This is a genomic window from Kitasatospora sp. NPDC048722 (assembly GCF_040650235.1).
Taxonomy (GTDB): domain Bacteria; phylum Actinomycetota; class Actinomycetes; order Streptomycetales; family Streptomycetaceae; genus Kitasatospora.
Genome location: NZ_JBEZGX010000010.1, coordinates 57,672 through 114,102 on the forward strand (window position 1 = coordinate 57,672; position 56,431 = coordinate 114,102).

55 protein-coding genes (2 of these 55 only partly in view) are annotated in these 56,431 nt (G+C 72.4%); 36 read left to right on the top strand and 19 right to left on the bottom strand.

What is annotated here, in order from left to right:
* From AB0C76_RS10385 to AB0C76_RS10400, 4 genes are all read right to left on the bottom strand, one after another.
* Positions 1-1,636, bottom strand: partial view of an amino acid adenylation domain-containing protein gene (locus AB0C76_RS10385; protein ID WP_359962571.1) — the 5' portion only. Its footprint begins 2,450 nt before the window's first position; the window shows 1,636 of its 4,086 coding nt (coding positions 1-1,636); the start codon lies at positions 1,634-1,636; the stop codon falls past the left edge of the window.
* A 2,175-nt stretch (positions 1,637-3,811) separates the two neighbouring features.
* The gene (locus AB0C76_RS10390) at positions 3,812-4,150 is read right to left on the bottom strand and encodes a MazG-like family protein (protein WP_359962574.1); all 339 of its coding nucleotides are present in this window, start codon (positions 4,148-4,150) and stop codon (positions 3,812-3,814) included.
* A gap of 84 nt (positions 4,151-4,234) precedes the next feature.
* Complete coding sequence (locus AB0C76_RS10395) at positions 4,235-4,939, bottom strand: peptidylprolyl isomerase (protein ID WP_359962577.1); 705 nt, start codon at positions 4,937-4,939, stop codon at positions 4,235-4,237.
* A gap of 96 nt (positions 4,940-5,035) precedes the next feature.
* On the bottom strand, positions 5,036-5,803 hold the full coding sequence (locus AB0C76_RS10400; RefSeq protein WP_359962580.1) for a TetR/AcrR family transcriptional regulator: 768 nt from the start codon (positions 5,801-5,803) through the stop codon (positions 5,036-5,038).
* A 94-nt stretch (positions 5,804-5,897) separates the two neighbouring features.
* On the opposite strand from AB0C76_RS10400, the gene AB0C76_RS10405 reads away from it, so the two are divergent.
* Positions 5,898-6,563: a CatB-related O-acetyltransferase gene (locus AB0C76_RS10405; protein WP_359962582.1), complete on the top strand. Its 666-nt coding sequence runs from the start codon at positions 5,898-5,900 to the stop codon at positions 6,561-6,563.
* A 44-nt stretch (positions 6,564-6,607) separates the two neighbouring features.
* Here the strand turns inward: AB0C76_RS10405 and AB0C76_RS10410 are convergent, their stop codons facing one another.
* Entirely contained in the window at positions 6,608-7,183 is a 576-nt protein-coding gene (locus AB0C76_RS10410) for a hypothetical protein (protein ID WP_359962585.1), read from the bottom strand.
* A gap of 202 nt (positions 7,184-7,385) precedes the next feature.
* On the opposite strand from AB0C76_RS10410, the gene AB0C76_RS10415 reads away from it, so the two are divergent.
* The 20 genes from AB0C76_RS10415 to AB0C76_RS10510 all read left to right on the top strand — a co-directional run bounded on the left by AB0C76_RS10415 (position 7,386) and on the right by AB0C76_RS10510 (position 31,397).
* Positions 7,386-8,459 (top strand): histidine kinase, encoded by a 1,074-nt coding sequence (locus AB0C76_RS10415; protein WP_359962587.1) that lies wholly within the window; start codon positions 7,386-7,388, stop codon positions 8,457-8,459.
* Positions 8,460-8,500: 41 nt separating this feature from the next.
* A complete protein-coding gene (locus AB0C76_RS10420) occupies positions 8,501-9,199 on the top strand; it encodes a response regulator transcription factor (protein ID WP_359962590.1) in 699 nt (232 codons plus the stop codon).
* Between the two features lie 602 nt (positions 9,200-9,801).
* Positions 9,802-10,161, top strand: a complete 360-nt coding sequence (locus AB0C76_RS10425) for an NADH-quinone oxidoreductase subunit A (RefSeq protein WP_030060100.1) — start codon at positions 9,802-9,804, stop codon at positions 10,159-10,161.
* Positions 10,162-10,370: 209 nt separating this feature from the next.
* Entirely contained in the window at positions 10,371-10,925 is a 555-nt protein-coding gene (locus AB0C76_RS10430; protein WP_359962593.1) for an NADH-quinone oxidoreductase subunit B family protein, read from the top strand.
* Positions 10,922-11,635 (top strand): NADH-quinone oxidoreductase subunit C, encoded by a 714-nt coding sequence (locus tag AB0C76_RS10435; protein WP_359962596.1) that lies wholly within the window; start codon positions 10,922-10,924, stop codon positions 11,633-11,635. Before AB0C76_RS10430 ends, AB0C76_RS10435 begins: the two co-directional genes overlap by 4 nt.
* Positions 11,635-13,008 (top strand): NADH-quinone oxidoreductase subunit D, encoded by a 1,374-nt coding sequence (locus AB0C76_RS10440; protein ID WP_359962598.1) that lies wholly within the window; start codon positions 11,635-11,637, stop codon positions 13,006-13,008. Before AB0C76_RS10435 ends, AB0C76_RS10440 begins: the two co-directional genes overlap by 1 nt.
* Complete coding sequence (gene nuoE, locus AB0C76_RS10445; protein ID WP_359962599.1) at positions 13,005-13,910, top strand: NADH-quinone oxidoreductase subunit NuoE; 906 nt, start codon at positions 13,005-13,007, stop codon at positions 13,908-13,910. The genes AB0C76_RS10440 and nuoE overlap by 4 nt, the downstream gene beginning before the upstream one ends.
* The gene (nuoF, locus tag AB0C76_RS10450; RefSeq protein ID WP_359962602.1) at positions 13,910-15,271 is read left to right on the top strand and encodes an NADH-quinone oxidoreductase subunit NuoF; all 1,362 of its coding nucleotides are present in this window, start codon (positions 13,910-13,912) and stop codon (positions 15,269-15,271) included. Before nuoE ends, nuoF begins: the two co-directional genes overlap by 1 nt.
* Positions 15,268-17,760: an NADH-quinone oxidoreductase subunit G gene (locus tag AB0C76_RS10455; protein ID WP_359962605.1), complete on the top strand. Its 2,493-nt coding sequence runs from the start codon at positions 15,268-15,270 to the stop codon at positions 17,758-17,760. Before nuoF ends, AB0C76_RS10455 begins: the two co-directional genes overlap by 4 nt.
* Positions 17,757-19,088 (top strand): NADH-quinone oxidoreductase subunit NuoH, encoded by a 1,332-nt coding sequence (nuoH, locus tag AB0C76_RS10460; protein WP_359962608.1) that lies wholly within the window; start codon positions 17,757-17,759, stop codon positions 19,086-19,088. The genes AB0C76_RS10455 and nuoH overlap by 4 nt, the downstream gene beginning before the upstream one ends.
* Before the next feature lie 6 nt (positions 19,089-19,094).
* On the top strand, positions 19,095-19,697 hold the full coding sequence (gene nuoI, locus AB0C76_RS10465) for an NADH-quinone oxidoreductase subunit NuoI (RefSeq protein ID WP_359962611.1): 603 nt from the start codon (positions 19,095-19,097) through the stop codon (positions 19,695-19,697).
* Complete coding sequence (locus AB0C76_RS10470; RefSeq protein WP_359962613.1) at positions 19,694-20,578, top strand: NADH-quinone oxidoreductase subunit J; 885 nt, start codon at positions 19,694-19,696, stop codon at positions 20,576-20,578. The genes nuoI and AB0C76_RS10470 overlap by 4 nt, the downstream gene beginning before the upstream one ends.
* Positions 20,575-20,874: an NADH-quinone oxidoreductase subunit NuoK gene (gene nuoK / locus AB0C76_RS10475; RefSeq protein WP_030060110.1), complete on the top strand. Its 300-nt coding sequence runs from the start codon at positions 20,575-20,577 to the stop codon at positions 20,872-20,874. The genes AB0C76_RS10470 and nuoK overlap by 4 nt, the downstream gene beginning before the upstream one ends.
* A 13-nt stretch (positions 20,875-20,887) precedes the next feature.
* Positions 20,888-22,783 (top strand): NADH-quinone oxidoreductase subunit L, encoded by a 1,896-nt coding sequence (gene nuoL, locus AB0C76_RS10480; protein WP_359962616.1) that lies wholly within the window; start codon positions 20,888-20,890, stop codon positions 22,781-22,783.
* A gap of 34 nt (positions 22,784-22,817) precedes the next feature.
* Positions 22,818-24,434, top strand: a complete 1,617-nt coding sequence (locus AB0C76_RS10485; RefSeq protein ID WP_359962619.1) for an NADH-quinone oxidoreductase subunit M — start codon at positions 22,818-22,820, stop codon at positions 24,432-24,434.
* Positions 24,435-24,445: 11 nt separating this feature from the next.
* The gene (gene nuoN / locus AB0C76_RS10490; RefSeq protein ID WP_359962813.1) at positions 24,446-26,068 is read left to right on the top strand and encodes an NADH-quinone oxidoreductase subunit NuoN; all 1,623 of its coding nucleotides are present in this window, start codon (positions 24,446-24,448) and stop codon (positions 26,066-26,068) included.
* A gap of 288 nt (positions 26,069-26,356) precedes the next feature.
* Entirely contained in the window at positions 26,357-27,367 is a 1,011-nt protein-coding gene (locus AB0C76_RS10495) for a polyprenyl synthetase family protein (RefSeq protein ID WP_359962622.1), read from the top strand.
* Positions 27,368-27,493: 126 nt separating this feature from the next.
* The gene (locus AB0C76_RS10500) at positions 27,494-28,156 is read left to right on the top strand and encodes a response regulator transcription factor (RefSeq protein WP_359962625.1); all 663 of its coding nucleotides are present in this window, start codon (positions 27,494-27,496) and stop codon (positions 28,154-28,156) included.
* A gap of 212 nt (positions 28,157-28,368) precedes the next feature.
* Positions 28,369-30,348: a 2-oxoacid:acceptor oxidoreductase subunit alpha gene (locus tag AB0C76_RS10505; protein WP_359962628.1), complete on the top strand. Its 1,980-nt coding sequence runs from the start codon at positions 28,369-28,371 to the stop codon at positions 30,346-30,348.
* Entirely contained in the window at positions 30,345-31,397 is a 1,053-nt protein-coding gene (locus AB0C76_RS10510; RefSeq protein ID WP_359962630.1) for a 2-oxoacid:ferredoxin oxidoreductase subunit beta, read from the top strand. The genes AB0C76_RS10505 and AB0C76_RS10510 overlap by 4 nt, the downstream gene beginning before the upstream one ends.
* Before the next feature lie 75 nt (positions 31,398-31,472).
* On the opposite strand, the gene AB0C76_RS10515 is transcribed toward AB0C76_RS10510, so the two are convergent.
* The 3 genes from AB0C76_RS10515 to AB0C76_RS10525 form a co-directional block, all read right to left on the bottom strand.
* Positions 31,473-31,853, bottom strand: a complete 381-nt coding sequence (locus AB0C76_RS10515) for a VOC family protein (RefSeq protein WP_359962633.1) — start codon at positions 31,851-31,853, stop codon at positions 31,473-31,475.
* 153 nt (positions 31,854-32,006) lie between these two features.
* Positions 32,007-33,674, bottom strand: coding sequence for an LCP family protein (locus AB0C76_RS10520; RefSeq protein WP_359962636.1), 1,668 nt, complete (start codon positions 33,672-33,674; stop codon positions 32,007-32,009).
* A complete protein-coding gene (locus AB0C76_RS10525; RefSeq protein WP_359962639.1) occupies positions 33,667-34,197 on the bottom strand; it encodes a DUF6542 domain-containing protein in 531 nt (176 codons plus the stop codon). The genes AB0C76_RS10520 and AB0C76_RS10525 overlap by 8 nt, the downstream gene beginning before the upstream one ends.
* A 474-nt stretch (positions 34,198-34,671) precedes the next feature.
* Between AB0C76_RS10525 and AB0C76_RS10530 the strand changes: the two genes are divergently transcribed.
* From AB0C76_RS10530 to AB0C76_RS10545, 4 genes are all read left to right on the top strand, one after another.
* Positions 34,672-36,009 (top strand): ferredoxin reductase family protein, encoded by a 1,338-nt coding sequence (locus AB0C76_RS10530; RefSeq protein WP_359962642.1) that lies wholly within the window; start codon positions 34,672-34,674, stop codon positions 36,007-36,009.
* A gap of 73 nt (positions 36,010-36,082) precedes the next feature.
* Positions 36,083-36,550 carry an FMN-binding protein gene (locus AB0C76_RS10535; protein ID WP_359962645.1) on the top strand — a complete coding sequence of 156 codons (468 nt, stop codon included), beginning with the start codon at positions 36,083-36,085 and terminating at the stop codon, positions 36,548-36,550.
* Positions 36,550-37,308, top strand: a complete 759-nt coding sequence (locus tag AB0C76_RS10540) for an FAD:protein FMN transferase (RefSeq protein ID WP_359962648.1) — start codon at positions 36,550-36,552, stop codon at positions 37,306-37,308. Before AB0C76_RS10535 ends, AB0C76_RS10540 begins: the two co-directional genes overlap by 1 nt.
* A 209-nt stretch (positions 37,309-37,517) precedes the next feature.
* A complete protein-coding gene (locus tag AB0C76_RS10545) occupies positions 37,518-38,162 on the top strand; it encodes a TetR/AcrR family transcriptional regulator (protein ID WP_359962651.1) in 645 nt (214 codons plus the stop codon).
* 10 nt (positions 38,163-38,172) lie between these two features.
* Here AB0C76_RS10545 and AB0C76_RS10550 read toward each other — a convergent pair whose 3' ends face one another.
* Complete coding sequence (locus tag AB0C76_RS10550) at positions 38,173-38,877, bottom strand: hypothetical protein (RefSeq protein WP_359962654.1); 705 nt, start codon at positions 38,875-38,877, stop codon at positions 38,173-38,175.
* A gap of 365 nt (positions 38,878-39,242) precedes the next feature.
* On the opposite strand from AB0C76_RS10550, the gene AB0C76_RS10555 reads away from it, so the two are divergent.
* The 4 genes from AB0C76_RS10555 (at position 39,243) to AB0C76_RS10570 (ending at position 42,537) form a co-directional block, all read left to right on the top strand.
* Positions 39,243-39,950 (top strand): nucleotidyltransferase domain-containing protein, encoded by a 708-nt coding sequence (locus tag AB0C76_RS10555; protein ID WP_359962816.1) that lies wholly within the window; start codon positions 39,243-39,245, stop codon positions 39,948-39,950.
* Positions 39,951-39,980: 30 nt separating this feature from the next.
* Positions 39,981-40,754, top strand: coding sequence for a GNAT family N-acetyltransferase (locus AB0C76_RS10560; protein ID WP_359962656.1), 774 nt, complete (start codon positions 39,981-39,983; stop codon positions 40,752-40,754).
* Between the two features lie 75 nt (positions 40,755-40,829).
* Positions 40,830-41,615, top strand: a complete 786-nt coding sequence (locus AB0C76_RS10565) for a thioesterase family protein (protein ID WP_359962659.1) — start codon at positions 40,830-40,832, stop codon at positions 41,613-41,615.
* A 43-nt stretch (positions 41,616-41,658) separates the two neighbouring features.
* Entirely contained in the window at positions 41,659-42,537 is an 879-nt protein-coding gene (locus AB0C76_RS10570) for a S41 family peptidase (protein WP_359962662.1), read from the top strand.
* A 177-nt stretch (positions 42,538-42,714) separates the two neighbouring features.
* Here the strand turns inward: AB0C76_RS10570 and AB0C76_RS10575 are convergent, their stop codons facing one another.
* Positions 42,715-43,233, bottom strand: a complete 519-nt coding sequence (locus AB0C76_RS10575) for a hypothetical protein (protein WP_359962664.1) — start codon at positions 43,231-43,233, stop codon at positions 42,715-42,717.
* Positions 43,234-43,384: 151 nt separating this feature from the next.
* Between AB0C76_RS10575 and AB0C76_RS10580 the strand changes: the two genes are divergently transcribed.
* Positions 43,385-43,579, top strand: a complete 195-nt coding sequence (locus tag AB0C76_RS10580; RefSeq protein WP_359962667.1) for a hypothetical protein — start codon at positions 43,385-43,387, stop codon at positions 43,577-43,579.
* Here the strand turns inward: AB0C76_RS10580 and AB0C76_RS10585 are convergent.
* Complete coding sequence (locus tag AB0C76_RS10585) at positions 43,572-43,988, bottom strand: PPOX class F420-dependent oxidoreductase (protein WP_359962670.1); 417 nt, start codon at positions 43,986-43,988, stop codon at positions 43,572-43,574. The genes AB0C76_RS10580 and AB0C76_RS10585 overlap by 8 nt on opposite strands.
* A 177-nt stretch (positions 43,989-44,165) precedes the next feature.
* On the opposite strand from AB0C76_RS10585, the gene AB0C76_RS10590 reads away from it, so the two are divergent.
* Positions 44,166-44,534: a hypothetical protein gene (locus AB0C76_RS10590; protein ID WP_359962673.1), complete on the top strand. Its 369-nt coding sequence runs from the start codon at positions 44,166-44,168 to the stop codon at positions 44,532-44,534.
* 4 nt (positions 44,535-44,538) lie between these two features.
* On the opposite strand, the gene AB0C76_RS10595 is transcribed toward AB0C76_RS10590, so the two are convergent.
* Complete coding sequence (locus tag AB0C76_RS10595; RefSeq protein WP_359962675.1) at positions 44,539-45,180, bottom strand: class I SAM-dependent methyltransferase; 642 nt, start codon at positions 45,178-45,180, stop codon at positions 44,539-44,541.
* 24 nt (positions 45,181-45,204) lie between these two features.
* A complete protein-coding gene (locus tag AB0C76_RS10600; protein ID WP_359962678.1) occupies positions 45,205-45,747 on the bottom strand; it encodes a DUF1707 domain-containing protein in 543 nt (180 codons plus the stop codon).
* 166 nt (positions 45,748-45,913) lie between these two features.
* Between AB0C76_RS10600 and AB0C76_RS10605 the strand changes: the two genes are divergently transcribed.
* Positions 45,914-47,791: a tetratricopeptide repeat protein gene (locus AB0C76_RS10605; protein WP_359962681.1), complete on the top strand. Its 1,878-nt coding sequence runs from the start codon at positions 45,914-45,916 to the stop codon at positions 47,789-47,791.
* A gap of 7 nt (positions 47,792-47,798) precedes the next feature.
* Here AB0C76_RS10605 and AB0C76_RS10610 read toward each other — a convergent pair whose 3' ends face one another.
* Positions 47,799-47,924: a hypothetical protein gene (locus tag AB0C76_RS10610; RefSeq protein WP_359962684.1), complete on the bottom strand. Its 126-nt coding sequence runs from the start codon at positions 47,922-47,924 to the stop codon at positions 47,799-47,801.
* A gap of 176 nt (positions 47,925-48,100) precedes the next feature.
* Positions 48,101-48,307, bottom strand: coding sequence for a DUF6011 domain-containing protein (locus AB0C76_RS10615; RefSeq protein ID WP_359962687.1), 207 nt, complete (start codon positions 48,305-48,307; stop codon positions 48,101-48,103).
* A gap of 42 nt (positions 48,308-48,349) precedes the next feature.
* Between AB0C76_RS10615 and AB0C76_RS10620 the strand changes: the two genes are divergently transcribed.
* The gene (locus AB0C76_RS10620) at positions 48,350-49,117 is read left to right on the top strand and encodes a TetR/AcrR family transcriptional regulator C-terminal domain-containing protein (protein ID WP_359962689.1); all 768 of its coding nucleotides are present in this window, start codon (positions 48,350-48,352) and stop codon (positions 49,115-49,117) included.
* On the opposite strand, the gene AB0C76_RS10625 is transcribed toward AB0C76_RS10620, so the two are convergent.
* Complete coding sequence (locus AB0C76_RS10625) at positions 49,104-49,490, bottom strand: helix-turn-helix domain-containing protein (RefSeq protein ID WP_359962692.1); 387 nt, start codon at positions 49,488-49,490, stop codon at positions 49,104-49,106. The genes AB0C76_RS10620 and AB0C76_RS10625 overlap by 14 nt on opposite strands.
* A 99-nt stretch (positions 49,491-49,589) precedes the next feature.
* On the opposite strand from AB0C76_RS10625, the gene AB0C76_RS10630 reads away from it, so the two are divergent.
* Both AB0C76_RS10630 and rarD read left to right on the top strand, forming a co-directional pair.
* Positions 49,590-50,438, top strand: coding sequence for an SDR family oxidoreductase (locus AB0C76_RS10630; protein ID WP_359962695.1), 849 nt, complete (start codon positions 49,590-49,592; stop codon positions 50,436-50,438).
* Positions 50,439-50,574: 136 nt separating this feature from the next.
* Positions 50,575-51,546: an EamA family transporter RarD gene (rarD, locus tag AB0C76_RS10635; protein WP_359962698.1), complete on the top strand. Its 972-nt coding sequence runs from the start codon at positions 50,575-50,577 to the stop codon at positions 51,544-51,546.
* Positions 51,547-51,558: 12 nt separating this feature from the next.
* Here the strand turns inward: rarD and AB0C76_RS10640 are convergent, their stop codons facing one another.
* From AB0C76_RS10640 to AB0C76_RS10650, 3 genes are all read right to left on the bottom strand, one after another.
* Positions 51,559-52,455: an ABC transporter permease gene (locus AB0C76_RS10640; RefSeq protein WP_359962701.1), complete on the bottom strand. Its 897-nt coding sequence runs from the start codon at positions 52,453-52,455 to the stop codon at positions 51,559-51,561.
* Complete coding sequence (locus AB0C76_RS10645; protein ID WP_359962704.1) at positions 52,442-53,374, bottom strand: ABC transporter ATP-binding protein; 933 nt, start codon at positions 53,372-53,374, stop codon at positions 52,442-52,444. Before AB0C76_RS10645 ends, AB0C76_RS10640 begins: the two co-directional genes overlap by 14 nt.
* Before the next feature lie 110 nt (positions 53,375-53,484).
* On the bottom strand, positions 53,485-54,741 hold the full coding sequence (locus tag AB0C76_RS10650) for a DUF2092 domain-containing protein (protein WP_359962707.1): 1,257 nt from the start codon (positions 54,739-54,741) through the stop codon (positions 53,485-53,487).
* Between the two features lie 181 nt (positions 54,742-54,922).
* Here AB0C76_RS10650 and AB0C76_RS10655 point away from each other — a divergent pair, with 181 nt between their 5' ends.
* On the top strand, positions 54,923-56,431 hold the 5' portion of the coding sequence (locus AB0C76_RS10655) for a bifunctional FO biosynthesis protein CofGH (RefSeq protein WP_359962710.1). The gene runs 1,095 nt beyond the window's last position; 1,509 of the gene's 2,604 nt are visible here — the first part of the coding sequence; its start codon is at positions 54,923-54,925; the stop codon falls past the right edge of the window.

Consider the following 56,431-nt stretch of genomic DNA (forward strand, 5'->3'; position numbering starts at 1 on the left):
CGCCCTCGTAGAAGCGGTACGTCTTGCGGGCGAACGCGGTGCGCCGCTGCTCGGGCGTCTCCTGGCGCCCCTCCAGCGCGACGGCCGGCAGGCCGGGCTCGTTGCGCACGCCGAGGCCGGCGAGCTGCGCCTTGAGCTGCAGCTTGCTCTTCTTCGACTGGTGGTGGGCGCCGTGGTTGCCCTGGTCCATCAGCGAGGCCTGGTTGGGGTCGAGCTCGATGAACGCGATGAGGTTGGCGCCGGTGCGCTGGTCGTTGCGGACCAGGACGGCGGCGCGCTTCACCCAGTCGTGGGACTCGATCGACACCTTGATCTCGTCCAGCTCGACCCGGAACCCGCGCAGCTTGACCTGGCTGTCGGTGCGGCCGAGGAACTGCACCGTGCCGTCGTCGTTCCAGCGGGTGAGGTCGCCGGTGCGGTAAAGGCGGTCGTGGGCGGGGTCGTCGGAGAACGGGTTCGGGAGGAACCGCTCGGCCGTCAGGTCGTCGCGGTGCAGGTAGCCGCGGGCCACCTGGACGCCGGAGATGTACAGCTCGCCCGACTCGCCGGGCGCCACCGGCTTCCGGTCGTGGTCGAGGATGTGGAAGCCGAGGCCCCGCACCGGGTGGCCGATCGAGATGTGGTCCGGGCCCTGGCGCACCGCGTCCCGGTCGACCTTGAGCGCGGAGGAGTTGATGGTGCACTCGCTCGGGCCGTACAGGTTGATCAGGTCGCAGTCCGGCAGCGCGTCGAAGACCTCGATCGCGAGGCTCTTGGTGAGCGCCTCGCCGCCGCTGAAGATCTGCGTCAGGGACTTGCAGTCCCGCAACCGGCCGCTGTCGACCAGGGCCTGAATGAGCGTCGGCACGCCCTGAAGAGTCGTCACATCATGGGCGGTGATCAGGTCGAGCAGGCCGTTGGGGTCCGCGTAGACCCCGCGCTCGCTCATCACCACGCTCGCGCCGCAGGCGGGCGCGAGGATCTCCCACTGGGCCGCGTCGAAGCTCAGCGGCGTCTTCTGCAGCACCGTCCGGGTCCGGTCGAGGCCCTGTTCGTCGGCCATCCAGCGCATCTGGGCGACGATGCTGTGCTGCTCGATGCCGATGCCCTTCGGGTTGCCCGTGCTCCCGGAGGTGTAGATGACGTACGCGAGGTCGTCGCCCCGGGTGGGGCGGGGGGCTTCTGCGACGCGGGCTTCTGGGGTGCGGGCTTCTGGGGCGGGGGTGGCCGTGTCCGTGCCGGTCCCGTCCGGGCTGCCGAATGCGCCGGCGGCTGCCTCGGCGAGGGTGATGATCCTCGTTTCCGGCGGTGCCATCGCGCCCAGTCTGGATGTCAGCGCCGCGTCGGCCAGGATGACCTTCGTGCGCGAGTCCACCACCATGTACCGAACGCGTTCGTCCGGATACTCGGGTGACAGCGGCAGATATGCGGCACCGGCGTGCAGCACGCCCCACACACTGGCCATCAGATCGACCGACGGTTCCATGTAGATGCCGACCGGCTCGTCCGGCCGTACGCCGAGTTGCCGCAGGTGGTCGGCGATGTGCTCGCTACGGTCGCTGAGCTGCTGGAAGGTCAGTCGCTCGGTGCCACAGGAAACGGCGGTCCGGTCGGGCTGGACGAGCGCGGCCGCGCGCAGCATGTTCGAAAGAGTCAATTCCTCAGACCCCGTGAATATCGCCATCATTCCTCGAATTCGTCATTCTTCGAGCACATAGCCGACAAGGGTGCATGCCAAATAAGGCCGACGTCATAAGGAGCAGGCGCGGCCGACCGCCTGTTGTCGCGATGCACAGACCCGGCGAAGAGGGCATGCGAAAAGCGCGTTAACAGGATGCCAAAAGAGAATTACGTGGGCATGACACTAGCTCGAACAGTCGCGGTCTCTAAGGCAGTTCCCGTGACCGCGCGGCGTCCAGCTGCTGCTCAGGCTGAAACGGATCGCGTACAACAGAGGTTCGGGCGCTCCCCTGCGCCCACTTCAAGACACGACACTACGCCTCCCCCTCGACCATTGGTGGCCGGCGAGTGAATAGTCGGATCTGTGGTGCATCCGCTATCCGGGCCGGTCAAACGCTCCCCCGTCGGCCGTGACTATAAAACCGGAAGACTCGTGTTGTAAATCCCCGGAGACGCTCCGTGGTCGGCCCTGCCCGATCGCTCGTGCGCAGTTCAAGCCCGGCGAGCTGCGCGGATGCCGCGCCGGCGGAGCCCCTGCGGTGGGTGTCCGCGGTGTGACCGTCCGGAGCCGTTTGTGATGGTCATGGGGATGGCCGACGGCGTCCGGGGATGTTCGGGGCTCTCTCCGGGGGGGTCGCGGAGCGCGTTCCGTGCTGCGGATCTTCTTACGCGCAGTCGTGGCGTGATGACTTTCCGTCAGAATTTCACCGGTTCAAAGCCCCCGTGTGATCGTCGCCACATTCGTTGAATGGCGGTCGATCGATCCGCGTGATCCCGCATTGCCTTGGCGGTTTCTTGATGGCCGCGACGATTGCGCCATCTTGATTGCCGTGGAGGCACGTGCGGGCGGGTCTCGACGGGCTATCCGGCGGGCCGGATTGGCTGACGGTCAGATGTTGAGCATGTACATGCTTGATTCTGTCCCGGAGGTGAGGGATTCACCCAATGTTGGTCTGGCGCAACAGTTTTGAAACGCAGTCGGGTGGAGGGTGCTGGGGTGGCGGCGATGCCGATGGCGAGGGTGGGGGCGGCGGCGGGAGCGGGGGCGGCGAGGGCGCGGGAGGGGGTGGTGTCGGGGCGGCGAGTGACGCCGGGGAGGGTGCTGCTGCCCTCTGCTCGCCGGTTCGTCCTGTCGCCGCTCCTGGATGGGGAGTGTTCGCCGTGGCGCGCGGGAGCGGGCGAGAGGTCGCGAGGCTCGGTGGCGGTGGCGGTGGCGGTGGCGGTGGCGGTGGCGGTGGCGGTGGCGGTGGCGGCGATGGCGGCGGGCGTGAGGACCGTTGGGCGAGGGAGGTGGAGGTCGGTGCGCGCCGGCTCGAACGCTGGAGGTCGCTGAGACCCGATCATCGCCATCCCTCCTCACTCTTGTGATGCTCGCGCTATTGCAAGTTACTCGCAATAGTGAGATCGGTGCAATCGCTGCCCTCTCGGTGGAGGGTGTCGACGCGGGGTGTGCTCGCTCGTGCGGTGCCCGGTGAGTGCGACGGTGCTGTGGTGCCGGAGTGCTGCGGCCCCGTGATGGTGGGCGGCGGTGCCGTGCGGGGCGGAGTGCGCTGGGCGAGGGACGCGGGACGCGGGACGCGGCGGCGCGAGGTGGCGGCCCGCCGGGTGCGGCGGCGCTCGGCGCGGATGCGGCCCGTGTCGAGGGCGAGCGCGGCGAGGCGTGTGGCGGTGTGTGGCGGCTGGAGATGTGGGGGCGCGGCGTCGCGACGGTGCGGTGCCGTGGCGTGCGGTGGTGCATGGCGCGAGCGTGGGCCGTACGGGCCGGCGGGCGGCGGCGCCGCGTGCGGTGACGTGGCGTGCAGTGGTGCGGCCTTCAGTGGCGCTCGGCGCGGGTGTGGCCCGTATGGGGCCGGCGTACGGCGGTCGGGACAGTGGTCCGGGTCAACTCGTTCGTACGCTCTCGCCTGCGGGATGGCAGGGAGCGGCGGCGTCGGCGCGGTGAGCGTCGGAAGGGCCGCCCGGGATGGTGCGGGTCGAACGGGGTGGAACCGGTGCCTCCGCCGACGGCGCAGGGTAGGCGCACGCTCGGCGGACGGGGCCGCGACCGCTCGCCGGTGAGGCGATGGGGCCGGGCCGTCGGATCAGGCTAGGGACCGGAGATCCGGTCGTCAACGGAATTGACGGAAACGCGGCAGGAAAATCTGACGTGACATCAACCTGCTTCAGGGGTTGCGCGACTGGCGGCCGAGCGCTGCTCGACGTAGGCGAGCCGGTCGGCGAACACCCGGGCCGCGTCCGGGGTGAGCGTCCGCAGGGCGACGAGCGCGGCGAACACGACGTCGCAGAGCTCGTGCTGGACGTCCTCCCAGCCGTGGGTGACCCCCTTGCGCGGGTTCTGGCCGGTGGCGCCGATCACCGCTGCCCCGACCTCGCCGACCTCCTCGGAGACCTTGAGGATCCGCAGCAGGCGCTCCTCCTGGGGTGACTGCGTGCCGTTCGCGTCGAGCCAGGCGACCAGGTGGTCGACGCTCTCCCAGATCCTGCTGTCCATGCGGTGCTGCTCCCGTCGCTCCCGTGCGGTGTCGGTGGTGCTGCCACCGTACGGGAGCGACTGAGCGCCACCCGGGATGGGCCGTCAGTGGTCGCTGATCTTCACGTGGCGGATGTTCACCGGCAGGGTGGGGTAGCCGTCGCCGGGCCCGTTCTGGTCGTCCTCCCCGCCCGCGGCGATCTTCTGCAGGACGTCCAGGCCCGCGGTGACCCGACCGAACGGGGTGTAGGCGGGGGAGAGCTTGGTGTCCTTCCAGACGAAGAAGAACTGGCTGCCGTTGGTGTTCGGCCCGGCGTTGGCCATGGCCACGGTGCCGGCCGGGTAGGTGGCGCCGGTCAGGTTCTCGTCGGGGAAGGAGTAGCCGGGGCCGCCGCTGCCCGTTCCGGTCGGGTCGCCGCACTGGAGGACGTAGATCCGCTGGGTGGTGAGGCGGTGGCAGTGGGTGCCGTCGAAGTAGTCGTTCTCGGCCAGGAAGCGGAACGAGAACGTGGTGCAGGGGGCCTTGTCGGTCAGCGCCTCGAAGGTGATCCGGCCCTGGTTGGTCCGCAGGGTCGCGCTGTAGGGCGTGGCGGCCTCCTCGGGGTCGAAGGCCGGGATGCCCTTGAAGTTGTCGGCCGGAACGGCCGGGGTGTAGGTGCAGGCGGCGCTCGGGGCCGGCGAGGGGGTGTCCGCGACGGCGGTGCCGGTGCTCGCGACGAGCGGGAGGACGGTGGCGGCGGCGACCAGCGCCCACTGCTTGCGCTTCACGTGACGGGCCTTCCGGGGGGTGGTGGACGGCAGGATTGTCATGGAGGCATCATCCACGGGCCGGTGGGGTTCCGGTAGGGGGCGGTGTGACTCCGGTTTCGGCGGTGGCTGCGGTGCCGGCGGGGTGGCGGTGGGGCGTCAGTTCCCCTCCTGGGGTTGATGGTTGGACTTCGGCAGTTCGCCGGTCGGGGTCGCGGTCGGGAGGGGCGCCGCGGTTCGGGCTGTGGTGCGGATTGCTGTGGTGCGGGTCGCGGCGGCAGGGGCGGTCGCGAACAGTCCGGCGCGGGCCGCCAGGGCGGCGGCGTCCGCGGCCCGCTCGGCGGTGAGGGCGTCGAGCGGCTCGCCGGTGACGAACAAGCGGTAGTAGAGCGGGGCGGTCGCGGCCCGGACCACCTCGGCACCGTCCGTATCGGTGGGCAACTCGCCCCGGGCGACGGCCCGTTCGGCCACCTCGGCCGCCTGTTCGTGGCGGGCCGCGAAGAAGGCGCGGAGGGCGGCTGCGCCGGCGTCCGAGCGCTGGGCGGCCGTGATCAGCGCCGTGGGGGTCGGGCCGGACTCGGGATCGGTGAAGACGGCGAACACCTCGTGGGTGATCCGGCGGAGGTCCTCGCCGAGGTCCCCGGTGTCCGGTAGGGGCCAGGGCTGGTCCGCGGAGGCGGTCAGGGCGTCCGCGACCAGTCCGTCCACTCCGCTCCAGCGCCGGTAGAGGGTCGCCTTGTGGACGCCGGAGCGGGCCGCGACCGCCTCGACGGTGAGGCCGTCGTACCCCTTCTCGGTGACCTCTGCCAGCGTGGCCGCGACCACATCGGCCCGCACCCGGGCGCTCCGGCCGCCGGGGCGGGCGGTCGGCGTGCGCCGGGTCGCAGTGTCCGGGGCAGGGGTTGGGGTCTCGGGAATCTCGCTCAAAGTCGACTCCAGTCGCGTTAATGCTTGCCGGGCCGGTGCGGCCGTGCCATGCTCATCGTAATGCGACTGGAGTCGCATTACGAGAGGAGCCCTCATGTCCGCCGTGACCGTCCCCGACCCGACCGCCCTCCACCCCCTCCCCGGCCACGACCGCGTCGTCCTGCTGCGCCCCCTCGTCAAGGACCCCAGGATCGAGGTCGGCGAGTACACCTACTTCGACGACCCCGACGGAGCCACCCGCTTCGAGGAGCGCAACGTCCTCTACTCCTACGGACCCGAACGCCTCGTGATCGGCAAGTACTGCGCCCTCGCCACCGGCACCCGCTTCCTCATGGCCGGCGCCGCCCACCCGGCCATCGGCGTCTCCACCTTCCCGTTCACGATGTTCGGCGGCAGCTGGACCGAGCAGACCCTCGACATCGTCACCGCTCTCCCCAGCCGGGGTGACACCCACGTCGGCAACGACGTCTGGTTCGGCTACGGCGCCACCGTCCTGCCCGGTGTGCGCATCGGTGACGGAGCGATCATCGCCGCCGGAGCCGTCGTCACCTCCGACGTCGACCCCTATAACGTCGTCGGCGGAAACCCCGCCCGCCCGATCCGCCGCCGCTTCCCCGACGCCGACATCGAGCTCCTCCTGCGCGCGGCCTGGTGGGACTGGCCCGTCGACCTCGTCACCGCACACGTGCGCACCATCATGTCCGGTACCCCGGTCGACATCGCCGCGATCGCCGAGGACCACGGCCTGCTTGCCGCCTGACCCGCGACCCGGCCGCCCGGACCGCGGCTGACCCGCTGCCCGCGTCACCGGCGCCACCGCAGCGTCCGGCGGGCGTAGTCGACGGCGACCGCGCCGAGCAGCGGGCCCCACGCGACCAGGGGCAGATAGGCGAGCGTCATCACGACGGCGGCGAAGCCGTGCGGTGAATCCGGCTCGGCCAGGTTCCGCGCCCACCCGCCGAACAGCGCCGTAGCCCCCAGGTCGGTGAGTATCGCCGAACCCAGCAGGGCCGGGACGGCCGCGGCGAGCGGCCGGACCCGGCGGCCGCCCAGCAGCGGGACCCACCTGGGCACCACCAGCCCCCAGGGCCGGACCAGGCCCAGGGTCAGGAAGGCCAGCGCCTCGGCCACGAGGCTCAGCACCACGCAGTAGACCGTGCCCCAGCCCGGCTGGTGCGCGCCGTACGCCGCGGCCGTCGCACCGCTGAACCCGACCGGGACGCCGAAACCGAAGGCGATCCGCCACAGCCCCGAGGGGACGGTCGTGAAGACGGCGGCCTTGGCGGCGAGCCGGGCCCAGTGCGGGGCGGGCGGGACGTCCGGGGCGGCGGCCGCAGCCCGGTGGGCGGTGCTGCGGGCTTTGATCAGGAGCTTCGACATGAGGGTGCCTCCCTTCGGCTCCGACCCCCGTGGCCGGTGCGACGACTCAAGACTGGAGGCCCGCCAGGGGGCCGCGACAGCTGCCGATCGGCAGGTTCTCCCTGCTCAACCGGCCCGTGAAATATGCCGATCGGCACAGGCGCACCGCCTCGGCGGCGTCGTAATGTGACGGCGGTCGAAGAGTCGAGGAGAGGCGGTGGCGATGACTCAGATCCTGTCCGGGGCCGTCCTGGTCCTGGCACTGCCGGCCTGGACGGCGCGGGGGCGCTACGGGGCCGCGGCCGTGACCATGGCACTCGGAGCGGCGTCGCTCGTGGTCACGTTCGCCGTCTGGCTCCTCGGCCGGTGGGCGGAGGGCGATCGCTGGGCCGGGCTGGCGGGCCTGGTCGAACTGGCCGTCCTGCTCCTGGCGGTGGTCGTCGGGCTGCGCACCGAGGGCGGCCCGCGCTGCGCGGTCGCGGCCTGGACGGCCTGCGGAGCCGTCGCCCTCTGGCTGACCCGCTTCGCGTTCGTCGAAGGCCCGGGGGACGTCCTCACGGTCTTCGGCTTCGGCTCGATGCTCTCGCTGCCGGCCGTCCTGATCGGGCTCTACCTGCGGGGCCTGGACGAGGGGCGCGCCAACGCGGTGATCGAGGCCAGGCGCGCCCAGCGACTCGAACTGGCCCACGACCTCCACGACTTCGTGGCGCACGACGTCAGCGGCATGGTCGCCCAGGCCCAGGCCGGGGCGTACCTGGCCGGGATCGATCCGGCCCGGGCAGCTGAGATGTTCCAGCGAATAGAGCAGGCCGGGCAGCGGGCACTGGCCTCGCTGGACCGGACGGTGCAGCTGCTCCGCAGCGAGGAGGGCGGCGGCCGGGCCCCGCAGCCCGGACTCGTCGAACTCGCCGAGGTGGCCGAGCGGTTCACCGCGACGGGCGGCGCCGAGGTCACGCTGGAGCTGCCGGAGGAGCCGGTGCCGCGCGAGATCGAGGGCACCGTCCACCGGATCGTGGTCGAGTGCCTGACCAATGTCCGGCGACACGCTCCGGCCGCGCGGGCGGTCGAGGTGAGGGCCCGCCGTACCGGTGGACGGCTGGAGCTGTCGGTGACCAACGACGGCCGGGACCCTGACCAGGCCGGGCGGCCGCGCCACGGCGGCGGCAGCGGACTGCCGGGGCTGGCGGCCCGGGTCGAGGCGCTCGGCGGCTCGCTGGAAGCGGGCCCGTACGAGAGGGAGACCTGGCGGGTGACGGCGGTGCTGCCGCTGGAGGAAGCCGGTACGGAGCCGGCGTGATCGTAGAGGCCGGCGCGGGTCGGCAACGGGGAGGTACGGGAATGGGCAGTAGCGCAGGGCCGGTGCGGATCCTGATCGCGGACGACCAGGCGGATGTCCGCAGCGCGTTCCGGATGATCCTGGACGTCCAGCCGGACATGGTGGTGGTGGCAGAGACTGCGGACGGCGCCGCAGCGGTGGCGGAGGCGCGGAGGCTGCGACCGGACGTAGTACTCGCGGACATCCGGATGCCGAAGCTCGACGGGTTGGAGGTGACCCGGCAGCTGGCCGACGAGTGCAAGGTGATCGTGGTGACCACCTTCGACCTGGACGACTACGTGCACACGGCACTTCGGTACGGGGCGGCCGGGTTCCTGCTGAAGCGCTCGGGGCCGGTCCTGCTGATCGAGGCGGTGCGGGCCGCGATGGCCGGGGACGCGTTGATCAGCCCACAGATCACCGTCCGGCTCCTGAAACACATGGCGCTCCCGGGCGCGGAGCCGAAGCCGGGTCCGGGTGCTGCGGCCGCCGCTGCGGCGGCACTGACGACGGCCGGTCCGGCTGAGGAACTGACCACGAGGGAAAGGGAGATCGCGGAACTGGTGGCGGACGGCGCGACGAATGCCGAGATCGGAGCAGGACTGTTCATTTCACCGGGCACGGTGAAGAACCACCTCGCCAACATCCAGCGCAAGCTCGATGCCCGTAACCGGGTGGGCATCGCGGCCTGGGTCTGGGAACAGGCAGCCAGCATCCGGTAGCCGGGGCCAGAGGCAGAGGCAGAGGCAGAGGCAGAGGCGAGGGCGAGCGGGGCACGGGAGCGCGCGGAGGTCGGGGTGCCGCGCGCTGGGCCAGGCATGGCCCAGCGCGAAACGGGTGAGGTGGGGCGGGCGCGGCGGGCGGGGAGGGGGAGGGGGAGGCCACAAGAAGGCATCGCGCGCTTGTGAACGAAGGGTCAAGCGAGCGTTCACCCCCCGGCCACCCCTGCGAGTGAGCCGCTATAACACGTCAACATGACGCCCGGAAATTTGCCCCCGCTGGAGCATAGTTGATATAGGAGCGAGGCTCTGACCTGCCGCTTCACAAGTAAATGCGACTGGTTGTGACCATTTGACTGCTTTGCGTTGACAAAACTGGGCATGTTCGCATTCATCCTCATTCCAGGGGTGTCGTAGATCACAAAGATCCCGGCGAACTGCGTGTCGCAGATCACAAGCCGACAGGCATAGGATGCGCTCGTTCCAGGCTTTGTGAACTGCCTCACATGAGGTGGATCTCGGGAACTGGAGCGCGGGTTCACCTCAGCGTGACCCGTCGGTTCCGATCTGCAGTCAAGGACGACTGGACGGAGGGAGCGGGGGCTATGAATGCCTACGCGCCGATCCTCGTACTCGGTGCCATCGCGGCGGCGTTCGCGGTCGGCTCCGTCGTGATGGCCTCACTCACCGGCCCCAAGCGCTATAACCGGGCCAAGTTGGAGGCGTACGAGTGCGGCATCGAGCCGACCCCGCAGCCCGTGGGCGGCGGTCGGTTCCCGATCAAGTACTACCTGACGGCGATGCTCTTCATCGTCTTCGACATCGAGATCGTCTTCCTCTACCCGTGGGCGGTGACGTTCGACGCCCTCGGGATCTTCGGACTGGTCGAGATGCTCCTGTTCATCGCCACCGTCTTCGTCGCCTACGCCTACGTGTGGCGGCGCGGCGGCCTGGAGTGGGACTGAGAGCGGGCCGCGCCCACCCGTCGGCGGTCCGCCGGACGTCCTCGCGACCCCTTGTGAACGAGTGGACAAGCGCCGCCGGACGAACGAGCTCCGCCGGGCGGACGAGCACCACCAGGCGGGCGAGCACCACCGGGCGGATGGGCGCCACCGAGCGGACGAGCCAGAACCGGCCGATGAACCACCGGACTTGAGGCATTGAGAGGGATCTGATGGGAATCGAGGAGAAGCTGCCGAGCGGCTTTCTGCTCACGACCGTGGAGGCGGCCGCGGGCTGGGTGCGCAAGGCGTCACTGTTCCCGGCCACCTTCGGCCTGGCCTGCTGCGCGATCGAGATGATGACCACCGGCGCCGGCCGCTACGACCTGGCCCGGTTCGGCATGGAGGTCTTCCGCGGCTCCCCGCGGCAGGCCGATCTGATGATCGTCGCGGGCCGGGTGAGCCAGAAGATGGCCCCGGTGCTGCGCCAGGTGTACGACCAGATGCCCAACCCGAAGTGGGTCATCTCGATGGGCGTCTGCGCCTCCTCCGGCGGGATGTTCAACAACTACGCGATCGTGCAGGGCGTCGACCACATCGTCCCGGTGGACATCTACCTGCCCGGTTGTCCGCCACGCCCGGAGATGCTGCTGGACGCCATCCTGAAGCTTCACGACAAGATCCAGCACGAGCCGCTGGGCGTGAACCGCCGCCGGGCCGAGGAGCTCGGCGAGGCGCTCGCCCTGCAGGCCACCCCCGTCAGCGAGATGGGAGGGCGGCTGCGATGAACGACCAGGTACCCGAGACCCGCCGCGAGCGGCCGGTGCGCGAGATCCCGGTCGAGGTGGTCGGCCGCCGCCAGGGCATGTTCGGCGCCCAGGACAGCGGTGACACGTCCGGTTTCGGCGGCCTCGCCGCTCCGGTCGTGCTGCCCGGTCCGAGCGAACGCCCGTACGGGGGCTGGTTCGACGAGGTCGCCGACGAACTGGAGGGCGCCCTGGAGGAGCAGGGCCTGGACCCGGTGGACGTAATCGAGAAGACGGTCGTCGACCGCGGCGAGCTGACCTTCCACGTCGAGCGCGAGCACCTCCTGCGCACGGTCCGCGTCCTGCGCGACGACCCGGCGCTGCGCTTCGAGCTGTGCCTCGGCGTGAGCGGCGTGCACTACCCCGGTGACAAGGGCCGCGAGCTGCACGCGGTCTACCACCTGCGCTCGATCACCCACGGCCGGCTGATCCGGCTGGAGGTCACCGCACCGGACGCCGACCCGCGCATCCCGTCGGTGGTGAGCGTCTACCCGACGAACGACTGGCACGAGCGCGAGGCCTACGACTTCTTCGGCCTGGTCTTCGACGGCCACCCGGCGCTGACCCGGATCATGATGCCCGACGACTGGCTGGGTCACCCGCAGCGCAAGGACTACCCGCTCGGCGGCATCCCCGTCGAGTACAAGGGCGCCCAGATCCCGGCGCCCGACCAGCGGAGGTCGTACAGCTGATGAGCACTCAGCACCACGAAGAAGCCCGCGCGGACGACCGGGGCGAAGCCCGCGAGGAAGCCCACGCCGGGGCCCGCGAGACCACCGAGGGCCGCGTCTTCACCGTCACCGGCGGCGACTGGGGCGAGGTCGTCGAGGCGGTCGGCCGGGCCGACGACGAGCGCATCATCGTCAACATGGGTCCCCAGCACCCGTCCACGCACGGCGTGCTGCGGCTGATCCTGGAGATCGACGGCGAGACGGTGAAGGAGGCCCGCTGCGGCATCGGCTACCTCCACACCGGCATCGAGAAGAACATGGAGTTCCGCAGCTGGGTCCAGGGCACCACCTTCGTGACCCGGATGGACTACCTGACGCCGCTGTTCAACGAGACCGCCTACTGCCTCGCGGTGGAGAAGCTGCTCGGCATCACCGCGGACGTCCCGGACCGGGCGAACGTCATCCGCGTGATGATGATGGAGCTGAACCGGATCTCCTCGCACCTGGTCTGCCTCGCCACCGGCGGCATGGAGATCGGCTCCACCACCCTGATGATCTACGGCTTCCGCGACCGCGAGCTGATCCTGGACGTCTTCGAGCTGGTCACCGGCCTGCGGATGAACCACGCGTACGTGCGCCCCGGCGGCCTCGCCCAGGACCTGCCGCCCGGCGCCGTCGACCAGATCCGCGAGGCGGTCAAGCTGCTGCGCTCCCGGATGCACGAGTACGACAAACTCGCCACCGGCAACCCGGTGTTCAAGGCGCGCCTGGTGGACGTCGGCTTCCTGGACCTGCCCGGCTGCCTGGCCCTCGGCGCCACCGGCCCGATCCTGCGCGCCACGGGCCTGCCGCACGACCTGCGCAAGACCGACCCGTACTGCGGCTACGAGGACTACGACTTCGAGGTCGCGGTCGCGGACACCGCCGACTCCTACGGCCGCTTCCTGATCCGGCTGGAGGAGATGCGCCAGTCGCTGCGGATCGTCGAGCAGTGCCTGGAGCGGCTGCGCCCGGGCCCGGTCATGGTGGCCGACAAGAAGATCGCCTGGCCGGCCCAACTGGCGGTCGGCCCGGACGGGATGGGCAACTCGCTCGACCACATCCGCAAGATCATGGGCACCTCGATGGAGGCCCTGATCCACCACTTCAAGCTGGTCACCGAGGGCTTCCGGGTCCCGGTCGGCCAGGCGTACGCGGCGGTCGAGTCGCCCAAGGGCGAGCTGGGCGTGCACGTGGTCAGCGACGGCGGGACGCGCCCGTACCGGGTCCACTTCCGGGATCCGTCGTTCACCAATCTGCAGTCGATGGCGGCGATGTGCGAGGGCGGCCAGGTCGCCGACGTGATCGTCGCGGTGGCCGGGATCGACCCGGTGATGGGAGGCGTGGACCGGTGACCAATGTCGAGCTCGGACTGCCGGCGCTGCCGGCGAAGCCGTACCCCGAGGAGGTGCGCGCCCGGCTGGCCGCTGACGCCGCGGAGCTGATCGGCCGCTACCCGGTGGCCCGTTCGGCGCTGCTGCCGCTGCTGCACCTGGTGCAGGCCGAGGAGGGCTTCGTCAGCCCGACGGGCATCCGGTTCTGCGCCGAGCAGCTGGACCTGACGACCGCCGAGGTCACCGCGGTCGCCACGTTCTACACGATGTACCGGCGGCGCCCGGCCGGGAAGTACCACGTCGGGGTGTGCACCAACACGCTGTGCGCGGTGCTCGGCGGCGACCAGATCTTCGACGAGCTCCAGGAGCACCTGGGCATCCGCAACAACGAGACGACCGCGGACGGCGAGGTCTCGATCGAGCACATCGAGTGCAACGCGGCCTGCGACTACGCGCCCGTGGTGATGGTCAACTGGGAGTTCTTCGACAACCAGACCCCGGAGAGCGCCCGGCGGCTGGTGGACGACCTGCGCGCGGGCCGGGAGGTCAGGCCCACCCGCGGCGCCCGGCTGTGCGGTTTCAAGGAGACGGCCCGCATCCTGGCGGGCTTCCCCGACGAGCGCCCGGGCGCCAACGACGAGTCCGGCGCCGGCGGGGCGCCGTCGCTGGTGGGCCTGCGCCTGGCGAGGGGCGAGGCCCTGCCCGGCGCCGGCGGCACCAGGGTCGTCTCCCCGCGCCACGAGGAGCCCGACCTCCTGGAGCCCGACCGCGACGAGCCCGACCGCGACGACCCCGACCGCCTGGAGCCCGGCCACGGCGACCTCGGCCACGGCGTCCTCGGTCACGGCGACCCCGAACGCCAGGACCCCGAACGCCGGGACCCCGACGGCAACCACCCCGGCCAGGAAGGGACCGAAGCGTGATGACCTCCGCCGAGCCGGCCGAGAAGCTGCTCACCCCCGTCCTGTCGGCCTCCTGGGACGACAGCCGCCCGTGGACGCTCGCCACCTACCGCCGCCACCACGGCTACGAGGGCCTGAAGGCCGCCCTCGCCATGCCGCCGGACGACGTGATCGCCCTGGTCAAGGACGCCGGCCTGCGCGGCCGCGGCGGCGCGGGCTTCCCGACCGGCATGAAGTGGCAGTTCATCCCGCAGAACGACGGCAAGCCGCACTACCTGGTGGTGAACGCGGACGAGTCGGAGCCGGGCACCTGCAAGGACATCCCGCTGCTGTTCGCGAACCCGCACTCGCTCATCGAGGGCATGATCATCGCGTCCTACGCGATCCGCTGCGACCACGCGTTCGTCTACCTGCGCGGCGAGGTCGTCCCGGTGCTGCGGCGCCTGCACGCGGCGGTGGCCGAGGCGTACGGGGCGGGCCTGCTGGGCCGCGACATCATGGGCTCGGGCGTGGACCTCGACATCACCGTGCACGCGGGCGCCGGCGCCTACATCTGCGGCGAGGAGACGGCCCTGCTGGACTCGCTGGAGGGCCGTCGCGGCCAGCCGCGCCTGCGCCCGCCGTTCCCGGCGATCGCGGGCCTGTACGCGTGCCCGACGGTGGTCAACAACGTGGAGTCGATCGCCTCGGTGCCGCCGATCCTGGCCCGGGGCAAGGAGTGGTTCAGGGGCCTGGGCACCGAGAAGTCCCCGGGCTTCACGCTCTACTCGCTGTCCGGCCACGTGACCAACCCGGGCCAGTACGAGGCGCCGCTGGGCGTCACGCTGCGCCAGCTGCTGGAACTGAGCGGGGGGATCCGCGCGGGGCACCGGCTGAAGTTCTGGACGCCGGGCGGCTCGTCGACCCCGATGTTCACCGACGAGCACCTGGACGTCCCGCTGGACTACGAGGGCGTCGGAGCGGCCGGGTCGATGCTCGGCACGAAGGCGCTGCAGGTGTTCGACGAGACGACCTGCGTGGTGCGGGCCGTCACCCGCTGGACCGAGTTCTACGCGCACGAGTCGTGCGGCAAGTGCACGCCGTGCCGCGAAGGCACCTACTGGCTGGTCCAGTTGCTCAAGCGGATCGAGGCCGGCGAGGGCGTCGAGGGGGACCTGGAGAAGCTCCTCGACATCGCCGACAACATCAACGGCAAGTCGTTCTGCGCCCTGGGCGACGGCGCGGCGAGCCCGATCGTGTCCTCGCTCCAGCACTTCCGGGCCGAGTACGAGCGGCACCTGGCCGAGCGCCGTTGCCCGTTCGACCCGGCCGCGTCCACCGTCTGGGCCGACGGCCCCCGCCCCGGCCACCAGTCCGCCACCGAGAGGGAGGTGCACGCGTGACGATCACGGAGCCGACCGCCTCCGACACGGCGGTAGAACTGGTCACGCTCACCATCGACGGCGTCGAAGTGCAGGTCCCCAAGGGGACGTTGGTGATCCGGGCGGCCGAGGCGATCGGCACCCAGATCCCGCGCTTCTGCGACCATCCGCTGCTGGATCCGGCCGGCGCGTGCCGGCAGTGCATCGTGGAGATCGAGGGCCAGCGCAAGCCGGTGGCGTCCTGCACGATCCCGGTGGCCGAGGGGATGGTGGTGCGCACGCAGCTGAGTTCGCCGGTGGCGGAGAAGGCGCAGCGCGGCGTGATGGAGCTGTTGCTGATCAACCATCCGCTGGACTGCCCGGTGTGTGACAAGGGCGGCGAGTGCCCCTTGCAGAACCAGGCGATGTCGACGGGTGCGGCGGACTCGCGCTTCGAGGGGATGAAGCGGACGTACGAGAAGCCGGTGCCGGTGAGCAGTCAGGTGTTGTTGGACCGCGAGCGTTGCGTGCTGTGTGCGCGGTGCACGCGTTTCGCGCAGCAGATCGCGGGTGATCCGTTCATCGATCTGGTGGAGCGCGGTGCGCTGCAGCAGGTGGGGACGGGCCAGGGGGACGACTTCGAGTCGTACTTCTCGGGGAACACGATCCAGATCTGTCCGGTGGGGGCGCTGACGTCGGCGGCTTATCGTTTCCGCTCGCGTCCGTTCGACCTGGTGTCGTCGCCGAGCGTGTGCGAGCACTGTTCGGCGGGGTGCGCGCAGCGCACCGATCACCGCCGGGGCAAGGTGTTGCGCCGGCTGGCGGGCGACGACCCGGCGGTGAACGAGGAGTGGAACTGTGACAAGGGCCGGTTCGCGTTCCGGTACGCGCAGCAGCGGGACCGGTTGACGACGCCGCTGGTGCGGGTGGACGGCGAGCTGGTGGCGGCCTCGTGGCCGGAGGCGCTGGCGCGGGCGGCCGAGGGTCTGCGCGGTGCGCGGGCCGGTGTGCTGGCCGGTGGCCGGGTGACGGTCGAGGACGCGTACGGCTACGCGAAGTTCGCGCGCGTGGTGCTGGGCACGAACGACGTGGACTTCCGGGCGCGTCCGCACAGTGGTGAGGAGGCGGACTTCCTGGCCGCGGCCGTCGCCGGGCGCGGTGTGGACGTGGACGGCGGGGGCGTCACGTACGAGCAGCTGGAGCAGGCGCCGGTGGTGCTGCTGGCGGGTCTGGAGCCAGAGGAGGAGTCGCCGATCGTCTTCCTGCGGTTGCGGAAGGCGAGTCGTGGCAGGGGCCTGAAGGTGTACTCGGTGGCGGCGTTCGCGTCGCGGGGTCTGGCGAAGCTGCGCGGTGCGCTGCTGCCGGCGGCGCCGGGTACGGAGCCGGAGTGGTTCGGGGCGCTGGCGGCGGACGAGCCGTTGAGCGACGAGGCGGGGCAGGCGGCCGAGTTGCTGCGCCGGCCGGGTGCGGTGGTGCTGGTGGGTGAGCGGCTGGCCGCGATCCCGGGGGCGCTGACGTCGGTGCTGCGGCTGTCGCACGCGACCGGGGCGCGGATCGCCTGGGTGCCGCGCCGGGCCGGTGAGCGGGGTGCGGTGGAGGCGGGTGCGCTGCCGGGGCTGCTGCCCGGTGGGCGTCCGGTGGCCGCTCCGGCGGCGCGGGCTCAGGCGGCGGCGTTGTGGGGCGTGGCGGAGGTGCCGTCGCGGCTGGGCCGGGACACGGATCAGATCCTGGCGGCGGCGGCGCGGGGCGAGCTGGACGCGCTGCTGGTCGGCGGGGTGGATCCGGACGACCTGGCGGATCCGGCGCTGGCGGACGAGGCGTTGGCGGCGGTGCCGTTCGTGGTGTCGCTGGAGCTGCGTCCGTCGGCGGTGACGGCGCGCGCGGACGTGGTGTTGCCGGTGGCGGCGGTGGCGGAGAAGGCCGGTACGTTCCTGGACTGGGAGGGCCGGGCGCGGATGTTCGAGCCGGCGCTCAAGCCCGATCAGTTGATGGGCCGTCATCTTCATCCGGACGTGCGGGTGCTGACCATGCTGGCGGACGCGCTCGGGCACCGGCTGGGCCTGCCGGACGTGCGGGCCGCGCGGCTGGAGCTGGACGGGTTCGTTCCGTGGGCCGGGGACCGGGCGGCCGATCCGGCCGCGCACCCGGGCCTGCTGCCGCGTCCGGCGACGGGGCAGGCGGTGCTGGCGGGCTGGCGCCAGCTGCTGGACAACGGGTCGCTGCAGGAGGGCGATCCGCACCTGGCGGGCACCCGGCACCGGGCGGTGGCCCGGGTGTCGCCGGTGACGGCGCGGGAGGTGGGTGCGCGGCAGGGCGGCGCGCTGCGGCTGACGGGCCCGGCGGGTTCGCTGACGCTGCCGCTGGAGGTCACCGAGTCGCTGCCGGACCGCACGGTGTGGATCCCGCTCAACTCGACTCCGGGCGGCGCGCACCGCACGCTCGGGACCGCCGTCGGCCATCTGGTCACGATCGCCGCCGCCGACGCGGTTCCCGCCGCGGCGGGCGCGGACGCCGAAGGGGAGGACCGATGAACAATCCGCAGCCGTACGAGATGCTCCGGTACTTCGGCCACGACCCGTGGTGGCTGGTGCTGCTGAAGGCGGTGTTCTGCTTCGCGTTCCTGGTGCTCACGGTGCTGATCGCCATCGTGTGGGAGCGCAAGGTGGTGGCCTGGATGCAGTTGCGCATCGGGCCGAACCGGCACGGGCCGTGGGGTCTGCTGCAGTCGCTGGCGGACGGCGTGAAGCTGGCGCTGAAGGAAGACCTGGTGGTCAAGGGCTCGGACAAGGTGGTCTACGTCCTTGCTCCGATCGTGTGCGCGATCCCGGCGTTCATGGCGTTCGCGGTGATCCCGTTCGGGCCGGCCGACAACGAGGTGTCGATCTTCGGGACCCGGACGGCGATGCAGCTGACGGACTTCCCGGTGGCGCTGCTGTACGTCCTGGCGACGGCGTCGGTGGGCATCTACGGGATCGTGCTGGCCGGCTGGTCCTCCGGTTCGACGTACCCGCTGCTGGGCGGGTTGCGCTCGTCGGCGCAGATGATCAGCTACGAGATCGCGATGGGCCTGTCGTTCGCGGCGGTGTTCATCTACTCGGGGTCGATGTCGACGTCGGAGATCGTGGCGCAGCAGCACTCGACGTGGTTCTCGGTGCTGCTGCCGGTGTCGTTCATCGTGTACATCGTCGCGATGGTCGGTGAGACGAACCGGGCGCCGTTCGACCTGCCGGAGGCCGAGGGCGAGCTGGTGGGCGGGTTCAACACCGAGTACTCGTCGCTGAAGTTCGCGATGTTCATGCTGGCGGAGTACGTGAACATGGTGACGGTGTCGGCGGTGGCGTCGACGCTGTTCCTGGGCGGCTGGCGGGCGCCGTGGCCGGTGTCGGCGTTCTGGGCGGGCGCGAACCACGGCTGGTGGCCGATGCTGTGGATCACGCTGAAGATCCAGTTGCTGCTGTTCTTCTTCATCTGGCTGCGCGGCACGTTGCCGCGGTTGCGCTACGACCAGTTCATGAAGCTGGGTTGGAAGGTGCTGATCCCGGTCTCGCTGGTGTGGCTGGTGCTGATCGCGAGCGTGCGGGCGCTGCGCAACGAGGGGTACGGGTTCGGCGAGGTGGTCCTGTACGTGGGCGCGCCGGTGGGCGTGGTCCTGCTGCTGGTGCTGCTGAGGGACTTCGTGCGCAAGCAGCCGGAGCCCGAGGCTCCCGAACAGGCCGACGGGTTCGACCCGATGGCGGGCGGGTACCCGGTGCCGCCGTTGCCGGGCCAGGTGCTGCCGCCCGTTCCGCGTCGGCGCAGCCGGGCGCCAAAGCAACTCCAGGACGCCCTGAACGGGTCCGACCATTCCGAGGGGAGCTGATCCGCGATGTCGTCCGATCACACGGACCGTCCGGAGAGGACCGACCGGCCGTCGGTCCTGGGCCCGGCCGCCGGTTTCGGCGTCACGTTCCGGGCCATGTTCAAGAAACGGCTGACGGAGCAGTATCCGGAGGAGAAGAAGCCGACGGCGCCGCGCTTCCACGGCCGTCACCAGTTGAACCGTCATCCGGACGGGCTGGAGAAGTGCGTGGGCTGCGAGCTGTGCGCGTGGGCGTGCCCGGCCGACGCGATCTACGTCGAGGGCGCGGACAACCGGGACGAGGAGCGGTACTCGCCCGGTGAGCGCTACGGCGCGGTGTACCAGATCAACTACGCGCGCTGCATCCTGTGCGGGCTGTGCATCGAGGCGTGTCCGACGCGGGCGTTGACGATGACGAACGAGTACGAGCTGGCGGACTCCTCGCGCAAGGACCTGATCTTCACCAAGGAGCAGCTGCTGGTGGGGCTGTCCGAGGGCATGGTCGACTCGCCGCACGCGATCTTCCCGGGCGCCGACGAGGGCGCGTACTACCGGGGCGAGATCACGGCGGCGGCGCCGGGGACGGTCCAGCAGGAGCGCACCGATCGGGAGAAGGAGGTGCGGCCGTGACCACGGTTCTGGCGGATGCGGCCGGGACGACCTCGACGGGTGAGGCCGTCCAGTTCTGGGTGCTGGCGGTGGTCGCGGTCGGTGGCGCGCTCGGGATGCTGCTGATGCGCAAGGCGGTGCACAGCGCGCTGTGCCTGGCGGCCACGATGCTGGCGCTGGCGGTCTGCTACATGGCGCAGGGCGCGGTGTTCCTGGGCGTGGTGCAGATCGTCGTCTACACCGGCGCGATCATGATGCTGTTCCTGTTCGTGGTGATGCTGGTCGGCGTCACGAGCGAGGACTCCCTGAAGGAGCAGCTGAAGGGCCAGCGGTTCGCGGCGGTGGTGTGCGGGCTGGGCTTCGGGGTGCTGCTGGTCGCGGGCATCGCGAACGCGAAGCTGGACCACTTCACGGGCCTGCAGGGCGCGAACGCGGAGGGCAACGTGCCGGGTCTGGCGCGGCTGATCTTCACGAAGTACGTGTGGGCGTTCGAGGTCACCGGCGCGCTGCTGATCACGGCGGCGATCGGTGCGATGGTGCTGACGCACCGCGAGCACGTGAAGGCGCCGAAGACGCAGCGCGAGCTGGCGGCGCAGCGGGTGCGGGACAACATCCAGGTGCCGCCCATGCCGGCGCCGGGCGTGTACGCGCGGCACAACGCGGTGGACGTTCCGGCGCTGCTGCCGGACGGCTCGGTCGCCGAGGACTCGGTGATGGGGACGCTGCGCGAGCGCGGGCAGGTGCGGGACGTGAGCCAGGAGATGCTGCGCCGGATGGCGGAGCTGGAGAACACGACCGCGGACTGGCTGGGCCGTCCGTCGTCGGAGCGGCCGGCGGTGACCGGTCCGCGCAAGTCCCTGGAGCCGGTGCCGAACCACGAGGCCGAGGAGGGCGCGGAGTGAATCCGGTCAACTACCTGTATCTGGCGGCCCTGTTGTTCACCATCGGCGCGGCCGGGGTGCTGATCCGGCGCAACGCGATCGTGCTGTTCATGTGCGTGGAGCTGATGCTGAACGCCTCGAACCTGGCGCTGGTGACGTTCTCGCGGCTGCACGGCACGCTGGACGGCCAGATCATCGCGTTCTTCACGATGGTGGTCGCGGCGGCCGAGGTCGTGGTGGGCCTCGCGATCATCGTCTCGATCTTCCGGACCAGGCACTCCGCTTCGGTCGACGACAGCAATCTGATGAAGCTGTAGGCGGAGGGCCTCGGTGAACTCTCTCATTCCGCTGCTGGTGGCAGCCCCGCTGGCCGGTGCCGCCCTGCTGCTGCTCGGCGGGCGCGCGCTGGACCGGTTCGGCCACTGGCTGGCCACGGCGCTCGCCGCGCTCTCGTTCGGCTTCGGCCTGGTGCTGTTCTCGGACATGCTCGGCCGTGACGCCGAGCACCGGGCGGTGACGACGTACCTGTTCAACTGGGTGTCGGTGAACGGCTTCCAGGCCGACGTCTCGTTCCTGCTGGACCAGCTGTCGATGACGTTCGTGCTGCTGATCACGGGTGTCGGCACGCTCATCCACCTCTACTCGGTCGGCTACATGGCGCACGACGAGCGCCGCCGCCGCTTCTTCGCGTACCTGAACCTGTTCCTGGCCGCCATGCTGCTGCTGGTGCTCGCGGACAACTACCTGCTGCTGTACCTGGGCTGGGAGGGCGTGGGCCTCGCGTCCTACCTGCTGATCGGGTTCTGGCAGCACAAGCCGAGTGCGGCGACGGCGGCGAAGAAGGCGTTCATCGTCAACCGCGTCGGCGACATGGGCCTGTCGATCGCGATCATGCTGATGTTCGTGGAGTTCGGCTCCTTCGCGTTCGGCCCGGTCTTCGGCGGGGCGAACCGGGCGAGCGAGGGCGCGCTGACGGCGATCGGCCTGATGCTGCTGCTGGCGGCCTGCGGCAAGTCGGCGCAGGTGCCGCTGCAGTCCTGGCTCGGCGACGCGATGGAGGGCCCGACCCCGGTGTCGGCGCTGATCCACGCGGCGACGATGGTGACGGCCGGCGTCTACCTGATCACCCGCTCCGCGGCGATCTTCAACCTGGCGCCGGACGCCCAGACCGCCGTGGTGGTGGTCGGCACGGTCACCCTGCTGTTCGGTGCGGTGATCGGGTGCGCGAAGGACGACATCAAGAAGGCGCTGGCCGGGTCGACGATGTCGCAGATCGGCTACATGATCCTCGCGGCCGGCCTCGGTCCGATCGGCTACGCCTTCGCGATCATGCACCTGGTGACGCACGGCTTCTTCAAGGCCGGGCTGTTCCTCGGCGCCGGGTCGGTCATGCACGGCATGAACGACGAGGTGAACATGCGCCACTACGGCGGCCTGCGCAGGTACATGCCGGTCACCTTCGTCACCTTCGGCCTGGGCTACCTCGCGATCATCGGCTTCCCCGGGCTGTCCGGCTTCTTCTCCAAGGACAAGATCATCGAGGCGGCGTTCGCCAAGGGCGGCACCGAGGGCTGGATCCTCGGCCTGTGCGCGCTGACCGGCTCGGCCGTCACGGCCTTCTACATGACGCGCGTGATGGTGCTGACGTTCTTCGGCGAGAAGCGCTGGCAGCCGGACGCCAACGGCGACGCCCCGCACCCGCACGAGTCGCCGCGGACGATGACGATCCCGATGGTGCTGCTGGCCTTCGGCTCGGTGTTCGCGGGCGGGCTGTTCGTCCTGAACGACTCGTTCCTCAACTGGCTGGAGCCGGTCACCGGCTACGCCGAGGGGAACTCGCCGCTCACGCCGCTGACCGTCACGCTGCTGACCACCGCGTGCATGCTGGTCGGCGTCGGCCTGGCGTACGCGATGTACGGGCGCGGCCCCGTCCCCGTGGTGCCGCCGGTCGGCTCCCCGCTCACCCGGGCCGCCCGCCGCGACCTGCTCCAGGACGACTTCAACCACGCCGTCCTGGTGCGGCCCGGCTCGGCGCTCGCCGCGACGCTCGTCTACTTCGACAGCCGCGGCCTGGACGGCTTCGTCAACGGACTGGCCGCCACGATCGGCGGGATCTCCGGGCGGCTGCGGCGGATCCAGAACGGCTTCGTCCGCTCCTACGCGCTCTCCATGTTCGGCGGCACGCTGGTGCTGGTCGCCACGACTCTCCTGATGAGGTCCGTCTGATGACTCGTCCAGAACACCATCGGGGAGGCCGGGCATGAGCGTCCTCCTGACCGCCACGTGCGCCGTCCCGGCGGCCGGCGCGGTGCTGACCGCCGCGATGCCCGCCGGGTCCACCGAGGCGCGGCGCACCACGACCAAGGCCGTCGCGCTCGGCACCTCGGCCGTCGCGCTGGCCCTGGCCGCCCTGGTGGCCGTGCGGTTCGACCCGCACGGCGACCGCTACCAGCTGACCGAGTCCCACAGCTGGATCCGCTCCTTCGGCATCACCTTCTCGCTCGGTGTGGACGGCATCGGCGCGGTGCTGGCCCTGCTGACCGCCGTGCTCGTGCCGATCGTGATGCTCGCCTCCTGGCACGACGCGGACCCTGCGCCCGCGCCGGACGGCACGTTCGAGAACAGGCGGCGCACCCAGGGCTTCTTCGCCCTGATCCTGGCCGTGGAGGCGATGGTCCTCGTCTCCTTCTACGCCACCGACGTGTTCGTGTTCTACGTGTTCTTCGAAGCCATGCTGATCCCGATGTACTTCCTGATCGGTGGCTTCGGGGACCGTGCGGGCGGCCCCGACGCGGCGCGCCAGCGCTCCTACGCGGCCGTCAAGTTCCTGCTGTACAACCTGCTCGGCGGCCTGGTGATGCTCGCCGCCGTGATCGGCCTGTACGTGATCGCGCAGGACCAGGGCCTCGCGACCTTCGACCTGCCGACCCTCGCCTCGGCCGTCGCCGACGGCAAGCTGCAGTTCAGCGGCACCGCCTCCAAGGCGCTGTTCCTCGGCTTCTTCTTCGCCTTCGCGGTGAAGGCCCCGCTGTGGCCGCTGCACACCTGGCTGCCGAACGCGATGGGCGAGGCCACCGCCGGCACGGCGGTGCTGATCACCGCCGTGGTCGACAAGGTCGGCACCTTCGCGATGCTGCGCTTCTGCCTCGGCCTGTTCCCCGACGCCTCGAAGGCCTTCGCCCCGGCGATCCTCGTGCTGTCGGTGATCGGGATCGTCTACGGTGCGCTGCTCGCGATCGGCCAGAAGGACATCAAGCGCCTGGTCGCGTACGCCTCGATCTCGCACTTCGGCTTCATCATCATGGGCATCTTCGCGCTGACCAGCCAGGGCCAGAGCGGTGCCACCCTGTACATGGTGAACCACGGCATCTCCACCGCCGCGTGGATGCTGGTGGCCGGCTTCCTGATCTCGCGCCGGGGCTCGCGCCTGATCGCCGACTACGGCGGCGTGCAGAAGGTCGCCCCGGTGCTCGCCGGGACGTTCCTGCTCGGCGGCCTCGCCACCCTGTCGCTGCCCGGCCTCGCCCCGTTCGTCAGCGAGTTCCTCGTCCTGGTCGGCACGTTCACCCGCTACCCGGCGATCGGGATCGTCGCGACCTTCGGCATCGTGCTGGCCGCGCTGTACGCGCTGCTGCTCTACCAGCGCACGATGACCGGCCCGGTCAAGGCGGAGGTCACCGGCATGCCGGACCTCAAGGTCCGCGAACTGGCCGTCGTGGCCCCGCTGGTGGCGCTGACGATCCTGCTCGGTGTCTACCCCAAGCCGCTGACCGACATCGTCAACCCGGCGGTGAACGCGACGCTCTCGCAGGTCCACGAGACCGACCCGGCGCCGGCCCACCCGGTCGCCGCCACCTCAGGAGGTGAGCAGAAGTGAGCACCACCGGCATGCTCGCCGCCGCCGGCGGTTCCACCCCGAGCATCCCCGCGCCGCACCTCGAGTACGGCCAACTCTCCCCGATGCTGGTGGTGTTCGCCACCGCCGTGGCCGGCGTCCTGGTCGAGGCCTTCGTGCCGCGCCGCTTCCGGCACTGGACGCAGGTCGTCCTCGCGCTCACCGGCCTGGCCGGCGCGTTCGCCGCGATCGTGGTGCTCGCCGCCCAGGGCCACGGCACCACCAGGATGGACCTGCTCGCCATGGAGTCGGTGGCGATGGACGGCCCGGCGCTGTTCCTCCAGGGCGTGATCGTCCTGGTCGCCGCCGTCGCCGTGCTGACGTACGCCGAGCGGCGCCTGGAGCCCAGGGCCGGCGGGCTGCCGGCCGACGCGTTCGCCGCGCAGGCCGCCGCCACCCCCGGCGGCGAGCAGGAGCGGGCCGCGGTCCGGGCCGGCTTCGCCACCAGCGAGGTGTTCCCGCTGACCCTGTTCGCCGTCGGCGGCATGCTGCTCTTCCCGGCCGCGAACGACCTGCTGACGATGTTCGTCGCGCTGGAGGTCTTCTCGCTGCCGCTGTACCTGCTGTGCGCGCTGGCCCGGCGCCGCCGGCTGCTCTCCCAGGAGGCGGCCGTCAAGTACTTCCTGCTCGGCGCCTTCGCCTCGGCGTTCTTCCTGTTCGGCACCGCCCTGCTGTACGGCTACGCGGGCAGCGTGAAGCTCGGCGACATCGCCGACGTCATCTCCGGCAAGGCGATGACCAACCCGGCGCTGCTCAGCAGCACCCGCACCGACACGCTGCTGCTGATCGGTCTCGCGATGCTCGCCGTCGGCCTGCTCTTCAAGGTCGGCGCCGTGCCGTTCCACGCCTGGACCCCGGACGTGTACCAGGGCGCGCCGACCCCCGTCACCGGGTTCATGGCGGCGGCCACGAAGGTCGCGGCCTTCGGCGCGTTCCTGCGCCTGTTCTACGTCGCCTTCCCCGGGCTGCGGCTGGACTGGCGGCCGGTGCTGTGGGGCGTGGCGATCCTGACGATGGTGGTCGGTGCGGTGCTCGCGGTCACGCAGCAGGACGTCAAGCGCCTGCTCGCCTACTCCTCGATCGCGCACGCCGGGTTCATCCTCACCGGGGTGATCGCCACCAACAAGCAGGGCCTCGGCTCGGTGCTGTTCTACCTGCTCGCGTACTCCTTCGTGACGCTCGGCGCGTTCGCCGTCGTCACCCTCGTGCGCGACTCCAAGGGCGAGGCGACCCACCTGTCGAGCTGGGCCGGCCTCGGCCGGCGCTCCCCGCTGGTCGCGGCGGTGTTCGCGCTGTTCCTGCTGGCCTTCGCCGGCATCCCGCTGACCTCCGGGTTCACCGGGAAGTTCGCGGTGTTCCAGGCGGCGGCGGCCGGCGGCGCGACGCCGCTGGTCATCGTCGGCGTGCTGAGCTCGGCGGTGGCCGCGTTCTTCTACATCCGGGTCATCGTCCTGATGTTCTTCTCCGACCCGCAGCCCGGCGGCCCGACGGTCGCGATCCCGAGCGCCTTCACGGCGACCGCGATCGGTGTCGGGGTGCTCGTCACCCTCGTCCTCGGGGTGCTGCCGCAGTACTTCCTGGACCTCGCCTCGAAGGCCGCGCTCTTCGTCCGCTGAGGCCGGGAGACCCCCGCAGCGTCCGGGCCGCCCCCCGCGGGGCGCGGCCCGGACGCGGTCTTCCCGCCGCCGCCCCGGAAGGTGCAGCAGCCCTTATTTCCAGCCGCATTCACATCCGGCGCCCGAGCGCTCCCGCAGCCGCCCTGACCTGGGACTCCGGCCCGATCATGACAGCATCCGCACGCCCGTGCAGTGATCCACTCGTGACCGGATACCCTGCCTGTATGGCCAGCGGCGGCACTCAGGGACCAGGCCGCTAGAACGACCAGGGACAGAGGAGTGGTCTTCGTGACCGTCGTGGGACCCTTCGGGCTCAGCGTGCAGGACCGCGACCTGACCCGGGACGTCCAGGCCGGACTGGACGCGGTGGAGACGGCGCTGGCCGAGGCCGTCAAGAGCGACGTCCCGTTCATCACCGTCACCGCCAGCCACCTGATCGAGGCCGGCGGCAAGCGCTTCCGCCCGCTGCTGCTCCTGCTGTCCGCCCAGTTCGGCGACCCCGGCGCGCCCGGCGTCGTGCCGGCCGCGGTCGTCGTCGAGCTCACCCACCTGGCCACGCTCTACCACGACGACGTCATGGACGAGGCCCCCGTGCGCCGCGGCGCCCCCAGCGCCAACTCCCGCTGGGACAACTCGGTGGCCATCCTCACCGGCGACTTCCTCTTCTCCCGCGCCTCCCAGGTGCTCGCCGACCTCGGCCCCGAGGCCGTCCGGCTGCAGGCCGACGCCTTCGAGCGCCTCGTCACCGGCCAGATCCTGGAGACCCGCGGCCCCGGCCCGGACGGCGACGAGCTCGCCCACTACCTGGCCGTGCTCGCCGGCAAGACCGGATCGCTGATCGCCGCCTCCTGCAAGATAGGAGCGCTGATGGCCGGCGCCGAGGCGCGCGTGGTGGAGACCCTCAGCGAGTTCGGCGAGCGCATCGGCATCGCCTTCCAGCTCGCCGACGACGTCCTCGACATCGCCAGCGACGGCCACGAGTCCGGCAAGACCCCCGGCACCGACCTGCGCGAGGGCGTGCCGACGCTGCCCACCCTGCTCCTCCAGGGCATGCCCGCCGACCCCGCCGACCCCGAGGACACCCGGCTGCGCGAGCTGCTCGCCCAGGACCTCGCCGACGACGACCTGCACGCCGAGGCGCTGCGCCTGCTGCGCCGCCACCCGGCGCTGGAGCTCGCCCGCCGCGAGACCCTGCGCCAGGCCGAGGACGCCCGCGCCCTGCTCGCCCCGCTGCCGGACTGCGCGGCCAAGGCCGCCCTCGAAGCCCTCTGCGACTCGGTGGCCATCCGCACCATGTGACGCGCCGGGACCGGCGGGTCCGGGTCCGGGGCCGAGCGCCCCGGACCGGGCCCGGCAACCCCCGGCGCGCCGTAGCTCCGATAGGGAAGACTGGGCCCGTCAGCTCACCCCTGCCGGAAGGTCGCCATGCGCCGCGTCGTCATCGCCGAGGACTCCGTACTGCTGCGGGAGGGCCTGACCCGGCTGCTCACCGACCGCGGCCTGGAGGTCGTCGCGGGGGTCGGGGACGGCGACGCCCTGCTCAAGACCGTCCACGACCTGGCCGACACCGGCGACCTGCCCGACGTCGTCGTCTCCGACGTGCGGATGCCCCCCTCGCACACCGACGAGGGCCTGCGCGCGTGTGTCGAGCTGCGCGGCCGCTACCCGCAGCTGGGCGTGCTGGTGCTGTCACAGTTCGTGGAGGAGCGCTACGCCTCCGAACTCCTGGCCGGATCCACCCGGGGCGTCGGCTACCTCCTGAAGGACCGGGTGGCCGAGGTGCGCGAGTTCGCCGACGCGGTGCTGCGGGTCGCCGAGGGCGGCACCGCGCTCGACCCGGAGGTCGTGCAGCAGCTGCTCAGTCGCAGCCGCAAGGGCGACGTTCTGGCCGGTCTGACCCCGCGCGAGCGCGAGGTGCTCGGCCTCATGGCGGAGGGCCGCACCAACGCGGCGGTCGCGCGTCAGCTCGTGGTGTCCGACGGCGCGGTCGAGAAGCACGTCAGCAACATCTTCCTCAAGCTCGGCCTGGCCCAGAGCCCGGAGGACCACCGCCGGGTGCTCGCCGTGCTGACCTACATCAACTCGTAGCGCCCGTCCTCCGGACCTGGCGGGCCGGCGGCCGGAATGATCTCCGGCCGCCGCGCGTTGACGGTGCTGTGGGCGAGTACCGGTCATTTCCCGCCGCACGCGGGAGTTCCGGCCCCGGCTGGTTGAGCGCGCATAGGATGCCAGAGGTGCACCAGGCGGACGGGGCACAGGGTCACGCCCGCGGTGGCGTGCCCACGAGGAGGTCCGCGGCAGTGACCAGTCAGGTCGATCAGTCAGAGGCAGTGGACGGCTCGGACGGCGACGAGAACCGTTCGGGTCCCGGTGACGGCCGCTCCGGCGCGGCCGTGGCGGCCGGTGCGCAGCACAGACACGCCAAGCCGGTCCGCCGCCTGGACCGGGTGATCATCCGGTTCGCGGGCGACTCCGGCGACGGGATGCAGCTGACCGGTGACCGGTTCACCTCCGAGACGGCGTCCTTCGGCAACGACCTCTCCACCCTGCCGAACTTCCCCGCCGAGATCCGGGCCCCCGCCGGCACCCTGCCGGGAGTCTCGTCCTTCCAGCTGCACTTCGCCGACCACGACATCCTGACCCCCGGCGACGCCCCGAACGTCCTGGTCGCGATGAACCCGGCCGCCCTCAAGGCGAACCTGGCGGACCTGCCGCGCGGTGCCGAGATCATCGTCAACACCGACGAGTTCACCAAGCGGGCCCTCGCCAAGGTCGGTTACGCCGCGGACCCGCTCGCCGACGGCTCGCTGGAGGCCTACCACCTGCACAAGGTGCCGCTGACGACGCTGACGCTGGAGGCGCTCAAGGACAGCGGCCTGGCCCGCAAGGACGCCGAGCGGGCGAAGAACATGTTCGCCCTCGGTCTGCTGTCCTGGATGTACCACCGGCCCACCGGCGGCACCGAGAGCTTCCTGCGCGGCAAGTTCGCGCGGAAGCCGCAGATCGCCGAGGCCAACATCAGCGCGTTCCGGGCGGGTTGGAACTTCGGCGAGACGACGGAGACCTTCGCGGTCTCCTACGAGGTGGCGCCGGCGAAGCTGCCGGCCGGCCGCTACCGCAACATCTCCGGGAACCTCGCGTTGTCCTACGGCCTGATCGCCGCGGCCGAGCGCTCCGGGCTGCCGCTGTACCTCGGCTCCTATCCGATCACCCCGGCCTCGGACATCCTGCACGAGCTGAGCAAGCACAAGAACTTCGGCGTGCGGACGTTCCAGGCCGAGGACGAGATCGCCGGCATCGGCGCGGCGCTGGGCGCGGCCTTCGGCGGCGCGCTCGGCGTGACGACGACCTCGGGCCCGGGCGTCGCGCTCAAGAGCGAGACGATCGGCCTGGCCGTCTCGCTCGAACTGCCGCTGCTGGTCGTGGACATCCAGCGCGGCGGCCCGTCCACCGGCCTGCCGACCAAGACCGAGCAGGCGGACCTCCTCCAGGCGATGTTCGGGCGCAACGGCGAGGCGCCGGTGCCGATCGTCGCCCCGGCCACGCCGGCCGAGTGCTTCGCGGCAGCGCTGGAGGCGGCCCGGATCGCGGTCACCTACCGCACCCCGGTGTTCCTGCTCTCGGACGGCTACCTGGCCAACGGATCGGAGCCGTGGCGGATCCCCGAGGTGGACGAACTCCCGGCGATCGAGCCGGACTTCGCGACCGGTCCGAACCGCGAGGACGGCGCCTTCTGGCCCTACCAGCGGGATCCGAAGACGCTCGCCCGCCCGTGGGCGGTGCCCGGCACCCCCGGCCTGGAGCACCGCATCGGCGGCATCGAGAAGCAGGACGGCACCGGCAACATCTCCTACGACCCGGCCAACCACGACTTCATGGTCCGCACCCGGCAGGCCAAGGTGGACGGCATCGTGGTGCCGCCGGTCGAGGTGGACGACCCGAGCGGCGAGGCCCGGGTGCTGGTCCTCGGCTGGGGTTCGACGTACGGGCCGATCACGGCGGCGGTGCGCCGGGTGCGGGCCGACGGCGGCGAGATCGCCCAGGCACACCTGCGCCACCTGAACCCGTTCCCGGCCAACCTGGGCACGGTGCTGCGGAGTTACGACAAGGTCATCGTCCCCGAGATGAACCTCGGCCAGTTGGCGCTGCTGCTGCGCGCCAGGTACCTGGTGGACGCGGAGTCCTACAACCAGGTGCGCGGGCTGCCGTTCAAGGCGGCGCAGTTGGCGGACGTGCTGTGGGCGGCGATCGGCACCCTGGACGAGGAGGACAATCGATGAGCGAGCAGTTCCCCTCGTTGCGGCTGGTGCCGAAGACCGAGGAGCGGCAGAGCGCGAAGGACTTCAAGACGGACCAGGAGGTGCGCTGGTGCCCCGGCTGCGGGGACTACGCCATCCTGGCGGCCGTGCAGTCGTTCATGCCGGAGCTGGGGATCAGACGGGAGAACACCGTCTTCGTCTCCGGCATCGGTTGTTCGTCGCGTTTCCCCTACTACATGAACACCTACGGGGTGCACTCGATCCACGGGCGGGCGCCGGCGATCGCGACGGGCCTGGCCTCGTCGCGGCGGGACTTGAGCGTGTGGGTGGTGACGGGTGACGGCGACGCGCTGTCGATCGGCGGCAACCACCTGATCCACGCGCTGCGCCGCAACGTCAATCTGAAGATCCTGCTGTTCAACAACCGGATCTACGGTCTGACCAAGGGTCAGTACTCGCCGACCAGCGAGCTCGGCAAGATCACCAAGTCGACGCCGATGGGTTCGCTGGACGCCCCGTTCAACCCGCTCTCGCTGGCGATCGGCGCGGAGGCCTCGTTCGTCGCGCGGACGATCGACTCCGACCGCCAGCACCTGCAGTCGGTGCTGCGGGCGGCGGCGGTGCACGAGGGTACGGCGCTAGTGGAGATCTACCAGAACTGCAACATCTTCAACGACGGCGCGTTCGAGGTGCTGAAGGAGCCGGGCACCCGGGACGAGGCGCTGATCCGGCTGGAGCACGGCGCGCCGGTGCGCTTCGGCGCGGACGGGGGCCAGGGCGTGTTCCGGGGGCCGGACGGCGAGCTGTTCACGGCGGCGGTGACGCCGGACAACGAGGGCTCGCTGGTGGTGCACGACGCGCACGCGGAGAGTCCGACCGCGGCGTTCGCGCTGTCGCGGATCGCGGACGCGGACACGCTGCACCACACGCCGATCGGGGTGTTGCGGGACGTGCGGCGCCCGGTGTACGACGAGCTGATGGCAAACCAGCTGGCGACGGCGGCGGCGCACCACGGTCCGGGCGATCTCGCGACGCTGCTGGCGGGCAACGACACGTGGACGGTCGACTGACGTCCTCCGCGCGGACGACGGCGCCCCCTCGACCGGCCGGGTCGAGGGGGCGCCGTCGCGTGTGCCCGCCGCCGGTTACTGCCGGACCCACTCCACGACCTCGATCACGACCCCGTTCGGGTCGGCGACCTGGAACAGCTTCTCGCCCCACGGCTCCTGGCGCAGCTCCATGGTGATCTCCACCCCCTCGCCGCGGAGCCGCTCCTGCTCGGCGGCGGCGTCGGCGACCGTGAACGCGAGGATCACGCCGGCCGCGGTGTCGTCGCGGTAGGTCTCCGGCAGGACCTCGATGCCGCGCCGGAGGAACACCACGTTGACGCCCCCGCCCGGGTGGCCGAGCGAGACGAACCCGTCGGCGGACATCAGCTCGGTGTAGGCGAAGTGCTGCTGGAGGAAGGCGGCGGACGCGGAGACGTCCGGGACGGTCAGGGAGACGACGGAGTCGGTGATCAGCACGGCGGTGGACCTCTCCTCGGAACGGGGCGCACGGTTATCCCGTACGCAGTACACTATACATAGTACGGAGAAAATGGCGAGGGACGGCCGGAGACGCCCGAAGGCGGGACTCCCGGGTGGGAGCCCCGCCTTCGGTGCGGTGGGTGGGGTGCGTCAGTAGACGCAGGGGATGCCGCCGTCGGACTGGGCGTCGACGCCCGGGCCCTGCATCGGCAGGCTGGCGGCCGGGTCGGCCGGGGCCTGCGAGGCGCCGGCGCCCGGGACGGCGGGCTTGTCGTCCGCCACGCCCGTGAAGGAGGTGCCGAGGATGACGACCACGTGGTCGGCGCCGGTGGCGGTCGACTCGGTGGCGGTCACGCCGTAACGGGCGGCGATCTGCTCGGCCGCGTCCTTGGCGCCCTTGCCGTAGGTCACCGTGGTGGTCTTCGGCTTCGAGGCCGCCTGACCGGACTTGCCCTCCTTGAAGCCCATCGCGGTGAGGGCCTTGGACTCGGTGGCGGCGCCGCCCTCGACCTTGGAGGCGTTGTAGACGTCCACCGTGGCGGGAGAGGCCGCCTTGGCGGCGGCCGTCGCCGTCGCCGGGGCGGGTGCCGGCTGGCTCGGCGCGGCGGTGTCGGTGGCCGCGCCGCCCGGGGCGGGCGCGGAGGCGTCGGCGTAGCCGAACACCTGCTTGACCACCTTCTGGATCTTGGACGGGGTGACGAGGTTGACGTCCTCGCCGTTCTTCCTGCCGAAGCCGTCGAAGGTGAGGGTGTTGAACTCGACGTTGCCACCGGTCAGGGCCGGCGCCTGCTGGGCGAAGTCGAGGACGTTCCACTGGTTGTCGATGACCAGGTCCTTCTGCACGACGCCGAAGAGGTCCTTGAGCTTGCCCAGGTCGCTGATGATGCCGTCCTGCTTGAGCTTGTGCGTGACGGACGAGATGAAGGCCTGCTGGCGGTGGGTGCGGGCGAAGTCGCCGGAGTTCCCGTCCGGACCGTCCAGGTTGTGCCGCTGGCGGACGAAGGACAGTGCCTGGGAGGCGTTGAGGTGGTTGATGCCCTTGTGGAAGTCGGCACCGGAGCCCTGGCCCTCGATCGCCGGGTCCTTGGTGTCGTGGGTGAGGCACACGTCGATCGGCTGCACCGCCTTGGCGATGTCGTAGAAGCCCATCAGGTTGACCTCGGCGACGTGGTCGACGGGCTGGTCCAGGAAGGTCTGGACGGTGCGGATGGTCGCCGCGCGTCCGGCGTCGCGGCCGGCCTTCTCCAGGTCCGCGCCCTTGAGGCCCTTGGCCTGGAGCGCGGGCGTGGCCTTGTCCTTGGCGTTGCCGTAGGCCTCCTTGATCTTGGCCATGCCCATCTGGGTGCCGTCGCCCTTGAACGTCATGACGTAGTCGTCGCGGGGGATGGAGACGGCCTGCACCTTGCCGCCGCCCGCGGGTATGTGCAGGAGGATCAGGGAGTTGGTGTTGTAGCCGCCGATGTCGGAGCTGTGGCCGGCGTGCAGCTCGTCCTGGACGAACTCCGGGGGCAGGTCGGTGCCGTCCATGTTCTTGCGGCTGTCGAGGCCGATCAGCAGCAGGTTGACCGAGTTGTCCAGGTGCTTGGGCGCGTCCTTCTTCGTCTCGGCGATGGCGTTGGACGTCGTCATGCCGTCGGTGAGGGACGTGTACTCGTACCAGACCACCCCGCTGGACACGAACACCGCGAGCGCCGTGGACGCGGCCGCCGTGCGCCCGGCGATGAGCAGCGGCGATCGGCGTGCGGCCGGTGGCTGCGGGGTCTGCGCGGCGCGTCGTGCCGCGCCGCGGCCCTCGCCGCCGGCGGGGTTCTCAGCCATGGTGCTTCCTCCTGTCCAGGACCACCCGGACCACGATCACCAGCACGGCCGCCCCTGCGGCCGCGGCCATCACGGGAAAGCCGTGGACGACCCACTTCGCGGAGCCGGTCGCCAGCGCCTTGCCCTTGTAGGCGTCGCTGTTGGCCGCCAGTTCGGCGGCGGCCGTGACGCCGAGGACGACCAGCGGCGAGGCGCACAGCACCCACCACCAGCCGTTGCGGGTGCTCAGCGCCGCCGCCAGGCCCGTCCCGAGGACGGAGCCGGCCGCGAACGCGGAGCCCATGCCGGGGCCGGAGAGCTCGTCGACGGCCGCGCCCAGCGCGGGCAGGACGAGGGCCAGCGCCGCGGGCAGCAGGGCGCCGCCGGCGCGGGGCCGCGCCGGTGCGGCGCTTCGTCCCGCCGCGGCGGACCGTCCGCTCGCCGCGCTGCGCCCGGGGGCCGCGGGCGGCTCGGGGGCCGCGGGCCGTCCCGGCCGCCGTTCCGGTTCCTGGGTGGAGGACGTCCGTCCTCGTCTTCCAGCCACGCACTCACCCCCGGTGTCTGCCGCGCCCGTGCACCACGGCGGCGGCCTCACCCGGTCCCTCGGCGGGACGGCGTCGTGGTCGCTGTCGATGACTGGACGTCGGCGTTCGGCCGGCCGGTTCCCGCTGTCGGTCGGGGGCAGGCTCGCGTACAGGTTTCCTCTACACGGGTGTAGAGATCGAGCGCAGCATATAGCACCCCTGTTCGGCGCGGGTTTCGGACCGAGGGCTCTCCGAGGTTTCCCGGCTGCTTCCCCACCTGGCCCCGTCGGTCGTGCCGCCGATTGTCGCGGATGAGAAGGCGGTGAGAAAAGAGCTTCCCGTGAAGACGCCCCTGACCTGCGGTGATGTCGGATTTCCCGGGTCGTTCGGGGGCGTCCGCGACCACGGCGGACGGCGGGCTCAGGCCTCGTTGAATTCCCGACAGCACAATGGCGTTCCCTGATGGCACCCGGAGGCGGGAGGAGGGGCGCGCAATGGCCGCCACCGTCACACGGCCGCCCGCGGCGGTCCGGCACCGGGCCCCGGAGGAGCTCGTCCCCGGCGCGGTGCTCGCCGCCGTCGCCCTCGGCGCCCTCGGCGTGCTCGCCCTGTGGTGGCGCGACACGGCCTTCGTGGCCGGCGCCGCGGGCTGGCTGAGCGGGGCCGGCCGGATCTCCGGCCTGCTCGCCGGGTACGCCGCGCCCGTCCTGCTGCTCCTCATGGCCCGGATCCCGCTGCTGGAGCGGGAGGTCGGCGCCGACCGGCTCGCCCGCTGGCACGCCTTCGGCGGCCGGTACCTGGTCGGCCTGGTCACCGTGCACGTCCTCACGATCGTGTGGGGCTACGCGCTGACCGACGGGCGCGGAGTGGTGGGGGAGGGCGTGGACATCGTCCTCCACTACCCCGACATGCTCAAGGCCACCGCCGGGACGCTCCTGCTCCTGGCCACCGGCGCGCTCTCCGCCCGGATCGCCCGCCGCCGCCTCGGCTACGACGCCTGGTACTACCTGCACCTGGCCACCTACCTCGCCGTCGCGCTCGCCTTCGGCCACCAGCTCACCACCGGCGCCGACCTCGGCGACGGCCCGGCCCGCCCGGCCTGGTACGCCCTCTACCTGGGCACCCTCGCCGTGCTCGGCTGGTACCGGCTGGCGCTGCCCTACCTGCGCGACCGGCGGCACCGGCTGCGGGTGGCCGAGGTGCGGCCGGAGGGCCCCGGCGTCGTGTCGGTGTTCCTCGTCGGCGAGCAGGTGGAGCGGCTGCGGGCCGAACCCGGGCAGTTCTTCCGCCTGGAGTTCAAGGCGCCCGGCCTGCGCTGGGCCGCCAACCCGTACTCGCTGTCCGCGCCGGTGCGCCCGCCCTTCCTGCGCTTCACCGTCAAGGACCTCGGCGAGCACAGCGCCGCCGTCGCGAAGCTGAAGCCCGGAACCCCGGTGCGGGCCGAGGGCCCGTACGGGGCGTTCACGGGGCGGCGGCAGCGGCGGCGCAAGGTGCTGCTGCTGGCGGCCGGGGTCGGCATCACGCCGCTGCGGGCGCTGTTCGAGACGCTGCCGGGCCAGGTGACGCTGGTCCAGCGCGCCCGCCGCCCCGAGGACCTGCTGTTCCAGGACGAGCTCGCCGCGATCGCCGCCCGCCGCGGCGCCGCCGTCCACCCGGTGGTCGGCACCCGCGCCGAGGTCGGCGACCTCGGGGCCGTGCTGCGCCGGCTCGTCCCGGACCTCGCCCGGCACGAGGTGTTCCTCTGCGGCCCGGAGGAGTTCTCCGCGGACGCCGTCCGGGCCCTGCACGCGGCCGGCGTGCGCCGGATCCACCACGAGGCCTTCGGCTTCTGACCGTCGCTGCCCCGAAGGCCCGACCGTTCCCGACCGTTCCGACCGATCCCGACGAGCAAGGGGAGTACCCACCGTGCGCAGAGCCGTCGTCGTCGGCAGCGCCACCGCCGCGGGCGTGATCCTGCTGCTGTCGCTCAAGCCGCACCAGGGCGCCACGAGCGCCGCCGCCCCGATCAGCTCCGGCGGCTCGGGCGGCGCCGACGGCTCCGGCGGTACGTCCGGCACCTCCTCGGCGCCGCCCGCGCAGGCGTCGGACACCTCGGGCACCCGCGCGATCACCGGGGACTCCGTCGACACCCGGTACGGGCCGGTCCAGGTCAAGGTGACCCTCGCGGGCAAGAAGATCACCAGGATCGACGTGGTGAAGTACCCGACCGAGAGCGGGCGGGACAGGTCCATCAACAGCTACGCCCTGCCGGTGCTCAACCAGGAGGCCGTGGCGGCCCAGAGCGCGGCGATCGACGTCGTCTCCGGCGCCACCTACACCAGCGACGGTTACACCCGCTCGCTGCAGAGCGCCCTCGACAAGGCGGGTTCGTGATGACGGGGGTGCGCAGGCACGCCGAGCACGTGATGGGGACGGTCTTCTCCTTCGCGGTCCACGGCGGCGGCCGGGAGCTGGAGGACCTGCTCGCCCGGATCGTCGTGCGGCTGCACCGGATCGACGAGGTCTTCTCCCCTTATCGGGAGGACAGCGACATCAGCCGGTTCGGGCGCGGGGAGATCGCCCTCGACGCGTGCGACCCCGAGGTCGCGGAGGTGCTGGCGCGCTGCCGCGAGGTGGCGGTGCAGACGGACGGCTTCTTCACCATGCGGCCCGGCGGGGTGCTCGACCCGAGCGGCTGGGTCAAGGGCTGGGCGGTCGAGGAGGCCTCGCGGGCACTGCGGGAGGCCGGTTACGAACGGCACTGCGTGAGCGGCGGCGGCGACGTCCAGACGGCGGGCGGGCCCTGGCGGGTCGGCGTCGCGGACCCGCTGCGGCCGGGGGAGGTGATCGCCGTGGTCACCGGGAACGACGTCGCGGTGGCGACCTCGGGCACCGCCGAGCGCGGCGCCCACATCGTCGACCCGTACCGGGGGAGACCGGCGGAGGGGCTCGCCTCGCTGACCCTGGTCGGCGAACGGCTGGCGCACGTGGACGCGTGGACGACGGCGGCCTTCGCGATGGGCCCCGACCGGGGCCTCGCCTGGGCGGCCGCCCAGCCGGGGATAGAGGCGCTCGCCGTCCTGCCGACCGGCGCCACCCGGTGGACCCCGGGCTTCCCGGCCCGTACGGACGCGGCGAGGGCGGTCGGATGACGGGGGAGGAGCCGCCCGGGGCCCGCCGGCGCAGGCGCCCCTGTCGCCCGGTGGCACCGCAGTTCCACCGCCCGCGCCGGCGCACCCCGCCACGCCGGGGCCCCGCCCCGCCGGGTGGTCGGTCCCGTCGGCCCGGCTTTCGGCCCCCGCTCCTCCGCCGACTGCTATACACTGCACCGGCTAGTTTCCTACCCGAGACAGGAGTCGCCGTGGCGGTGACGAGCGGAGCAGGGCGCCCGGAGAAGCGGGTGGCCATCACGCGGGCCGCGACGGCGGTGTTCGGACGCGAGGGGTACGTCCGCGCGAGCATGGACGCGATCGCGGCGGAGGCCGGCGTCTCGAAGCGCACGGTGTACAACCACTTCGCCGACAAGGAGACGCTCTTCCTGTCGGTCGCCCTGGCGAGCTCCGCCGAACTGACCGGCACGATCCGCGAGTTGGCCGAACGGCACCTCGGCAAGATCGTCGACCTGCGGCAGGACCTCACCGACTTCGCCGTCGACCGCGCGCACGCCGTCCTGTCCGCGGGCGATCACGGCGCGCTCGGCCGCGCCATCCGCGCCGAGGTGGCCAACATCCCGGCGGACGTCCTGGAGGCGTGGCTGGAGGCGGGCCCGGTCGCCTCGCTGCGCGACATCGCCGAGAAGTTCACGGCCCTGGCCGCCCGCGGGCTGCTGGTGGTCGACGATCCGGCCCTGGCGGCCGAGCAGTTCACGCTGCTGACCTTCCACGGCGTGGCCGACCGCTCCTTCTGGGGCGCGCTGCCGGTGTCGGAGCAGGAGGTCGAGCGGATCGCGGCCGTCGGGGTCGACGCGTTCCTGAAGGTCTACGGGGTGCCCGCGGGCACCCCGTAGACCGGGGGCGTCACTCCCAGACGACGCCCTTGCCGATGGTGTACGGATCGGCCGAGTACTCGGCGCCCGCGACCTTGGAGGCCGCCGGCGCGAGCGACACGAAACAGCCGACGGCGGACTGGCCGTTGGTGAAGCCCGGGGGCATCGGGCTGGCCGTGCACTTCGGGAAGGACGTGAAGATCGCCACGCCCTGTGCCCCGGAACCGTCCGGCTGGAGTCCCCTGATGTGGGTCAGGGTGGTGTTGGACAGGTCGGTGGTGCCGACGTTGGTGAACTTGTAGTGGATGTAGTACGGCACCATGCCCGCGGCCTTGTCGCCGAGCTTGAGGCTGTCCAGGTCGGCCTGGGTGCCCTGCTCGATCGAGGTGACGGTCATGGCGATGCTGCCCTTGGTGCTGCCGGAGCTGAACGGCACCTGGACGGTGTCGCCGATCTTGGCGGTGGTCCCGGGCGCGGCGTCCTTGCCGGTGCCCGCGGCCGGGGCGCCCCCGGTCGCGGGTTCGGTGGCGGCGGCCGGGGTGGTCGGCGCGGCGGCGCTCGCGGTGGCGGAGGGCGCGGCCGCGGTGGTCGCCGGGGCCGCGGTCGTCGGGGCGGTGGGTGCGGCGGTCTTCGCCGTGTCGGACGAGGAGTTGTCGTTGCAGGCGGTGAGCGTCAGCACGCCGACGACGGCGAGGCCGGCGAGCGCGCGCGTGCTCGTGGAGGTGAAGCTGTTCACGTGTGGTTCCCCCGTGCTCGTGGACCGTCGGACGGCGGTCCTCTCGGTGAAACGTTGATAGCGCACGCCGACGCACGGGCACCACGGCTTTGACGGCCTTTTGACCACGCCGTGACAGCCCGGCGACCGTACCGGGACACGGCCCGGTGCGGGGAGTGGAGTGCTGAACACCCCACTCCTGCCGCCCTGTTGGATCTCTACGGCAGTGCGGCGTGCTCGGCCCTGCTGGCGGCGAGCCGCTGCGTGGCGAGGGCGCCGGAATGCGCCGCCGGCCACACCCACCTGCCGTCCGGCGAGGTCTACCGGGCCCCGGGGCCAGGGGCGCGCTTCCTCCCGGCGTGACGCGTGCGAACATGTCCGCCGTGATGACCGATCCCGTCGACCAGGCCCGTCGCCTGGTGGCCGAACGCTTCCCGGACGCCCTCGCGGCGGTCCTCGCCGGCTCCACCGTCACCGGCCGCGCCACCGCCTCCAGCGACCTCGACCTCGCCGTCCTGCTCCCGGACGGCGGCGGGACGTACCGCGAGACGCTGCGCTTCGAGGGCCGCGTCGCCGAGCTCTTCGTCCACACCGAGGCCGGCCTCGACGGCGTCTTCGCCTTCGACGCGGCCTCGCGCCGGGCCGTCATGCAGAGCATGTACGCGGGCGGACTGCTCCTGTTCGACACCGACGGCAGCGGCGCGCGGGCCCGTGCCCGGGCCGAGGCCGACCTGCGCCAGGGCCCGCCCGAGCTCGCCGCCGACGCGGTCGAGGCGCGGCGCTACGCCCTGACGGCCGCCCTCGACGACCTCGTGGACACGCGGGAGCGGATCGAGGGGCTCGCCGTCGGCGGCGACGTCCTGGCCACGGCCGCCGACCTGCTGTGCGACCACCGCCGGTCGTGGATCGGCACGGGCAAGTGGCTGCCGCGACAACTGGTGGCGTCGGATCCGGAGTTGGGGGTCGCACTGCTCGACGGGCACCTTCGGCTGTGCGAGGGTGGCGATCCGGCGCCACTGGCGGCGGCGGCCGGGCGGGTGCTCGACCTGGTCGGCGGGCCGCTGGAGGCGGGGTACCGCAAGTCCTGGGACTGAGCGGGGGGCACTTGTCCGTATCCTCGCCGAGTGCCCCTCATCAGCCTGCACGACCGGTCCGCGCTCGCCGCCCGATTCCTGGCCGACCCGGCGCTCCACCTCTTCGAACTCGGCGACCTCGACGACACGTTGTGGCCCGACACCACCTGGTACACGACCGGCGGCCCGGTGGCCCTGCTCTACACGGGCGGCGGCGTCCCGGTCCTGCTCGCCTTCGCCCGCCCGGCCGACGTCCCGGCGCTCGAAGCGCTCCTGGCCGAGCTGCGCCCGTTCCTGCCGCGCCGCTTCACGGCGATGCTGCCGGTGGGGGCACACCGCGCGCTGGAGCCGGACTACGGTGTCCCGCGCCGTTCGACGCTGTTCCGCATGGTGCTCCCGGAAGGGCCTTCTCTCGTCGAACCCGCCCTTGAGCCGGCGCTGTTGACCGGTGACGACGTCCCCGACCTCCGCGTGCTCCTCGCCGAGGCCTACCCCGAGTCCTGGTTCGACGAGCGGCTCGTGCTCGGCGGCGGCTACGTCGGCCTCCGCGGCGCGGACGGCCGTCTGCTGGCCACGGCCGGCGTGCACGTCCACTCCGCCGCGTACGGCGTCGCCGTCCTCGGCAACGTGACCACCCACCCGGACGCCCGGGGGCGGGGCCTCGCCCGCGCCTGCGTCACCGCGCTGTGCCGCCGGCTCGCGCGGACGACCGCCCACATCGGCCTGAACGTGCGGACGGACAACGCCCCGGCGATCCACCTCTACGAGCAGCTGGGATTCACCACCATCGCCACGTTCGAGGAGCTGGCGGTCGTGGCGCGCTGAGCTGCGGCGGGTGGTGCCGGGGTGTGGGGATCGTCACCGTTCCGGGGGGATGTTCGGGCGCCTACGATCGCGAGCGTGAACGACAGCTACTTCGAGCGCACCGGCGAGCGTCGCTTCAAGCCCACCGTCCACGCGGGCGGCGCCTGGAACGACGACGAACTGCACTTCAGCCCGGTGGGCGGCCTCGTCGTCCACGCGATCGAACGCCACCGGGCGGAGACGGGCGCGGCGGGCGGACTGGCACTGTCGCGGATCGGCTTCGACATCCTGGGCCGGCTCGCCGTCGACGAGTGCGAGATCACCGTCGAGACCATCCGGCCGGGGCGGACGGTCGAGCTGGTGGAGGCGGTCCTGGTCATAGGGGAGCGGGCGGTGATCCGCGCCCGCGCCTGGTACCTGGCGACCTCCGACACGTCGGCCGTGGCCGGCAGCCCGGTCGAACCCCTCCCCGGGCCCGAGGAGTTCGGGCCGTGGCCGATGAGCGCGCTGTGGGACGGCGGCTACATCGCGTCGATCGACGTCCGGCGGCGGGAGCTGGCGCAGGGGCGGGCCCAGGCCTGGATCGGCAGCGGGGTCGAGCTGGTGGCGGGCGAGGAGATCGGCCCGCTCGCGTCGTTCGTGGCCCTGGTCGACACGGCGAACGGGATCGCCGTGCGGCAGGACCACACGGAGTGGATGTTCCCGAACGTGGACCTCACCATCCACCTGCACCGGCAGCCCGAGGGCCGTTGGACGGGGATGGACACGACCGTCACCTTCGGCCCGACGGGGCACGGCCTGACCAGCACCGTCCTGCACGACGTCCACGGCCCGGTGGGCTCCGCGCAGCAGTCGCTCACCGTGCGGTCGCTGAAGGAGTGAAAACCGCTGGGTGTTCGGTCGGCGGAGGCCTACGATCGCGCGAATGACCACTCATGAAGCGATACTCGACGCCGCCCTCGCCCGCATCACCGCCGGCTACGTCTACCCGGAGAAGACGGCGGCGATCGAGGCGGCGATCCGTAGCCGGCTGGCCGAAGGCGCCTACGAGGGCCTGGCCGAGTGGGAGCTCTGCGAGCAGGTGACGCAGGACCTGCAAGCGGTGTGCCCCGACAAGCACCTGCGGCTGCTGTGGAGCGAGGAGCCGCAGTCGATGGACGAGGAGCCGGAGAGCGTCGCCCGCGAGCGCTTCGACCGGTACGCACGGGCGAACAACTACGGCGTGCGGCGCGTGGAGCGGTTGGACGGCAACATCGGCTACCTCGACCTCCGGATGATCGCCCCGGCGGAGCTGGGCGGCCCGGCGTTCGCGGCGGCGATGCAACTGCTGGCGCCGACCGAGGCGTTGGTCATCGACCTGCGCGAGTGCGCCGGCGGGGCGCCGGAGGGCGTGCAGCTGTGGTGCAGCTACCTCTTCGCGAACGACGAGGTGCACCTCAACGACATCTACGAGAGGAAGACGGACGGCATCCGGCAGTACTGGACGCTGGGCCACCTCGCCGCGCCCCGCTACCTGGACCGCCGGGTGGTCGTGCTGACCAGCGGTTTCACGTTCTCGGGCGGAGAGGAACTGGCCTACAACCTGAAGGTGCTGAAGCGCGCCACGCTGGTGGGCGAGACGACCAGGGGCGGCGCCCACCCCACGGCCCGTATCCCGGTGGCCCCGCACGTGATGGTGACGGTCCCGACGGCCCGCTCGATCAACCCGGTGACGGGCACCAACTGGGAGGGCGTGGGCGTGGAGCCGGACGTGCCGGTCCCCGCCGAGGACGCGCTCGAGACGGCCCTGAACCTCCTGCGCTGATACCCGGACCCGGGCCGTCAGCGCTGAGCTGACAGCCGGGTCATGGCATCGCTACCCGAGCCGGTAACGCAGCCAAGCCAGGTCGAGCTGTACGTCCGAGCTTTCGACCGGCTCACAGGGAGCCGCGCGAGGCGCAGCCGCGCGTCCACCAGTGGGGAGTGCCTTGGCCTGTCTGGGTTATGCGGTGGTGCGGCTCGACCACCAGACCGAGGCGAAGAGGAATGCGCCGGGGAGGATTCCGGCGACGGTGGAGACCGCTGCTGCGGGGGCGCCGAGGAAGGCCAGGGTCATTCCGGCGGCCCCGCAGGCTGCCATGGAGCCGCCGAGGACGCGGAGTTGGGGGCGGCTCCAGGCGGTCGCGAGGCCGAAGAAGTGGACACCGACGACGAAGGCGATCCAGCCGACGGTGGCGGTGGGGGTGTGGAGGGCCTTGTTGATGACGGCGAGGCCGACGGCTATGCCCACCACTTCGGCGGCGACGACGAGCCAGTAGCGACCGCCGAACCCGGGTGTGGGGGCGGCGGTTGTCTCCTCGGGGGCGGGTCGGCGGTTGAAGACACCGAGGACGAGAAAGGCCGCGACCGCGAGGACCCGGAGGGGGATGGCGACGGGGTCGGGGAGGGCACCGGCGTTGGCCTGGACGAAGACGAGCCCGAAGCTCGACCCGATGAGCCTGGTGGCTCGGACTCTGTTCATGATCGGAAGATACCCCCGGCCGCGGGAGCCGGGGGCACTCTGAGGTCAGATGTCGAACTCCCCGGCCTTGGCCCCGAGGATGGTTCACCGTGCAGGCGGGCCGGCTCCGCGACCATCTCCCGCCCGACGGCCGCCGCGCTGGTGCGCGCCGATGCGCCTCGCCGGCCGGGTCGCCAAGGACCCGCACGGCCCCGACACCCACCGCTCCTTCGCGAACTGCGGTCTCACGCGGTCGAGTTGGCTCGACTCCGCCATCGTGCACCACATCGTGGTGCCGTCCAGGAACGCCGTCCTCATCATCGAGGCCGACATGTACGACCACACCAGGGGCTTCGACCTCATTTGACCTCCACGTCGCGGGCCGTCGTCCCCCGCACCTCCAGGTTCCAGGTGATGATCCTCCTGGGGTGCACCCGGATGATGTCCTTGCTGAACATGTCGGGGTCCACCGGCGGCACGTCGACCGCCAACACCTCCGCCCGGCCCCGGATCTCGACGCCCCGCCCCCACCCGCGCGCCACCGGATCACCGGCGGGGGAAAGGTCGTCGACCAGCACCGCGACGTCCGGCCGGGCCTGGGCGTTGAGGTACTTCCGGCTGCGGGCGTTGTTCGGCCCGCCGATGTCGATCGTTCCGTCCTCGTTGAGCCGGAAGCCCACCGGGCGGATCTGTGGGGCGCCGTCGGGGCCGGTGGTGGCGAGGCGGGCCAGAGGCTGGGAGGCGAGGTACTCGCGCTCCCTCTCGGTGAAGGTCATACGACCGACGCTAGGAGCTCAAGCGCCCTTGACGTCAAGGCCGAAGAACCCGGCACCGCACGGAAGTCGGCCCGCCCGACCTCCCGCTCCGCCCTCCACCCCCGATAAACGCTGTACTCCCCACCTCCGGCCCGATATCTTCGCGCCGTCCCCGCCCCGCACCCGGATCGGAACCCCTTGAGCGACCACGTCACCGCCGGCCTCATCGGCCTGGGCGTCATCGTCGTCGACTTCCTGACGCCCCTCGTGGGCGCCGTCGTCGCCGCGAACCACATCCGCAAGAGGGGCCGCAACGCCCGCCTCGCCATGGCCGGGTGCCTGGTGATGGCGCCGGCACCGGCCATCTCCACGATCGCCCTGGCGTTCTGGCTGGAACCGCTGATGCGCGCCACCGACCCGGTCCTGGCGGCCAACCTGGTCCCGCTGTTCGCCCTGCCCTTCCAGCTGGTCGGGTTCGGCCTCCTGCTCGCGGGCGCCCTGTCCGAGCCGCAGCCCCGCCCCGCGCAGCCCTTCCCGCCGATCGAGGTCGAGGCCGCGCAGGGCTGAGCCGCTACCGGGCTCGCAGCAGCAGGTGCCCGCGCCGGAAGCGCTCGTTCTCGCCGGGCTCCCGCAGCATCCGGCCGACCTCCGCGAATCCCGCCTCGCCCGCGAGCCGCGCGAGCTCGTCGATCGGCCACCGGTAGGCCGTCGTCACCTTGTGGTCGAACGGCGTCACCGGATCCCCCTCGGCCTCGAAGAAGCCGAGCAGGAGGTGCCCGCCGGTGGCCACCACCCGCCTGAACTCGCCCAGGTACGAAGGGATGTCCGCCGGTGGGGTGTGGATCAGCGAGTACCAGGAGACGGCCCCGGCCAGCGATCCGTCCGCCGCCTCCAGCGCGTCCATCGACCCGACGTCGAACCGGATGCCCGGGTACGTCTCGCGGGCGATCCCGACGAGCGCGGGGGACAGGTCGACGCCGAAGACGTCGAGGCCGAGCCCGCGCAGGAACGCGGACACGTACCCCGGCCCGCAGCCGAGGTCCGCGACCGGGCCCGGAACGCCGCCGGACCGCACGACGTCCGCGAAGGCGGTGACGAACGAGCGGTCCAGCGGGAGGTGCGCGAGCCCGTCGCGGACGAGGTCGGCGTAGCGGGCGGCGACGGCGTCGTACGCGCCGGCGGTGGTCCGGTGATGTGACGAGAGTTCAGGCATGGTTGACGACCCTAAGGCCGGCACTCAGCGCCGCGCGTGCCGGATCCTCAGCCGCCCGTACCCCATGGCGCCGGTGAACCGGATCGTCGGCCCGCCGCCGGAGGCGTTCCGCGGGGGCCGGTAGACCGTGTCCTTCCAGCCGCTCTTCAGGCCGTCCAGGTCGACGACCGCGTCCCTGGGCACCGTGATCTTCGCCCGGCCGGTGCCGAGGCCCAGCACGATGTCGATCACCGGGTGCTCGATGACCGCCTTGGAGAGGTCCAGGTGCACCCGGCCGAACGCCGACTCGACCCTGAGCGTTCGAGGCACCCGCCACGGGCCGCGCCGGACGATCCGCCCGCTGAGGGCGCCGATCGTGGCGGAGGTGCCGGGCTTCTCCGGCGGGAGCGAGCCCAGGGCCTGGGCGAGGTCGCCCCGCGTGCGGGCGACGAGCACCCGGTCGAGGCGCTCGTCCATCTCCTCGTGCGTGATGTGGCCTTCGGCGTACGCCTCCTGGAGGCGCTGGACAGCCGTGTCACGGTCGCTTTCGCCGGCCAGCGGCGAGGGTTCCTGCGGCAGGGAGCTCACGCGTCCCACTCTAGAACGAGCCGGGTCGGGAGGTCGTCCCTCCGATCACGTCCGTGGGCCCCGTCGGGGTGATCGTCATGTCGCAGGACAAGAGGGATAACCTCGTCCGCGCACATGCGCGCACACCGCGCACAGCGGAATACCGGGCACGACGGGGGATCGGACCATGGAACGCAAGGACGTCGGCGACGAACGCCTGGCAGCCGAGGGCGAAGTGGCGGTCGCCCGCCTGGCGATCGACTCCGGGGACCTGCCGCACGCCGCCGACCACCTCGCCGACGCGATGATCACCGATCCCCAACTGCCCGAACTGCACGAGGCCCTGGCCGAGCTGTGCGCAGCCGCCGGCGGCCCGGCCGCCGCCCGCGAGCTCTTCCCGCTCGACGGCCAGGTCTTCCTCGGCACCGTCGTCTGCCGGGCCCACGTCGAGGCGGCGGCCGGCGACTGGGACGCGGCGATCGGCATGCTCGCCTCCGCCGTCCAGTGCGACCCCGGCAGGCCCTGGGCGCCCGCCTGGCTCGCCCGCGAGGACCTGCCGGGTCTGGTCGACCCGGACGCCGTCGCCCAGGCCGTCGCCCGCGCCTCCGGTGGACTGCCCGACCCGCTGCCCGCCGAACTCGCCGACGCCGTCCGCCCGTTCGACGCCTTCGTGCGGGCCGTCGTGGAGCGCCACCCCGACCACGCCCTGCTCCTCGCGATGGCCTCCGGCCTGACCCGCCGCCTCGGCATCACCGCCCGCGCCGTCGAACTCGCCGAGCACGCCCACCGCCTGGCCCCCGGTTACATGCCGTCCGTCATGCTCGGCAACGCCCTGCGCGCCGATGGCCGCCCGGAGCAGGCGCTCGCCGTGTGGGAGGCCGAGCTGCGGCGCGTCGCGCCGGACCAGGACGACTCCAGCAGCTATCTCGCCGTCGACGTCGCCGAGCTGTACGGCACGCTCGGCCGCCCCGCCGAGGGCCTGCCCTGGCTGGAGCGCGTCCTCGCGGCCGACCCCGACCACCCCAAGGCCGGACCGGCGATCCACGGACTGCGCCACGCCGTCGACGGGGACGCCGCCCACCTGCTCGCGCTCGCCGACCACCACCGCGCCCACCCCGACCACGACTACGCCCAGGACCTCCTCGAACGCCTCGGCCACCGCGCGCCCTGGCTCGGCCTCGTCCCCGGCGCCACCGAGGCCACCGTCAACGTGCTCCACAAGGTGCTGGAGGCGCCCGGCACCACGCGCGACACCGAGATCGACTGCACGGCCTCCACCGTCGAGCCGCCCAGCTCACTGCTGGCCGTCCACCTCGCGCTGCCGCGCACCACCGTCGGCTACCAGTCGGTCGGCACCCCCGACCCGCGCCTGCCGCTGGCCGAGCCCACCACCACGCTGTGGACCTGGGACGGCACCGACCCGCGTCCCGCCGTCGCCCCGCCCGCCGCCGCGAGCGCCGAACTCGTCCGGGCCACCGCCGAACTCGTCTGGCCGACCGTTCCGGCCGCCTACGACCACGCCGTCCGGCTCGCCGGGCTGCCGCTCGACGACCTCGTCGGCGTCCTCGCGCACCCGCCCGCCCCGCGCGAGGACGAGCTCGGGCGGGCGCTGCTCGCCCACCAGCCCGAGCTGTGGGTGCGCGCCGTCCAGACCTTCGCGTGCCTGGGCATCGCCCACCACCGCACCGACCAGCCGTGGGCCGGGTCCGACCGCCGCCGCGTCCTGCTCGATCTGCTGCTCGGGCCCGAGGACTGGGTCGTCGAGGCGGCCGGCTTCGCGCTCGTCGCGATCGGCTGGACGCACCCCGGGACGCGCGCCGACATCGCCGCCCAGCTCGGGCGGCGGCTGCGCTACTGCGCCGAGGCGGACCGCACCCGAGTGGTGACGATCCTGCGGTCCGTCGGCCAACTGGCACTCGCCGCACCGTGGTTGCCGGTGGAGGAGCTCGACCGGGCGCGCCGGTTCGTCACCGGTGAGGGGGGCGGGGCGCCCGGGCCCGTGAAGCCGGAGCGGGCGCCCCGGCCGAAGCCGGGACTCCTGCGGCGCCTCTTCGGACGCGACTGAGGGGGGCTCAGGCGTTCGACCGCTCCGGGCGCGCGTGCGCGTCGGCGGCGTCGAACCGCCGGTGGCCCGCCGACCCGCACACGTCGGCCGTCGCCGGCGCCGAACCCTCGGCGGCCCCGTCGTCGGCCGGCACGACCTTGGAGATCCTCGACTCCCGTCCCGCGGAAGCCCCGCAGGAGTGCGGCTGCCACATGTCCTCCGAGCGCGCCGGCCCCGGCACCGCCACCCCGGCCACCCCGGACGCCAGCCCCAGCCCTGCCGGCCGACCGTACGCGATCCCGGCGACCCGCACGTGACCCCGCACGTGAGCTAGACGCCCGGCAGCGGATCCTGGTCGACGTCGTGCCGGGGGACGCGCTCGGCGGGATCGCGGCACTCGGGGCCGAGCCGCAGGATGCGGGACTCCGGGTCGTGCAGCGGCCGGTGGCAGCGGCGGCAGGTGACGCGGTGGCGGACCGCCTCCGGGGTGTCCGTCCCGGGCAGCGGATCGGGCCTTCGGCTGGGGGAGCTGGTCATGGTGAGACCGTAACGAAGCGGGCGCCGTGAAAGGATCCCCCCATGGCCACCGACCGCACCAGCGCAGGAGACCCGGCGCGCACCCTCGCCCTCCTGTGGGGCCTGACCGCCGAGGAGAAGCCCGGTCGCCGCGGACCCCGGCAGGCCCGCTCGACCGGCGAGATCGCGGCGGCGGCCGTCGCGCTCGCCGACGCCGAGGGCGTGGACGCGGTCACCATGCGGCGCATGGCGCAGGAGCTCGGCCTGTCCCCGATGGCGCTCTACACGTACGTGCCCGGCAAGGCCGAACTGCTCGACCTGATGCTCGACACCGTCTACGCGACGATGCCCCGCACCGCCCCCGCCGACGACGGCTGGCGCGCCCGCGTGACGGCCGTCGCCGACGACAACCGGGCGCTGTACCGGGCCCACCCGTGGATCGCGGCCGTCTCCACCAGCCGGCCGCCGCTGGGCCCGGGCCTGATGGCCAAGTACGAGTACGAGCTGCGCGCCTTCGAGGGCACCGGCCTGCCGGACGTCGACCTGGACGCGGCGCTCACCCACGTGCTCGGCTTCGTCCAGACCTGCGCCCGGATGGCCTCCGACGAGCGGGCCGCGCAGCAGGACAGCGCGATGACGGACGAGCAGTGGTGGGCCGCCAACGCCGACCTGCTGGCCCGGGTCTTCGACGCCGAGCGCTACCCGGTGGCGGCCCGCGTAGGCGCCGCCGCGGGCGCGGCGCACGGCGGCGCCTACGACCCGGACCACGCCTACGCGTTCGGCCTCGCGCGCGTGCTGGACGGCCTGGCCGCGCTGATCACGAAGCGGTAGGGCGCCCGTCGTACTCCTCGCGGGCGGCCAGCACCTCGGGCACCCGCCGCTCCGACCACAGCGCGAGCCCCGCGACCAGCTCGGCGGCCTCGTGCCCGAGCGGCGTGAGGCTGTAGTCGACCCGGGGCGGGATCACCGGGTGGGCCTCGCGGAGCACGAAGCCGTCGCGCTCCAGCGTCTGGAGGGTCTGGGCGAGCATCTTCTCGCTGACCCCGGTGACCCGGCGGCGCAGCTCGCTGAAGCGGTAGCCGCGCTCGCGCAACGCCCAGAGGACCAGCACGCCCCACCGGCTGGTGACGTGCTCCAGCACGCCCCGGGACGGGCACATGCGGTCGAAGACGTCGGCCGGGGGGAGCTTCTCGATTACCTTCATGTCAGTACCCTACTTCGAAGTGCGTACTTTCGAAAGGTTAGTGCCATCCCTAGGGTGAGTTCCGAGGTCAACACCACCGCATCCCTGAGGAGCACACCCATGTACGTCGTCACCGGTGCCACCGGCCAGCTCGGCCGCCTCGTCGTCGAGGGCCTGCTGGCCGCCGTCCCGGCGGGCGAGGTCGCAGTCGCCGTCCGCTCCGCCGAGAAGGCGGCCGACCTGGCGGCGCGCGGCGTGGCCGTCCGCGTGGTCGACTACGACCGGCCCGAGACCCTGGCCGGCGCCTTCGCGGCCGGCGACCGGGTGCTGCTGATCTCGGGCAGCGAGGTCGGACGCCGCATCCCGCAGCACCGCGCCGTGATCGACGCCGCGAAGGCGGCCGGGGTCGCGCTGTTCGCCTACACGAGCGCGCCGGGCGCGGCCACCTTCCGGCTGGCCGACGAGCACCGGGCGACGGAGGAGCTGATCGCCGAGTCCGGCCTGCCGTCCGTCCTGCTGCGCAACGGCTGGTACACCGAGAACTACCTGGGCGACGCGGCCGGCACGGTCGCCCGCGGCGTGGTGCTCGGCAGCGCGGGCGAGGGCCGGGTGGCCACCGCCCCGCGCAAGGACTACGCGGACGCGGCCGTCGCCGTCCTGCTGGGGGAGGGCCACGAGGGCCGGGTGTACGAGCTGAGCGGTGACACCGCGTGGAGCCTGCCCGAGCTGGCGGCCGAGCTGACCGCGGCCTCGGGCGAGCCGGTCGCGCACCGCGACGTGACCCCGGCCGAGCACCGCGAGGTGCTGGTCGGCGCGGGCCTGCCGGAGGGCTTCGCCGAGGTGCTGGTGGACGTCGACGCGGGCATCGCGCGCGGCGAGCTGGCCGGCACCCCGGGCGACCTCGCCCGGCTGATCGGTCGCCCGACCGCTCCGCTCGCCGAGTCCGTCCGCGCGGCGCTCAAGGCGTGACGCGCACCCACCCTGACCTCGTCGTTCTCGCCCCTTGAGCGCTGTCATGACCAAAATCCGGAAACGGAGATGACAGCCCGCCCTCCCGCCCGCTACCGTCACCTCGACATACGCGCGCGCGGAGGGCAGGCGGCAGATGCCGGACACAACGAAGCAGGAGAGCGGCCACGGCATCTGGTACGGAGCCGCGGCCTACGGCATCTGGGGGCTCTTCCCGCTGTTCTGGCCACTGCTGGAGCCCGCCGCCGCGGACGAGATCGTGGCCAACCGGATGGTCTGGTCCCTCGTCGCGGTCGTGGCGCTGCTGGCCTTCCAGCGGCACTGGGGCTGGATACGCCCGCTGCTGCGCCAGCCCCGCCGGGTCGCGATGCTGGTCGGCGCGGCCACCGTGATCACGGTCAACTGGGGCGTCTACATCTGGGCGGTCAACAACGGCCACGTCGTCGAGACGAGCCTCGGCTACTTCATCAACCCGCTCGTGACGATCGGCTTCGGCGTCCTCGTCCTCAAGGAGCGGCTGCGCGTCGCGCAGTGGACGGCCGTCGGCGTCGGCGCGGCGGCGGTCGCGGTGCTCACCGTCGCGTACGGGCAACTGCCCTGGATCGCGCTCACCCTGGCGCTGTCCTTCGCCACCTACGGCCTGCTGAAGAAGACGGTCGGGCTGAGCGGCGTGGAGAGCCTGGCGGCGGAGAGCGCCTTCATGTTCCCGTTCGCCCTGGCCTACCTGGTCTACCTGGAGGTCAGCGGGCGCGGCACCTTCGGCCACGCGGTGGCCGGCTCGTACGGCTGGGGCCACTCCGGCCTGCTGGCGCTCAGCGGCGTCATCACCGCGATCCCGCTGCTGTGCTTCGGTGCGGCGGCCGTGCGGGTGCCGCTGACGGTGCTCGGGCTGCTGCAGTACCTGGCACCGGTGTTCCAGTTCCTGATCGGCGTCGCGGTGTTCCACGAGTCGATGCCGCCCGCGCGCTGGGCGGGCTTCGGCCTGGTCTGGGTGGCGCTCGCCGTCCTCACCTGGGACGCGCTGCGCCGGGTGCGGGCCGACCGCGCGGAGCGGGCGGCCGCGGCACGGACGCCGCGGCCGGCCCCCGCCCCGGCGGCCACCCGGTAGCAGGGCGCCGGCTCAGGCGCTGATGTCCCGGCTGGAGAACCGTGCCCAGGCCGCCGAGCCGAACACGGCGACGTAGCCCGCCTGCAGGGCGAGGTTCTTCAGCACGCCGTCCCAGTACACCGGCTGGCGCAGCAGGTCCGCGAAGCTCAGCCAGTAGTGGGTGAACAGGAACGGCCGGATCGCGTCCAGCTGCGGGAAGCTGTCCAGGATCTGGACGGTGATCACCAGCACCACCGTGGCGGCCATCGCGGCGATGCCGCTGCCGGTGAGCGTCGAGACGAACAGCCCGATCGCCACCAGCCCGGCCAGCGAGAGCGCCACCACCGCGGCCACCAGCAGCGCCCGCGGCAGCGCCTCGCCGAGGCCGATGGTGTCGCCGGACAGCAGCGTCACCTTGCCGAGCGGGAACAGCGCGGCGCCGGTGGCCAGGGCCGACAGCGCGACCGCCGCGGTGGCCGCCAGGCAGAAGGCGAGCCCGGCGGTGAACTTGGCGGCCAGCAGCCGCGTCCGCCCGGCCGGGGCGACCAGCAGGTAGCGCAGCGTCCCGGTGGCGGCCTCGCCGGCCACCGAGTCCCCGGCGACGACGCCGACCGTCATCGGCAGGAAGATCGGCAGCGCCACGGCGAGCGCGGTGAACACGAGGAACATGCCGTTCTGGGTGGTCTGCGCGATGAAGCTCGGACCGCCGCCGTCGCCGTGCGGGCCGTCCGTGTTGACCTTGATGACCACGCCGATCAGGATCGGCAGCGCCGCCAGGATCGCCAGCAGCACCAGGGTCCGCATCCGGCGGAAGGTCAGGTGCAGCTCGTTGCGGAACAGCGCCAGGAAGCCGGACGCCGTCTGCGGCCGCCGCCCGGCGGGCCGTGACCCGTCTGCGGGAGCCACCGCGACCGCCTCAGCCCGCGACATCGAAGCCCTCCCCGGTCAGCGCCACGAAGGCGTCCTCCAACGTGCCCCGCTCCAGGCCGAACCCGTGCACCCGCACGCCGGCCTCCACCAGCGCCGCGCACAGCTTCGGCAGCGTCGAGTCGTCGACGGCCGCGAGTTCGGCGTCCACCCGGTCCTCGCCGCGCACGACGTCGGCGACCTGGTGGGCCGCGAGCACCTCGGCGGCCCGGTCGGCGTCCGGCGTGCGGACCACCAGCCGGCCCTGGGCCCGGGCGGCCAGCTCGGCGACGGTGCCCTGCACGACCAGCCGGCCGCGGGACATCACCGCGGCGTGCGTGCAGACCTGCTCGATCTCGTCCAGCAGGTGCGAGGAGAGGAACACCGTGGTGCCCTCCGCCGCTACCTCCCGCACCAGCGTCCGGATCTCCCGCATGCCCTGCGGGTCCAGGCCGTTGGTCGGCTCGTCCAGCACCAGCAGTTCGCGCGGCTGGAGCAGCGCCGAGGCCAGCCCGAGCCGCTGCTTCATGCCGAGCGAGTACGCGCGGGCCTTCTTGCCCGCCGCCGCGGTGAGCCCGACCCGCTCCAGCGCCTCGTCGACGCGGCGGGCGCGGGTGCGCGGGTCGGCCGTCGGGTCGGCGGCGTCGAACCGGGCGAGGTTGTCGCGGCCGGACAGGAAGCCGTACAGCGCGGGGCCCTCGATCAGCGCGCCCACCCGGGGCAGCACGGTCGCGACGGACTGCGGCATCGGCTCGCCCAGCACGGTCGCCACGCCGGAGGTGGGGACGATCAGGCCCATCAGCATGCGGATGGTCGTGGTCTTGCCGGAGCCGTTGGGGCCGAGGAAGCCGAAGACCGAGCCGCGCGGGACGGCCAGGTCCAGGCCGTCGACGGCGAGCTGGCCGCCGCGGAAGCGCTTGGTGAGCCCGCGCGTGCGGATCACGTCGTCGGAACGGGCGGGGGCGGCAGCGGGAACGGGGGCCGGGCGCGCCTCGGCGCCCCGGCCCCCGGCCGACTCCGTAACGTCCCCCGTTACGGGAGTCCTCGTCACCCCTACTTCACCCCGGCCGCGTTCTGCAGGACGGACTGCGTGACGGCGCCGGCGAACACCCGGCCGTCGTCGGTGATCAGGACGTTGAGCACCTTGGTGCTGATCAGCGTGCCGCCGGCGACCGGCTTGCCGAGCGACTTGGCCAGGGCCGCCGGGTTCTGGAACGAACCGTGGCCGCCGTGCTTGCCGGCCTCGGCGCCGTTCGCGCCGCTCGTAGGCGTGCCCGCCGGAGCGCTCGGCAGGTGGGCGGCGATCACCGAGGTCCAGCCCTCGCCGATCACGTTCGTGCCGCCCTGCTCGCCGGCCTCCTTCCTGCCGTCCGGGCCGCGCCCGGCGTCCGCCTGCTTCTCGTCCGCCTTGTGCTCCGTCACCTTGGCGCCCTTGGGCACGGTGAAGTCGAAGGTCTTGGCGGCCGGCTTCGCGAAGGAGACGTCCGTGAAGTGCACGTCCAGCACGGCGCTGCCGTCGGTGCCCAGCACCTTGACCGCGAGCGGTACGCCGTTGTCGGCGGCCACCGCGATGCGGACCTCGGAGATCGTCGAGCCGGACTGCTTCGGCTTGACGCTCAGCTGGTAGGCGTTCTGCCCGGCCACCTTGGCGGTGCCGGCCACGGTGACCGAGGTGGTGCTCGCGCTCTCCGTCAGGAACTGCTTGGCAGCCTCCTGGGGCGTCGTCGGCACGCCGGCCAGCGGAGCCTTCGGGTGCTCGGCACCCTGGTGCTTCGCGGCCTGACCGGTCAGGTGCACGGCCTGGTTGGTCGAGCTGTCCCAGGCCCAGCCCTGGTCGCCGTTGTGGATCAGGGTGTAGCCGGCCATGTTCTCCAGCAGGTCGAGCCGCTGGCGGTCCGGCCCGTCCACCGCGACCCGCAGCGTCTGGTCGCCGCCCAGCAGGCCGAGCAGCTTGGCCTGCGGATCGGCCGACGAGCCGCCCTGGCCCTGCCCGCCGCGCCCGGCCGCGGCACCGAGGCCACCGGCCGCCGCGCCGAGCAGCTGGCTGGGCACTCCGAGGTCGGTCGAGAACGAGACCGTGCCGGAGAGGGCCTGGGTGTCGGAGGCGAGCGCCTTGGCGACCACCTGCTCCGCCGTCAGCGAGGGGAGGTCCGGCGGGGAGTCGGCGGCCAGCGCGGGCACCAGCCCGATACCCGTGGCGATCGCCGCGGCCACCGCTATCGGCACGCCCGCGCGCATCAGGGTGCGCCGTCGTGAGCGGTACGGCACGCCGCCGCCCACGTTCTCCCCCGCCGCCGTCTCATTCGTCATGGCGTCATCAACTCCTCTGCGAACCCGCCCGATTGCCTTGCCCTTCCATTAGAGGCCCGCCCCGCGCCCCCGTCATCGCCCTGTGGGGCCACTTCGGGGTAAACCGCCGGGGTACGTCAACCCTGAGACGTCCTCAGGGTTGGCTCCTCCCGGTGTACGACTCCTGGCGTAGTGTCGCCGCATGGACGCAACCGCCGCCGACCGCACCGACTCCCCGACCTCGCCGCCCCCCACCGCCAACGCCATGCGTCGCGCCCTGCGCCGCGCCCGGGACGGCGTCGCGCTCGACGTCGCCGAGGCGGCCGTGCTGCTCCAGGCCAGAGGCGAGGACCTGCGGGACCTCTGCGCGAGCGCCGCCCGCGTGCGGGACGCCGGCCTGGAGGCCGCCGGCCGTCCCGGCGTCATCACCTACTCCAAGAGCGTCTTCATCCCCCTCACCCGGCTGTGCCGCGACAAGTGCCACTACTGCACCTTCGTGACCGTCCCCGGCAAGCTGCGCCGGGCCGGGCACGGGATGTACATGTCCCCCGACGAGGTCCTCGCGGTGGCCCGCCGCGGCGCCGAACTCGGCTGCAAGGAAGCCCTGATCACGCTCGGCGACAAGCCCGAGGACCGCTGGCCCGAGGCCCGCGAGTGGCTCGACGCGCACGGCTACGACGACACCGTCGCCTACGTCCGCGCGATGTCGATCCGCATCCTGGAGGAGACCGGCCTCCTCCCGCACCTCAACCCCGGTGTGCTGAGCTGGACGGACTTCCAGCGCCTCAAGCCCGTCTCCGCCTCCATGGGCATGATGCTGGAGACCACCGCCACCCGCCTGTGGAGCGAGCCCGGCGGCCCGCACCACGGCTCCCCGGACAAGGAGCCCGCCGTCCGGCTCCGGGTCCTGGAGGACGCGGGCCGCAGCTCGGTCCCCTTCACCAGCGGCCTGCTGATCGGCATCGGCGAGACGCACGAGGAGCGCGCCGAGTCGCTGTTCGCGCTGCGCAAGGTCTCCCGGGCCTACCACGGGATCCAGGAGCTGATCCTGCAGAACTTCCGCGCCAAGCCGGACACCGCGATGCGCGGCATGCCCGACGCCGAACTCGACGCGCTGGTCGCCACGGTGGCCGTCGCCCGGCACGTCCTGGGCCCGACCGCGTGCCTCCAGGCGCCGCCGAACCTGGTGGACGGGGAGTACGAGCGGCTGATCGGGGCCGGCATCGACGACTGGGGCGGCGTCTCCCCGCTCACCCCCGACCACGTCAACCCCGAGCGCCCCTGGCCGCAGATCGAGCGCCTCGCCGAGCGCTCCGCGGCGGCCGGCTTCGAACTGCGCGAGCGCCTGGCCGTCTACCCCGAGTACGTGCAGCGGGGCGAGCCCTGGCTGGACCCGCGCGTCCTGCCGCACGTGCGCGCCCTGGCCGACCCGGCGACCGGCCTCGCCGATCCGCACGCGCCGGTCGTCGGCCTGCCCTGGCAGGAGCCCGAGGACCTCCCGGAGTCGTACGGGCGGACCGACCTGCACGCCACCATCGACACCGAGGGCCGCACCGGCGACCGCCGGGCCGACTTCGAGGACGTCTACGGCGACTGGGAGGTGCTGCGCGAGCAGGTGCTCGCCGAGGGCGCGCCCCAGCGGCTCGCCGGGGACCTCCGCGAGGCGCTCGCGGTCGCCGCCGACGACCCGACGAGGCTCACCGACGACCAG

Coding starts and splice junctions, on each gene's coding strand:
- AB0C76_RS10390 (WP_359962574.1), bottom strand. CDS start 4,150: ATGGACAGCAGGATCTGGGAGAGCGTCGACCACCTGGTCGCCTGGCTC.
- AB0C76_RS10395 (WP_359962577.1), bottom strand. CDS start 4,939: ATGACAATCCTGCCGTCCACCACCCCCCGGAAGGCCCGTCACGTGAAG.
- AB0C76_RS10405 (WP_359962582.1), top strand. CDS start 5,898: ATGTCCGCCGTGACCGTCCCCGACCCGACCGCCCTCCACCCCCTCCCC.
- AB0C76_RS10410 (WP_359962585.1), bottom strand. CDS start 7,183: ATGTCGAAGCTCCTGATCAAAGCCCGCAGCACCGCCCACCGGGCTGCG.
- AB0C76_RS10415 (WP_359962587.1), top strand. CDS start 7,386: ATGACTCAGATCCTGTCCGGGGCCGTCCTGGTCCTGGCACTGCCGGCC.
- AB0C76_RS10420 (WP_359962590.1), top strand. CDS start 8,501: ATGGGCAGTAGCGCAGGGCCGGTGCGGATCCTGATCGCGGACGACCAG.
- AB0C76_RS10425 (WP_030060100.1), top strand. CDS start 9,802: ATGAATGCCTACGCGCCGATCCTCGTACTCGGTGCCATCGCGGCGGCG.
- AB0C76_RS10430 (WP_359962593.1), top strand. CDS start 10,371: ATGGGAATCGAGGAGAAGCTGCCGAGCGGCTTTCTGCTCACGACCGTG.
- AB0C76_RS10435 (WP_359962596.1), top strand. CDS start 10,922: ATGAACGACCAGGTACCCGAGACCCGCCGCGAGCGGCCGGTGCGCGAG.
- AB0C76_RS10440 (WP_359962598.1), top strand. CDS start 11,635: ATGAGCACTCAGCACCACGAAGAAGCCCGCGCGGACGACCGGGGCGAA.
- nuoF (WP_359962602.1), top strand. CDS start 13,910: ATGACCTCCGCCGAGCCGGCCGAGAAGCTGCTCACCCCCGTCCTGTCG.
- nuoH (WP_359962608.1), top strand. CDS start 17,757: ATGAACAATCCGCAGCCGTACGAGATGCTCCGGTACTTCGGCCACGAC.
- nuoI (WP_359962611.1), top strand. CDS start 19,095: ATGTCGTCCGATCACACGGACCGTCCGGAGAGGACCGACCGGCCGTCG.
- AB0C76_RS10485 (WP_359962619.1), top strand. CDS start 22,818: ATGAGCGTCCTCCTGACCGCCACGTGCGCCGTCCCGGCGGCCGGCGCG.
- nuoN (WP_359962813.1), top strand. CDS start 24,446: ATGCTCGCCGCCGCCGGCGGTTCCACCCCGAGCATCCCCGCGCCGCAC.
- AB0C76_RS10500 (WP_359962625.1), top strand. CDS start 27,494: ATGCGCCGCGTCGTCATCGCCGAGGACTCCGTACTGCTGCGGGAGGGC.
- AB0C76_RS10510 (WP_359962630.1), top strand. CDS start 30,345: ATGAGCGAGCAGTTCCCCTCGTTGCGGCTGGTGCCGAAGACCGAGGAG.
- AB0C76_RS10520 (WP_359962636.1), bottom strand. CDS start 33,674: ATGGCTGAGAACCCCGCCGGCGGCGAGGGCCGCGGCGCGGCACGACGC.
- AB0C76_RS10530 (WP_359962642.1), top strand. CDS start 34,672: ATGGCCGCCACCGTCACACGGCCGCCCGCGGCGGTCCGGCACCGGGCC.
- AB0C76_RS10540 (WP_359962648.1), top strand. CDS start 36,550: ATGACGGGGGTGCGCAGGCACGCCGAGCACGTGATGGGGACGGTCTTC.
- AB0C76_RS10555 (WP_359962816.1), top strand. CDS start 39,243: ATGACCGATCCCGTCGACCAGGCCCGTCGCCTGGTGGCCGAACGCTTC.
- AB0C76_RS10570 (WP_359962662.1), top strand. CDS start 41,659: ATGACCACTCATGAAGCGATACTCGACGCCGCCCTCGCCCGCATCACC.
- AB0C76_RS10575 (WP_359962664.1), bottom strand. CDS start 43,233: ATGAACAGAGTCCGAGCCACCAGGCTCATCGGGTCGAGCTTCGGGCTC.
- AB0C76_RS10580 (WP_359962667.1), top strand. CDS start 43,385: ATGCGCCTCGCCGGCCGGGTCGCCAAGGACCCGCACGGCCCCGACACC.
- AB0C76_RS10585 (WP_359962670.1), bottom strand. CDS start 43,988: ATGACCTTCACCGAGAGGGAGCGCGAGTACCTCGCCTCCCAGCCTCTG.
- AB0C76_RS10595 (WP_359962675.1), bottom strand. CDS start 45,180: ATGCCTGAACTCTCGTCACATCACCGGACCACCGCCGGCGCGTACGAC.
- AB0C76_RS10605 (WP_359962681.1), top strand. CDS start 45,914: ATGGAACGCAAGGACGTCGGCGACGAACGCCTGGCAGCCGAGGGCGAA.
- AB0C76_RS10615 (WP_359962687.1), bottom strand. CDS start 48,307: ATGACCAGCTCCCCCAGCCGAAGGCCCGATCCGCTGCCCGGGACGGAC.
- AB0C76_RS10620 (WP_359962689.1), top strand. CDS start 48,350: ATGGCCACCGACCGCACCAGCGCAGGAGACCCGGCGCGCACCCTCGCC.
- AB0C76_RS10625 (WP_359962692.1), bottom strand. CDS start 49,490: ATGAAGGTAATCGAGAAGCTCCCCCCGGCCGACGTCTTCGACCGCATG.
- AB0C76_RS10630 (WP_359962695.1), top strand. CDS start 49,590: ATGTACGTCGTCACCGGTGCCACCGGCCAGCTCGGCCGCCTCGTCGTC.
- rarD (WP_359962698.1), top strand. CDS start 50,575: ATGCCGGACACAACGAAGCAGGAGAGCGGCCACGGCATCTGGTACGGA.
- AB0C76_RS10640 (WP_359962701.1), bottom strand. CDS start 52,455: ATGTCGCGGGCTGAGGCGGTCGCGGTGGCTCCCGCAGACGGGTCACGG.
- AB0C76_RS10650 (WP_359962707.1), bottom strand. CDS start 54,741: ATGACGAATGAGACGGCGGCGGGGGAGAACGTGGGCGGCGGCGTGCCG.